The organism is Hymenobacter gummosus (genome assembly GCF_003970915.1).
GTDB lineage: Bacteria > Bacteroidota > Bacteroidia > Cytophagales > Hymenobacteraceae > Solirubrum > Solirubrum gummosum.
Window position 1 is genome coordinate 55,559 of the sequence record NZ_RXOF01000021.1, and the last position, 55,705, is coordinate 111,263.

Annotated in this window: 54 protein-coding genes, 2 tRNA genes and 1 pseudogene (2 of these 57 cut by a window edge); 33 read left to right on the forward strand and 24 right to left on the reverse strand. The window is 62.3% G+C overall.

From position 1 onward, the window contains the following. A protein-coding gene (locus EJV47_RS25720) for a hypothetical protein (RefSeq protein ID WP_126696091.1) crosses the window boundary here: on the forward strand, window positions 1-414 show its 3' portion. It extends 30 nt beyond the left edge of the window; only the last 414 of its 444 coding nucleotides appear in the window; its start codon lies off the left edge, out of view; it ends in the stop codon at window positions 412-414. A gap of 101 nt (window positions 415-515) precedes the next feature. On the opposite strand, the gene EJV47_RS25725 is transcribed toward EJV47_RS25720, so the two are convergent. Continuing rightward, window positions 516-1,775 (reverse strand): zinc dependent phospholipase C family protein, encoded by a 1,260-nt coding sequence (locus EJV47_RS25725; RefSeq protein ID WP_126696092.1) that lies wholly within the window; start codon window positions 1,773-1,775, stop codon window positions 516-518. A gap of 97 nt (window positions 1,776-1,872) precedes the next feature. On the opposite strand from EJV47_RS25725, the gene EJV47_RS25730 reads away from it, so the two are divergent. Together EJV47_RS25730 and EJV47_RS25735 are read left to right on the forward strand one after the other, a co-directional pair. Continuing rightward, window positions 1,873-2,601, forward strand: coding sequence for a TVP38/TMEM64 family protein (locus EJV47_RS25730; protein WP_126696093.1), 729 nt, complete (start codon window positions 1,873-1,875; stop codon window positions 2,599-2,601). 132 nt (window positions 2,602-2,733) lie between these two features. Continuing rightward, window positions 2,734-4,155 carry a hypothetical protein gene (locus EJV47_RS25735; protein WP_126696094.1) on the forward strand — a complete coding sequence of 474 codons (1,422 nt, stop codon included), beginning with the start codon at window positions 2,734-2,736 and terminating at the stop codon, window positions 4,153-4,155. 63 nt (window positions 4,156-4,218) lie between these two features. On the opposite strand, the gene EJV47_RS25740 is transcribed toward EJV47_RS25735, so the two are convergent. From EJV47_RS25740 to EJV47_RS25755, 4 genes are all read right to left on the reverse strand, one after another. Continuing rightward, the gene (locus EJV47_RS25740; RefSeq protein WP_126696095.1) at window positions 4,219-4,548 is read right to left on the reverse strand and encodes a four-helix bundle copper-binding protein; all 330 of its coding nucleotides are present in this window, start codon (window positions 4,546-4,548) and stop codon (window positions 4,219-4,221) included. Between the two features lie 101 nt (window positions 4,549-4,649). Continuing rightward, complete coding sequence (locus EJV47_RS28990) at window positions 4,650-4,940, reverse strand: heavy metal-binding domain-containing protein (protein ID WP_126696096.1); 291 nt, start codon at window positions 4,938-4,940, stop codon at window positions 4,650-4,652. A 157-nt stretch (window positions 4,941-5,097) separates the two neighbouring features. Next, a complete protein-coding gene (locus EJV47_RS25750) occupies window positions 5,098-5,724 on the reverse strand; it encodes a thioredoxin family protein (protein ID WP_126696097.1) in 627 nt (208 codons plus the stop codon). Window positions 5,725-5,757: 33 nt separating this feature from the next. Continuing rightward, window positions 5,758-6,264: a TlpA disulfide reductase family protein gene (locus EJV47_RS25755; protein ID WP_243651321.1), complete on the reverse strand. Its 507-nt coding sequence runs from the start codon at window positions 6,262-6,264 to the stop codon at window positions 5,758-5,760. 145 nt (window positions 6,265-6,409) lie between these two features. On the opposite strand from EJV47_RS25755, the gene EJV47_RS25760 reads away from it, so the two are divergent. Next, window positions 6,410-7,033 (forward strand): hypothetical protein, encoded by a 624-nt coding sequence (locus EJV47_RS25760; protein WP_126696098.1) that lies wholly within the window; start codon window positions 6,410-6,412, stop codon window positions 7,031-7,033. Between the two features lie 64 nt (window positions 7,034-7,097). Here EJV47_RS25760 and EJV47_RS25765 read toward each other — a convergent pair whose 3' ends face one another. Together EJV47_RS25765 and EJV47_RS25770 are read right to left on the reverse strand one after the other, a co-directional pair. Next, entirely contained in the window at window positions 7,098-8,735 is a 1,638-nt protein-coding gene (locus EJV47_RS25765; RefSeq protein WP_126696099.1) for a PAS domain-containing protein, read from the reverse strand. 31 nt (window positions 8,736-8,766) lie between these two features. Beyond that, window positions 8,767-9,129: a hypothetical protein gene (locus tag EJV47_RS25770; RefSeq protein ID WP_126696100.1), complete on the reverse strand. Its 363-nt coding sequence runs from the start codon at window positions 9,127-9,129 to the stop codon at window positions 8,767-8,769. A 240-nt stretch (window positions 9,130-9,369) separates the two neighbouring features. On the opposite strand from EJV47_RS25770, the gene EJV47_RS25775 reads away from it, so the two are divergent. The 6 genes from EJV47_RS25775 (at window position 9,370) to EJV47_RS25800 (ending at window position 14,819) form a co-directional block, all read left to right on the forward strand. Beyond that, window positions 9,370-10,212 carry a DNA/RNA non-specific endonuclease gene (locus tag EJV47_RS25775; RefSeq protein WP_126696101.1) on the forward strand — a complete coding sequence of 281 codons (843 nt, stop codon included), beginning with the start codon at window positions 9,370-9,372 and terminating at the stop codon, window positions 10,210-10,212. A gap of 194 nt (window positions 10,213-10,406) precedes the next feature. Continuing rightward, window positions 10,407-11,459, forward strand: coding sequence for a UDP-glucose--hexose-1-phosphate uridylyltransferase (locus EJV47_RS25780; RefSeq protein WP_126696102.1), 1,053 nt, complete (start codon window positions 10,407-10,409; stop codon window positions 11,457-11,459). A 343-nt stretch (window positions 11,460-11,802) separates the two neighbouring features. Continuing rightward, window positions 11,803-12,354, forward strand: coding sequence for an RNA polymerase sigma factor (locus EJV47_RS25785; protein WP_126696103.1), 552 nt, complete (start codon window positions 11,803-11,805; stop codon window positions 12,352-12,354). Between the two features lie 2 nt (window positions 12,355-12,356). Then, the gene (locus tag EJV47_RS25790) at window positions 12,357-13,202 is read left to right on the forward strand and encodes a HEAT repeat domain-containing protein (protein WP_126696104.1); all 846 of its coding nucleotides are present in this window, start codon (window positions 12,357-12,359) and stop codon (window positions 13,200-13,202) included. Window positions 13,203-13,292: 90 nt separating this feature from the next. Then, complete coding sequence (locus EJV47_RS25795) at window positions 13,293-14,063, forward strand: DUF4097 family beta strand repeat-containing protein (RefSeq protein WP_126696105.1); 771 nt, start codon at window positions 13,293-13,295, stop codon at window positions 14,061-14,063. Between the two features lie 36 nt (window positions 14,064-14,099). Beyond that, window positions 14,100-14,819, forward strand: a complete 720-nt coding sequence (locus EJV47_RS25800; RefSeq protein ID WP_126696106.1) for a DUF4097 family beta strand repeat-containing protein — start codon at window positions 14,100-14,102, stop codon at window positions 14,817-14,819. Between the two features lie 492 nt (window positions 14,820-15,311). Here EJV47_RS25800 and EJV47_RS25805 read toward each other — a convergent pair whose 3' ends face one another. From EJV47_RS25805 to EJV47_RS25815, 3 genes are all read right to left on the reverse strand, one after another. Then, window positions 15,312-16,079 (reverse strand): copper chaperone, encoded by a 768-nt coding sequence (locus tag EJV47_RS25805; RefSeq protein ID WP_165903936.1) that lies wholly within the window; start codon window positions 16,077-16,079, stop codon window positions 15,312-15,314. Window positions 16,080-16,177: 98 nt separating this feature from the next. Then, window positions 16,178-18,238 (reverse strand): DUF7868 domain-containing protein, encoded by a 2,061-nt coding sequence (locus EJV47_RS25810; RefSeq protein ID WP_126696108.1) that lies wholly within the window; start codon window positions 18,236-18,238, stop codon window positions 16,178-16,180. A gap of 131 nt (window positions 18,239-18,369) precedes the next feature. After that, complete coding sequence (locus EJV47_RS25815; protein ID WP_165903937.1) at window positions 18,370-19,608, reverse strand: phosphatidylserine decarboxylase; 1,239 nt, start codon at window positions 19,606-19,608, stop codon at window positions 18,370-18,372. Window positions 19,609-20,416: 808 nt separating this feature from the next. On the opposite strand from EJV47_RS25815, the gene EJV47_RS25820 reads away from it, so the two are divergent. After that, on the forward strand, window positions 20,417-20,770 hold the full coding sequence (locus tag EJV47_RS25820; protein ID WP_126696110.1) for a COG3415 family protein: 354 nt from the start codon (window positions 20,417-20,419) through the stop codon (window positions 20,768-20,770). 129 nt (window positions 20,771-20,899) lie between these two features. After that, window positions 20,900-21,270: pseudogene (locus tag EJV47_RS25825) on the forward strand (transposase). A 749-nt stretch (window positions 21,271-22,019) separates the two neighbouring features. Here EJV47_RS25825 and EJV47_RS25840 read toward each other — a convergent pair. The 5 genes from EJV47_RS25840 to mltG form a co-directional block, all read right to left on the reverse strand. Continuing rightward, window positions 22,020-22,104 (reverse strand) — tRNA-Ser (locus EJV47_RS25840). Window positions 22,105-22,156: 52 nt separating this feature from the next. Next, window positions 22,157-22,243, reverse strand: a tRNA-Ser gene (locus tag EJV47_RS25845). Window positions 22,244-22,376: 133 nt separating this feature from the next. Beyond that, window positions 22,377-23,342, reverse strand: coding sequence for a YihY/virulence factor BrkB family protein (locus EJV47_RS25850; protein WP_126696113.1), 966 nt, complete (start codon window positions 23,340-23,342; stop codon window positions 22,377-22,379). A gap of 57 nt (window positions 23,343-23,399) precedes the next feature. Beyond that, window positions 23,400-23,840, reverse strand: a complete 441-nt coding sequence (locus EJV47_RS25855) for an acyl-CoA thioesterase (RefSeq protein ID WP_126696114.1) — start codon at window positions 23,838-23,840, stop codon at window positions 23,400-23,402. A 139-nt stretch (window positions 23,841-23,979) separates the two neighbouring features. Then, a complete protein-coding gene (mltG, locus tag EJV47_RS25860) occupies window positions 23,980-25,053 on the reverse strand; it encodes an endolytic transglycosylase MltG (RefSeq protein ID WP_126696115.1) in 1,074 nt (357 codons plus the stop codon). Window positions 25,054-25,343: 290 nt separating this feature from the next. Here mltG and EJV47_RS25865 point away from each other — a divergent pair, with 290 nt between their 5' ends. Further along, entirely contained in the window at window positions 25,344-25,973 is a 630-nt protein-coding gene (locus tag EJV47_RS25865; protein WP_126696116.1) for an L-threonylcarbamoyladenylate synthase, read from the forward strand. An 84-nt stretch (window positions 25,974-26,057) separates the two neighbouring features. Here the strand turns inward: EJV47_RS25865 and EJV47_RS25870 are convergent, their stop codons facing one another. Together EJV47_RS25870 and EJV47_RS25875 are read right to left on the reverse strand one after the other, a co-directional pair. Further along, complete coding sequence (locus EJV47_RS25870) at window positions 26,058-26,969, reverse strand: lysophospholipid acyltransferase family protein (RefSeq protein ID WP_165903940.1); 912 nt, start codon at window positions 26,967-26,969, stop codon at window positions 26,058-26,060. Further along, on the reverse strand, window positions 26,966-27,856 hold the full coding sequence (locus tag EJV47_RS25875) for a hypothetical protein (RefSeq protein ID WP_126696117.1): 891 nt from the start codon (window positions 27,854-27,856) through the stop codon (window positions 26,966-26,968). Before EJV47_RS25875 ends, EJV47_RS25870 begins: the two co-directional genes overlap by 4 nt. Before the next feature lie 270 nt (window positions 27,857-28,126). Here EJV47_RS25875 and EJV47_RS25880 point away from each other — a divergent pair, with 270 nt between their 5' ends. The 4 genes from EJV47_RS25880 to EJV47_RS25895 all read left to right on the forward strand — a co-directional run bounded on the left by EJV47_RS25880 (window position 28,127) and on the right by EJV47_RS25895 (window position 32,869). Further along, entirely contained in the window at window positions 28,127-28,783 is a 657-nt protein-coding gene (locus tag EJV47_RS25880) for a WbqC family protein (protein ID WP_126696118.1), read from the forward strand. Between the two features lie 71 nt (window positions 28,784-28,854). Further along, on the forward strand, window positions 28,855-31,461 hold the full coding sequence (locus EJV47_RS25885; RefSeq protein WP_126696119.1) for an ATP-dependent Clp protease ATP-binding subunit: 2,607 nt from the start codon (window positions 28,855-28,857) through the stop codon (window positions 31,459-31,461). Window positions 31,462-31,550: 89 nt separating this feature from the next. After that, on the forward strand, window positions 31,551-32,165 hold the full coding sequence (locus EJV47_RS25890) for a Uma2 family endonuclease (protein WP_126696120.1): 615 nt from the start codon (window positions 31,551-31,553) through the stop codon (window positions 32,163-32,165). Window positions 32,166-32,212: 47 nt separating this feature from the next. Further along, window positions 32,213-32,869: a Uma2 family endonuclease gene (locus EJV47_RS25895; RefSeq protein ID WP_126696121.1), complete on the forward strand. Its 657-nt coding sequence runs from the start codon at window positions 32,213-32,215 to the stop codon at window positions 32,867-32,869. Between the two features lie 76 nt (window positions 32,870-32,945). On the opposite strand, the gene EJV47_RS25900 is transcribed toward EJV47_RS25895, so the two are convergent. Together EJV47_RS25900 and EJV47_RS25905 are read right to left on the reverse strand one after the other, a co-directional pair. Then, window positions 32,946-33,311 (reverse strand): hypothetical protein, encoded by a 366-nt coding sequence (locus EJV47_RS25900; RefSeq protein ID WP_126696122.1) that lies wholly within the window; start codon window positions 33,309-33,311, stop codon window positions 32,946-32,948. 90 nt (window positions 33,312-33,401) lie between these two features. Then, the gene (locus EJV47_RS25905) at window positions 33,402-34,112 is read right to left on the reverse strand and encodes a type I restriction enzyme HsdR N-terminal domain-containing protein (RefSeq protein ID WP_126696123.1); all 711 of its coding nucleotides are present in this window, start codon (window positions 34,110-34,112) and stop codon (window positions 33,402-33,404) included. Window positions 34,113-34,350: 238 nt separating this feature from the next. Between EJV47_RS25905 and EJV47_RS25910 the strand changes: the two genes are divergently transcribed. The 5 genes from EJV47_RS25910 to EJV47_RS25930 all read left to right on the forward strand — a co-directional run bounded on the left by EJV47_RS25910 (window position 34,351) and on the right by EJV47_RS25930 (window position 39,702). Continuing rightward, a complete protein-coding gene (locus tag EJV47_RS25910; RefSeq protein ID WP_126696124.1) occupies window positions 34,351-35,919 on the forward strand; it encodes an acyl-CoA carboxylase subunit beta in 1,569 nt (522 codons plus the stop codon). A 49-nt stretch (window positions 35,920-35,968) separates the two neighbouring features. Beyond that, a complete protein-coding gene (locus EJV47_RS25915) occupies window positions 35,969-36,187 on the forward strand; it encodes a hypothetical protein (protein WP_126696125.1) in 219 nt (72 codons plus the stop codon). Window positions 36,188-36,490: 303 nt separating this feature from the next. Then, window positions 36,491-37,561 (forward strand): M42 family metallopeptidase, encoded by a 1,071-nt coding sequence (locus tag EJV47_RS25920; RefSeq protein ID WP_126696126.1) that lies wholly within the window; start codon window positions 36,491-36,493, stop codon window positions 37,559-37,561. A gap of 601 nt (window positions 37,562-38,162) precedes the next feature. Next, window positions 38,163-38,708: a hypothetical protein gene (locus tag EJV47_RS28505; RefSeq protein WP_207896002.1), complete on the forward strand. Its 546-nt coding sequence runs from the start codon at window positions 38,163-38,165 to the stop codon at window positions 38,706-38,708. 181 nt (window positions 38,709-38,889) lie between these two features. Continuing rightward, window positions 38,890-39,702, forward strand: a complete 813-nt coding sequence (locus tag EJV47_RS25930) for an ABC transporter substrate-binding protein (RefSeq protein WP_243651322.1) — start codon at window positions 38,890-38,892, stop codon at window positions 39,700-39,702. 73 nt (window positions 39,703-39,775) lie between these two features. On the opposite strand, the gene EJV47_RS25935 is transcribed toward EJV47_RS25930, so the two are convergent. Together EJV47_RS25935 and aroB are read right to left on the reverse strand one after the other, a co-directional pair. Continuing rightward, window positions 39,776-41,014 (reverse strand): 3-phosphoshikimate 1-carboxyvinyltransferase, encoded by a 1,239-nt coding sequence (locus tag EJV47_RS25935; protein ID WP_243651323.1) that lies wholly within the window; start codon window positions 41,012-41,014, stop codon window positions 39,776-39,778. 127 nt (window positions 41,015-41,141) lie between these two features. After that, window positions 41,142-42,185, reverse strand: a complete 1,044-nt coding sequence (aroB, locus tag EJV47_RS25940) for a 3-dehydroquinate synthase (protein WP_126696127.1) — start codon at window positions 42,183-42,185, stop codon at window positions 41,142-41,144. 107 nt (window positions 42,186-42,292) lie between these two features. Here aroB and EJV47_RS25945 point away from each other — a divergent pair, with 107 nt between their 5' ends. Both EJV47_RS25945 and EJV47_RS25950 read left to right on the forward strand, forming a co-directional pair. After that, on the forward strand, window positions 42,293-42,700 hold the full coding sequence (locus tag EJV47_RS25945) for a hypothetical protein (protein WP_126696128.1): 408 nt from the start codon (window positions 42,293-42,295) through the stop codon (window positions 42,698-42,700). Window positions 42,701-42,776: 76 nt separating this feature from the next. Beyond that, a complete protein-coding gene (locus EJV47_RS25950; RefSeq protein ID WP_126696129.1) occupies window positions 42,777-43,214 on the forward strand; it encodes a hypothetical protein in 438 nt (145 codons plus the stop codon). A 127-nt stretch (window positions 43,215-43,341) separates the two neighbouring features. Here the strand turns inward: EJV47_RS25950 and EJV47_RS25955 are convergent, their stop codons facing one another. Continuing rightward, window positions 43,342-44,424 carry a bifunctional 3-deoxy-7-phosphoheptulonate synthase/chorismate mutase type II gene (locus tag EJV47_RS25955; RefSeq protein WP_126696130.1) on the reverse strand — a complete coding sequence of 361 codons (1,083 nt, stop codon included), beginning with the start codon at window positions 44,422-44,424 and terminating at the stop codon, window positions 43,342-43,344. Window positions 44,425-44,586: 162 nt separating this feature from the next. Here EJV47_RS25955 and EJV47_RS25960 point away from each other — a divergent pair, with 162 nt between their 5' ends. The 6 genes from EJV47_RS25960 to lysS all read left to right on the forward strand — a co-directional run bounded on the left by EJV47_RS25960 (window position 44,587) and on the right by lysS (window position 52,882). After that, a complete protein-coding gene (locus EJV47_RS25960) occupies window positions 44,587-45,786 on the forward strand; it encodes a proline dehydrogenase family protein (RefSeq protein ID WP_126696131.1) in 1,200 nt (399 codons plus the stop codon). 105 nt (window positions 45,787-45,891) lie between these two features. Beyond that, window positions 45,892-46,260 carry a hypothetical protein gene (locus EJV47_RS25965; protein WP_126696132.1) on the forward strand — a complete coding sequence of 123 codons (369 nt, stop codon included), beginning with the start codon at window positions 45,892-45,894 and terminating at the stop codon, window positions 46,258-46,260. A gap of 166 nt (window positions 46,261-46,426) precedes the next feature. Next, window positions 46,427-47,395 carry a hypothetical protein gene (locus tag EJV47_RS29060; RefSeq protein WP_341539282.1) on the forward strand — a complete coding sequence of 323 codons (969 nt, stop codon included), beginning with the start codon at window positions 46,427-46,429 and terminating at the stop codon, window positions 47,393-47,395. Between the two features lie 222 nt (window positions 47,396-47,617). Continuing rightward, the gene (locus EJV47_RS25975; RefSeq protein WP_126696133.1) at window positions 47,618-49,756 is read left to right on the forward strand and encodes a carboxy terminal-processing peptidase; all 2,139 of its coding nucleotides are present in this window, start codon (window positions 47,618-47,620) and stop codon (window positions 49,754-49,756) included. A 248-nt stretch (window positions 49,757-50,004) separates the two neighbouring features. Next, window positions 50,005-51,054 (forward strand): hypothetical protein, encoded by a 1,050-nt coding sequence (locus tag EJV47_RS25980; RefSeq protein ID WP_243651324.1) that lies wholly within the window; start codon window positions 50,005-50,007, stop codon window positions 51,052-51,054. A 265-nt stretch (window positions 51,055-51,319) separates the two neighbouring features. After that, complete coding sequence (gene lysS, locus EJV47_RS25985) at window positions 51,320-52,882, forward strand: lysine--tRNA ligase (RefSeq protein WP_126696134.1); 1,563 nt, start codon at window positions 51,320-51,322, stop codon at window positions 52,880-52,882. 729 nt (window positions 52,883-53,611) lie between these two features. Here lysS and EJV47_RS25990 read toward each other — a convergent pair. After that, a complete protein-coding gene (locus EJV47_RS25990; protein WP_126696135.1) occupies window positions 53,612-54,076 on the reverse strand; it encodes a YtxH domain-containing protein in 465 nt (154 codons plus the stop codon). A gap of 155 nt (window positions 54,077-54,231) precedes the next feature. Next, window positions 54,232-54,666 carry a YtxH domain-containing protein gene (locus tag EJV47_RS29065; RefSeq protein WP_126696136.1) on the reverse strand — a complete coding sequence of 145 codons (435 nt, stop codon included), beginning with the start codon at window positions 54,664-54,666 and terminating at the stop codon, window positions 54,232-54,234. A gap of 270 nt (window positions 54,667-54,936) precedes the next feature. Between EJV47_RS29065 and EJV47_RS26000 the strand changes: the two genes are divergently transcribed. From EJV47_RS26000 to EJV47_RS26010, 3 genes are all read left to right on the forward strand, one after another. Next, window positions 54,937-55,191 carry a Kazal-type serine protease inhibitor domain-containing protein gene (locus tag EJV47_RS26000; protein ID WP_126696137.1) on the forward strand — a complete coding sequence of 85 codons (255 nt, stop codon included), beginning with the start codon at window positions 54,937-54,939 and terminating at the stop codon, window positions 55,189-55,191. Between the two features lie 4 nt (window positions 55,192-55,195). Next, entirely contained in the window at window positions 55,196-55,567 is a 372-nt protein-coding gene (locus EJV47_RS26005) for a cupin domain-containing protein (RefSeq protein ID WP_126696138.1), read from the forward strand. A 63-nt stretch (window positions 55,568-55,630) separates the two neighbouring features. Further along, window positions 55,631-55,705: the 5' portion of a Kazal-type serine protease inhibitor family protein gene (locus EJV47_RS26010; RefSeq protein ID WP_126696139.1), read on the forward strand. 153 nt of this gene lie beyond the right edge of the window; only the first 75 of its 228 coding nucleotides appear in the window; it begins with the start codon at window positions 55,631-55,633; the stop codon falls past the right edge of the window.

Genomic DNA, 55,705 nt, shown 5'->3' on the forward strand with positions numbered 1-55,705 from the left:
GACTACCTGGCCCTGGCTTACCGGGCCGACCTGCGGCTGCTGACCGTGCGCTGGCTGCGGGCCGTTACGCCCCGGGAGGTGGAAACGGGCTTTCGGGCGGCCCTGGCCCTGGGTACGGCGCACCGGGCTACGCGCTGGCTGGTTGACGTGCGCCGCCGCACCGAGCTGGACGCCGCTTCCTCGACCTGGGTAGCCCAGCACCTGCTGCCCGAAGCCGCTGCCAACCTGGCCCCGGCTCCGTTGCGCGTAGCGTATCTGCTCTCGCCCATGCGCGCCCAGGAGCTGCGCCGCGACGCGGGTCTGCGCCAAGCCGCAGCCACCGCCCAGGCCCCCGAGCAGCCTTACCGCCTCGCCACCTTCATCGACGAGGGCCCGGCCGTGCAGTGGCTGCTGGAGCAAGGAACGAGAACATGATCTGCTTGCCTGCTGGCTTCTACCTGGGGCGTAGCAGGGCCAGGCGGCCCGGCTTATCATCAAATAAGCTGGGCTTCCCCCAGCTTACTTGCTTGCAGGGCTTACTGCTTAGCCGTCAGCTCCCGCAGCTGCGTCAGTGCCTCCTGGGTTTCCTGCTGGGTCTTCTTCTCTTTCTCGTCCTCGTCGCGGGGCGGCTTGGGCGGGCCGCTGAAATAGGCCAGGATATTGTCGCGCACCGGGGGCGTGACGGCGCTGAACTTATCCTTGGCCAGCTTGCGCACCCACTCGCCGTAGGTTTTGTCGGCCAGGGCGTACTCACCGACTTTGGTGGGCTTGCCGGTGTCGAAGTCGAAGTTGGGCAGCTGGGCCGGCAGGGCAGCCTGGGCCTCGCGCGTCTGCGTGAGCACCCGGCAGTAGTCGGTCATCACCTCCGCGAAGCTCTGCTTGAACAGCTGCTGGGCCTCGGGCGTGGGCAGCTTGAAGGCGAAGGGCCGCAGCGGGCCGATTTTGGGCAGAATGCTGATGGCCTTGGACATAATGCGCGCGCCCAGCCCCGGCTTGTCGTACTTCACGCCGTAGCGGCGGCGGAACTCGCTCTCGTTGTGGTGGTAGAGGTAGTCGCGGCGGCGGGCGCGCGGGTCCAGCTTGCGGATGTTGTCGCGCTCGGCGTGCCAGGCGGCGCGGGCGGCCGTGGGAATGAGCTGGCTCACGGCGAAGCGGAAGGTGGTCACGCTCAGATCCAGGTCCACCACAATCTGCTTTAGCTCCAGGCCGTAGGTGTTGCGGAAGGCCCGCTCCAGCACCGGCTTGCTCACCCGGAAGCCGATGAAGTCGTGGTAGGTATCGGAGCGGTAGCGGCCGGCAGCCAGCTGCACCACGTCGAAGGCAAACTCCAGCTGGGTGTGCTGCACGGGCGCTTCCTCGTAGGTAATCACGTCGCCGAATTTGGCCTGCAGATCGGGGTACACCGAGGGCATGGCGCGGTTGGTGCCCTCGGAGTGGCCCTTGATGTCGGCCACGTAATGAGCCAGGGCCCCCAGGGCGAAGGCGTACTCGTTGCGGTCGTGGGCCTCCAGCAGCAGGTTGCGCACGAAGTCGCCGGAGCGCACGTAGTGGGTCAGGTCGGTGAAGAGCTTGGAGCCCAGCGGGTAGTAGCCCATGTCCTGCACGATGGAGCCGCCGTAGGCGTAGCTTTTGGCCTCAATCCACTCCTCGCGGGTGGCACCGGGGTAGCGCTGCTCGATGAGCGGCCGGATGCAGCGGCGCCAACAGGTATCCACGTTGGCCTGGTGGGTGAGGACGGAATAGGCGGCGGCGGGAAATGGCGCGGCGAGCAGCAGCACCAGCAACATTCGGAACATAGGCGGCAGCGGGAGCAGCGGCGGCTCCCCAGGGCCGAAACGACAAACCGGGCCGGGGCGTTGTCGTACCTACCAGCGTACCTCTCCCCCCGTCCGCATGGCCGACCGCTCGAAAACCACGCACCTGCCGCTCTACGTCACCCTGGGCATCCTGGCCGCGCTGGTGGCCTGCTACTTTCTGTGGCCCGCGTTTCAGCAGCAGGCACAGGCCGGCTGGGCCGCGGCGCGCAGCGGCGAGCAGCAGCAGGTGGCCGGGTGGGTGCAGCAGTTTGGCTTCTGGGGGCCGGTGGTGCTGATTCTGGCCATGGTGGCGCAGATGTTTCTGTTCGTCATCAACAACGCCCTGCTCATCCTGGTGGCCATCCTGGCCTACGGGCCGTGGTGGGGCTCCTTGCTGGCCTGGGTGGGCGTGCTCACGGCCAGCAGCCTGGGCTACTGGATCGGCCGCAGCCTGGGCGAGTCGTTTATCATCGGGCTGCTGGGCGAGAAGACCGAGCACAAAGTGGCCGACTTCGTGGAACGCTACGGCCTGGGCGCGGTGGCGCTGGCCCGCCTCACGCCTATCATCTCGAACGACGCCATCAGCTTCGTGGCCGGGGTGGCGCGCATGGGCTACCTGAAGTTTATCAGCGTAACGGCTGTGGCCATCATGCCGCTCATCGGGCTGCTGGCCTACCTGGGCCAGGACAGCGGACGGCTCAAAACCGGGCTGCTGTGGGTGTCGGGCGTGGGGCTGCTGCTGTTCGGCGGCTACATCTGGTGGGATAAAAAGCGCCGCCCGGCCGACGACAGTCAGCAGCCGACGCGCAAAATCGAGTACCGCTGAGGCGGGCCGGACGGGTCTTTTCCGGTTCCGGGCTTCCGGGCCGGGCGGTGCGGGGCTACCTTTGCAGCCCGAAGTGCAGTGCGCGCCCCGGCCGCCGGACCGGAGTCCGTTTTCCACCCAAGTTTCCCTTACATGCCTCAGCAATGCTGGCGTGCGGCGACGCTGGCCCTGCTGCTGCTGGCCGGCACGCGGCACGCCCGGGCGCAGAATACGCCCCAGGCCCCGCCGCCCGATACCCAGGGCGCCCAGGCCGCTCCGGCGCCCCAGGCGCCCGCCCCGCCCGTCGTGATGCCGCTCAAGGACGGCAAGCTGGCCCTTAATCCCGACGCCAGCCACTACGTCAAGCTCACGCTGCTCAACCAAGCCTGGCTGCGCTACAATCAGAACAACCCCGGCTCCCGCATCAACGGCCGCAACGAGCCGAGCACCCTGGACGCGGGCATCCGGCGCTTCCGCATTCAGTTCTACGGACAGCTCACCGACCGCGTGTTCATCTACTCGCAGATCGGTATCAACAACTTCGGCTACCTCTCGGACCGCAAGCAGCTGTTCTTCCTGCACGACGCGGTGGGCGAGTACGCGGTGGTGAAAAACCAACTCTCGCTGGGCACCGGCCTGGGCTCCTGGAACGGCCTGTCGCGCTTCACGGCCTCCTCCACGGCCTCCATCATGGGCCTCGATCTGCCGCTGGTGGCCGAAACCACCAACGACGTGAACGACCAGTTTGGGCGCAAGCTGAGCGTGTACGCCAAGGGCAAGCTCAGCAAGCTCGACTACCGCCTGGCCGTGAGCAAGCCGCTCATCATTGCCCCGAACACGCCGGCCGTGGGCGTGGCCTCGTTTGCCAGCCTGGCGCCGCGGGCCCAGTGGCAGGGCTACCTGCAGTGGCAGTTTCTCGACCAGGAAAGCAACCTGACGCCCTACGCGGCGGGCACCTACCTGGGCAAGAAGCGCATCTTCAACGTGGGGGCCGGCTTCATCGTGCAGCCCCGGGCCACCTGGTACCGCCCCGGCCCCCTCGGCGGCCCCGCTACCCGACCCGATACGGTCTTCGCCGCTATGAAGCAGTGGGCCGTCGACGTGTTCTACGACGCACCCGTCGGACCGGCGGCCAAGGGGCAGGCCCTGCACGCCTACGCCGCCTTCTACCACCTCGACTACGGCCCGAACTACATCCGTAACACGGCCCCGCTCAGCCCCACCAACGGCCTGGCGCCCGGCACCACCACGCTCAACAACGGCGGCAACGGCTGGCCGGCCTACGGCACCGGCAACGTGGTCTACGGCCAGGTCGGCTACAAGCTGCCCGACAACCTCGTGGGCCCGACCACCTTCATGCCCTACCTCAGCCTGCAGCACGCCCGCTATGAGCGCCTGCACGACGCGATGAACTACTACGACGCGGGCGTGAACTGGCTGCTGGCCGGCCACACGTCCAAGCTGACGGTGGCCTACCAGAACCGCCCCATCTTCACCCCCGCCGGCGACGGGAAATTCCGCCGCACGAGCGACCGGGGCGCCGTGGTAGCGCAGTATCAGGTGTCGTTCAACTAAGGCCTGTAAACGCGAAGCGGCCCGGAGCCAGGCTCCGGGCCGCTTCGCATTCGTGGAAGCCTGTTAAGCCGCTAATCCTTGCCGGCAGGCCTCGGCGCAGCGGCGGCAGGCTTCGGCGCACTGCTGGCAGTGCTCATGCTGGTGCTGCCCGCATTCGTCGGCGCAGGCCTGGCAGATTTCGGCGCACTCGCGCAGCAGGTGGGCGGCGTGCTCCGAGCCGCGGGCCACGAGCCGGGCCGTGAGGGCGCACACGTCGCTGCAGTCGCGGTCGAGGCTGATGCAGCGGGCCATCATCTGCACGTGCTCTTCCTGCAGGCAGGCGGAAGCGCAATGCTCGCAGGCGGCGACGCAGGCGTTGAGGGCGGCAAGGAGTTCTTGGTGTTGCTGGTGCATGGGGACGGGGTTGGGTGAAACGGAAAGGCTACTTTCCTTTTACCCCGGTCGCCCGCGCTGGTTGGTACAAGATTGCCGCCGGTCCGGTGCAGAATTGCCGGTTAGCTCTTCTTCTCCAGGTCCATTTCGCACACCGGGCACTTGCCGGGCTTGGTGCTGGTGCTGCCCTCGCAGCCCATCGGGCACACGTAGGTGGTGGTGCCGAGGTTGGTCTGGTCGCCGGTGCCGCCTTCGGTTTCGGGGCGGGCCACTTCGTCGGTGGGCTGCTGAATTTTGGCCGAGTCGGCAGTGGCGGCGGTGGGCGCCGCGGGCGTTTCGGCGTCGTTGGTGGGCTTGCTGTTGCAGGCCGTGAGCAGGCTGGCGGCCAGCAGCAGGGGCAGGAGCTTATTCATATCGGCAGAGACAATGCGGCGGTCCGGTTGATTCCCGCCCGGGGCAAAGGTACGCGGCCGGCGCCGTCCGGTAAGCTGCCAGCCGGCAGGCACCTCCAATGAAAAAGCGCCGGAACTTCCGCTCCGGCGCTTCTTAACAATTCAGGCAGTTAGCCGCCTAAGCCTTTTTCTTCCACTTGATGGTGCAGCCGATGGCCTTGGTCGAGCTGGTTTGCACGGGCTTGCCGGCCTGCAGCTGGGCCACGGCGTCTTCCACGTAGTGTTGGGTGGCGGCTTTGGCGTCCTCGGTGTTGTTGTCGATGGCGCCGATGTAGGCCACCTTGAAGTCGGAGCCGCTGCGCTGCAGCAGGTACACGTGCGGGGTGCGGGTGGCGCCGTAGGCCCGGGCTACGTCCTGGGTTTCATCGAGCAGGTAGGGGAAGGCGTACTTCTTCTCCTTGGCGCGCTTCTGCATGTCGGCGTAGGAGTCGCCGGGGGCCACCTGCGGGTCGTTGGGGTTGATGGCCACTACCGGGTAGCCCTGGGCGGCAAACTTCTGGTGCAGGGCCATGATGCGGTCCTCGTAGGCCTTGGCGTAGGGGCAGGTGTTGCAGGTAAACACCACGATGTAGCCCTTGGCCGCCGCGTTGCCAGCCAGCGACACCAGTTTCCCATCAACGTTCCTGAGCTTGAAGTCCGCGACTTTGTCGCCGACCTGGTAGCCGCCCTCGGCCGGGCGGAAAGCCGTGCTGACGGTAAATACCGCCGCCAGCAGCGTGAGCAGGGCAAGCAGAGACTTTTTCATGCGGGTAAGGTGAAAAGAGGTGAAACCACGGAATCAGGGCGCTTGCACGGCCCGCACGGCCGCTTCCAGCTCGGCCAGCGTCAGCGGCTGCTCGAAGCGCTGCCGGTGCTGGCGGCGGTTGTTGTACACGAGGGTAAAGGGCAGCGCCCCCGACCACTTAGGGTCAATGGCGTCAATGTAGGCATTCTGGTCCGGCTCACTGAGCAGCCACACCTTGGATTTAAGCCCCTGCTTCTGCACGAAGGGCCGCACCTTGGTATCAAGCTTGGAGGCAAAATCGAGGCTGACCAGCACCACCTGCACGGGCTTCGCGGCCTGCCGGGCCCGCAATTGCTCGAAGTGCGGTAGCTCCTCGATGCAGGGCTTGCACCAGGTAGCCCAGAAGTTCACCACGTAGGTGGTATCAGAAGGGCGCTGCAGCAGCTGTTGCAGGGCGGGCAGCTTCACCACGCGCACCTGCTGGGCGCGGGCCGCCGGGGCCGCCAGCAGGGCCAGAACCGTCAGTCCCAGGACGCTCAGGTATTTCTTTGCTAGTGACATCAGCCTAAGGACCGGCCCGGCGCCGGAATGTTGCAAAGCTTGCCACTCAGGCAGTCCAAGCCTTGTTTTAAATATTAATAATTTTTAATTCTTCAAGCCATACCGCTATTATATATTGGTTGGGCACAACGCTAAACGCCAAACCATGAACCGCCAGTATCCGACCGACACCTCCTACCTGCCGCCCAAGAATCTGCTGCTTATCAGCTGCATCGATTTGCGCCTCACCGACGATTTGGCGCGCTTCATGGACCACGAAAACCTCACCAACCGCTACGACCACGTTATTCTGGCCGGGGCGTCGTTGGGCGTTTCGCTGAGCGACGAGTACAAAGACTGGCACCGGACGGACAAGCCCACGCAGCACCTCATCGATCCGGCGGCATGGTGGGCGTTTTTGGAGCAGCACATTCGCATTGCCGTAGCGCTGCACCACATCGAGGATGTGTACATCGTGGAGCACGAGCAGTGCGGCGCTTACAAAACCTTTGTCAAGCCTGATCTAATAGGCAGCAAAGACCCGAAAATCTACCGAAAACGGGAGCAAGAATTTCAAGAGAAAAGCGCCAAGGCGCTGGCCCAGAAAATTCGAGCAACCGCCTATGATAGATACGACTCCGAAGGCAAGCTGGAAAACTATAAACTCAACGTCCATTGCTTCCGCATGAATCTGCGCGGCGACGTAACCAAATTTCATTCGGAGGACGGTACCAGTCCGCAGCCGGCAACCCAGGGTTCAATAGCCCAGGAGCAAACCATGAACGTGTAGGCCCATAAACAAAGCGTCGGCGGCATTCCAGTGGAATGCCGCCGACGCTTTTAGGTAGCTGAAGCTAGCCTTTCGCCTCGGCCAGCTTCCGCTGCAGCTCCTGCACCTGATGCTCCAGATCGAGGGTGCGGAACATCACCTTGGCTTCCAGGTCGGCGTAGGCGCGCTCCAACTGCTCCTGCAGCTGCTTCTGCTCGGTAATGTCGGTGTTGGTGCCCAGCCAGCGCACCACCTGGCCCGCCGCGTCGCGCACGGGCACCGCCCGCGACAAAAACCAGCGGTACTCGCCGTCTTTGCCGCGCAGCGGGAAGGTATCTTCCCAAGGCTCCCCGGCCGCCAGCTGTCTTTTCCACCGCTCAGTCACCCGCTGCAAATGCTCGGGATGATGCACCTTGCTCCAGCCCCAGCCCTCCATTTCTTGGGGCGTGGTGCCGGTGAAGTCGTACCAGCGTTGGTTGTACCAGTAAATGTGGCCGTCGGGGCGGGTCATCCAAGCCAGCTGGGCCATGTTGTCGGCCAGGGAGGTAAACTCGGCTTCCCGCTCGCGCAGGGCTTCGCCCGCGCGGCGCTGCTCGGTCACGTCCTGCATGGCCCCGATCATGCGCATGGGCTTGCCCTCGGTGTCGCGGGCCACGTGGCCGCGGTCGAGCACCTGGGCGTAGGAGCCATCGGCGCGGCGGTAGCGGTACTCGTCGTGCCAGGCCGTGCCCTCCCCGTCGATAACCGCGTGAATGCCGTGCACCACGCGCTCCGCGTCCTCGGGGTGAATGTGGTCGTACCACCACTTAGCCGTGTTTTCCACGGCGTCGGCGGCGTAGCCGAACTCGCGGTGGATGGCGTCGTTCCAGGTCACCGCGTTGGTTTGCAGGTTCCAGTCCCAGATGGCATCGTTGGTGGCCAGCGAAGCCAGCCCGTAGCGTTCCTCGCTCCAGCGCAGGGCTTCCTCGTTCTCCTTCTGCTCCTGAATGTCGGTGCAGGTACCAAACCACTGGATAATCTCGCCTTCGGTGCTGCGCATGGGCTTGGCCAGGCCCAGGAACCAGCGGTAGGTGCCGTCCTTGCCCTTGATGCGGTACTCGATTTCATAATCGTCGCCGGTAGCCAGCGCGTGGCCCCACACCTGCCGGGCGCGGGCCCGGTCGTCGGGGTGGAGCAGGTTGTTCCACATTTCGGTGCCCTGGCTCTGCTCCACGGTGTAGCCCGTGTAATCAATCCAGCGCTGGTTGAAGAAGGCGTGGTAGCCCTGCGGGTCGGTCAGCCACACCATCTGCGGAATAAACTCCACGATGAAACGGTACTCTTCGTCGCGGCGCTTGGCGTCGCTCACGTCGACAATAGTACCCAGGAAGCGCACGGCTTGGGTGCGGGCCTCGTCGAAGTAGGCGCGGCCGGTGGCGCGCACCCAATGCACCTCGCCGGTATTCTCGGCCACGGTGCGGTACTCGATGTCGTACTCGCCGGTGCCGCGCGGGTCCAGGGCCTGCTGCACCACCACGTCGGTGCGGGCGCGGTCGTCGGGGTGCAGGCCGGCCAGGAAGCGGGGGTAGTCCACTTCCTCCTCCTGGGGCACGCCGAACAGCTCCTTGCAACGGGCCGACCACTGCAGCTCGCCGGTGAGCGGGTTAAAATCCCAGGTGCCCACGCCGGCCGCATCGGTGGCCGCCTGCAGGCGTTCGTAGCTGGTGTTTTCGGGCTTCAACATGCGCGTAATGGCAGCGGATGGCGGGGCAGGCTCACGGCTGGGTGAGCTGCACCTCCATCCCCGACAGGAAATACAGGTTAAGTTGGCTTTGCAGCCCGTCGGCGGAGCGCCGCAGGCGGGTAATCAGGGCGCGGGTTTTTTCCTCGGCCAGCTGCAGCTCGAGGTAGGGCCGCTGCAGCAGCGCGTCGCGCTGCACCGACCACTGGCCCTGCTGCAGGGTGTCGTCGGGGGTTTGCACCTGCAGCTGGCCGGGGCTGAGGTGCACGTGCGTCGCCAGGGCCAGGGCGCTACCCGGGTCGGTCTGATTGAGCACCCGGTCGGCCACGCGCCACGCTCCCGCCAGGAAATCGTCCGGCAATTGCTGCAGGTTGACGTCGAAAAGCAGATCAGTCATGCACTAGGCTGGAAAAACAAGCAGGCAACGGTTTGGCTTACGAACAAGCAGCACGTAAAACTACTCAGCTCAGTACCATGAAATACTTACGAAAGTTCAAATTCTTTTGGACATTTCTTAAAACCCCGGGCAGCACGCTGGCAATCATACGCTTGGAGCGGACGGGCCAAATCCGGTTTGGCGGCCGAAAGTACGGCCGGGGCCTGATCTTTGCCAATCGTTCCGCTACTGCCTTCTGCCATGCCTTTTGCTTCAACCCGTATTTCGGCCAGCCTGCTGCTGCTGCTGGCCCTGGCCGCCTGCTCCGGCGAGGACCCCGCTCCTACCCTGCCGGAGCACCTGACCCTGGGCAACCCCAGCGGCGCCACCGCCGATGCCACCCGCCCCGCCAACTACCTGCTCGACAAGCCCCAGTACGCGCTGAGCTACCACCGCGACCGGGCCATTCCGAACTGGGTGTCGTGGCACCTGAGCACCGATTGGCTGGGCTCGGCCGCCCGCCAGGATGATTTTCGGGCCGACGACGCGCTGCCCGCCGGCTGGTACCGCGCCGGCGCCAGCAGCTACGTGGGCTCGGGCTTCGACCGCGGCCACCAGTGCCCCTCGGCCGACCGCACCCGCTCCGTGGCCGACAACTCGGCCACCTTCCTGATGAGCAACATGGCCCCGCAGGCGCCCAACAACAACCAGCGTACCTGGGCCGCGCTGGAAGACTATTGCCGTACGCTCGTGGGGCAGGGCAACGAGCTGTACGTTATCTGCGGCTCGTACGGCACCGGCGGCCGGGGCGCCAACGGGGCGGCCAGCACCATCGACCAGGGCCGCGTGACGGTGCCGGCCCGCTTCTGGAAAGTGGTGGTGGTACTACCCGTCGGCAACGACGACGCCGGCCGCGTGACGAGTAGCACCCGCGTCATTGCCGTCGATACGCCCAACGACAACAGCCTGAGCAGCAGTTGGGGCACCTACCGCACCTCGGTCGACGCCATCGAGCAAGCCACCGGCTACGACTTGCTGTCGGCCGTGAAGCCCGGCGTGCAGACGGCGCTGGAAGCTCAAGTAGACGGCGGCCCGACGCAGTAACCCGGCCCGCCGTCCTGCGTAGCAAAATCAGCCCGCTGGCCCGCCGCCGGAGCCCGGCCATAAGCCAGCTGACGCCGGGCCGGGGCCATTTTGCGTTACTTTGGCGGCTCCCGGGGCTAGTATCAGCTGCTGCGCCCGATACCCGGCGCAGCAGCACCGGCCCCGCCGCTTTCACCCATTCAACCCGCTTTCCCGTGGCCGATTTTGACCTGACTCAGCACCCGCACCGCCGCTTCAATCCGCTCACGGGCGAATGGGTCCTGGTGTCCCCGCACCGCTCCCAGCGCCCCTGGCAGGGCCAGCAGGAAGCCCCCGACGTGGAGCAGCGCCCCGCCTACGACCCGGGCTGCTACCTCTGCCCGGGCAACACCCGCGCCAACGGGGCCGTCAACCCCGACTACGCCGGCACCTTCGTGTTCGACAATGACTTTGCGGCCCTGCTGCCCGACACGCCCGCCGGGCAGGTGAACGTGGGCGGCCTGCTGCGGGCCGAGGCGGAATCGGGCGTGGGCCGCGTCATCTGCTTTTCGCCCCGCCACGATTTGACCTTGCCCGAGATGAGCCCGGAGGCCATTCGCGGCGTGGTGGACGTGTGGGCGGCGCAGTACCAGGAGCTGGGCGCCCGCCCCGACATCAACTACGTGCAGATATTCGAGAACAAGGGCCAGGTGATGGGCTGCTCGAACCCGCACCCGCACGGGCAAATCTGGGCCCAGCGCACCGTGCCTACCGAGCCGGCCAAGGAAACCGCGCAGCAGCTGGCCTACTTCCAGGAGCACGGTCGTAGTCTGCTCACTGATTACCTGCAGCTGGAGTTGGAGCGGCAGGAGCGCGTCATCCTGGCGAATGAGCACTGGGTGGCCGTGGTGCCGTACTGGGCCGTGTGGCCCTTCGAGACGCTGCTCGTGCCGCGCCGCCACGTGCAGGACGTCACCCAGCTCACCGACGCGGAAAAGGACGCCTTTGCCGACGCGCTGCGCCGCCTGACCACCCGCTACGACAACCTGTTTCAGACCTCCTTCCCCTACTCGGCCGGCCTACACCAGCGCCCCACCGACGGGCAGCAGCACCCCGAGTGGCACCTGCACATGCACTTCTACCCCCCGCTGCTGCGCTCGGCCACGGTGCGCAAGTTTATGGTCGGCTACGAAATGCTGGGCAACCCCCAGCGCGACATCACGCCCGAAGCCGCCGCCCAGCGCCTGCGCGAGCTGTCGGATACGCACTACAAGCTGGCCCGGCAATAGGCCGTCAACAGTGCCTTTATCAAACGCAAAAGCGCGTCCTGGTAACCGGGGCGCGCTTTTGCGTTTTGGCTGGGGCCAGCAAACTGGCAAGCCGTCAGAACGTCATTCCGAGCTGGTCGAGGAATCTCGCGTGCTGATGGCGGATAGCATTTCTCTCGTTCAACGTGGGCTTACTATCGAACGTCAGCACGCCAGATGTCTCGACTTCGCTCGACATAAGGGGCTGGACGGATTGCCAGTTTGCTGGGCCCCGCAAAAACTTTTTCAGAAAATTTTCGGGCGGCTGTAACGCTGGGGGAATTTGCCGGTACTCCTCTCAACCAACCCGCAAACCTCCTTCCCGGTGGCCGACCATTACCCGAGCGACGACGTGCTGATGGCCCGCGTGCAGGCCAACGACCTGGACCAGCTGGCCGTGCTGTTCGACCGTTACCACCGGCCCATTTTCAACTACCTGCTGCGCCGCACCAACAACGACCGGGAAACCGCCGAAGACCTGACCCAGACCGTGTTTGAACGCCTGCTGAAATACCGCACCAGCTACCAGCCCAGCCAGCAGTTTCGGGCCTGGATATACCAGCTGGCCCGCAACGCCCACGCCGACCACTGGCAGCGCCAGCAGCAGCTGCGCACCACCGACGTGCTCGACTCGGAGCAGCGCGGGCAGCTGGGCGCCTCGGCCTTTGCAGCCCAGGACGCGGCCGAGCACAGCCAGCACCTGTACGAGGCCCTGGCGCTGCTGCCCGATGCCCAGCGCGACATTTTGGTACTGAACCGCATCCAGGGGTTCAGCTACGAGGAAATCGGGGAGCAGCTGGCCTGCAGCGCCGGCGCCGCCCGCGTCAAAGCGCACCGCGCCCTGCAAGCCCTGCGCGCCATCTTTTTCGCTTCCTAGCCATGCCCGACCGTCCTTCGCCCTACGATTGTTTTACCGTCGCGGACCTGCTGGTGGACTACGCCGACCAGCTGCTGCCGCCCCAGCAGACCGAGCGCGTCGCCGCCCACCTCGCCCAGTGCCCGGCCTGCCGGGAAGAAGTAGTACAGCTGCGGGCAGTAGCCCAGCGGCTGGAAGCGGTGGAGCCGGCCGCGCCCGCCCCGGAGCTGCGCACGCACTTTCTGCAACTGCTGGAGCAGGAAAAAGCCGCCCTGGCCGCCACTGCCGCTGCGCCCGAAGCGCGCGTACGGCCCATGTGGCCGCAGGCAGCTACCCGCTGGGCCCTGCGCATTGCCGCCGGCGTGGCCCTGCTGCTGACGGGCATAGGGCTGGGCCAGTGGAACCGCTCCGCCGACTCATCAGCCGCGGCTACCGCCCCGGCGGCCGGCCCCACCCGGCACGCCCTGCAGCTGGCGTCTTCGCTGTCGGGCGAGGGGGCGCAGCGGCTGTCGGCCAGTGACCGGATTCAGCTGGTGAGCAGCGCCGCCGCCGCGGTGGACACCACCAAAGCCGCCGACCCGGTGGTGCAGGTGCTCATCAACACCCTGAACTTCGACCCCAACGCCAACGTGCGCCTGGCCGCGGCCGGGGCCCTGTACCGCCTCCGCGCCGACCCGCGCGTGGGCGAGGCCTTCACCCAGTCGCTGAGCATCCAGACCGACCCCAACGTGCAGATTCTGCTCATTGAGCTGCTGGTGAACATGCGCGAGCGGCGGGCCACCACCCAGCTGGAACAGCTGGCCCGGAAACCCGACGCGCTGCCCATCGTGCGCCAGCAGGCCGAATACGGCCTCGGCACGCTGCTCTAGCCTTTTTCTCTTTTTTCATCTTCCGCCTCTGTAGCTGGCGCCGCCCCCGCGGCGGGCCGGCCGGGCTCCACCTGCACTTTCTCTTCTGATATGAAAAAAGCACTGCTTCTCCCCTTCATCTGCCTGCTGCTGGCCACGCCGGCCCTCCGGGCCCAGGAATTCAAGCTCAAGCTCGGCGGCAAGGACCGCAAAATCGAGCTGGACATGCAAGGCAGTAACGTCACGCTGGAAGGCTACAACGGCGACGAACTAATCGTGCGCGGCAATGGCTACCAGCCCGCACCCAAGCGCGCCGAAGGCCTGCGGGCGGTGTACAACGCGGCCGAGGACAACACCCGCCTGGGCCTCTCGATAACCCAGAAAGACAACGTCGTGCGCATCGTGCAGGCCTCGCGCAAAACCGCCGACTACGTTATCCGGGTGCCCCGCACGGCGGCGGTGGTATTCAACCAGGGCAATTTCATGGGTGGCGACGTGGAAGTGCGCGACCTGGACGGCAACATCGAGCTGAACCTGAAAAACGCCGGCGCCAAGCTCCTGAACATGGGCGGCGGCGTGGTGGCCAACACCATCAGCGGCAGCATCACCGTGCGCTACGCCGACATCAGCAAGGCCCCCAGCTCCATTTCCTCGGTGAGCGGCGACGTGGACGTGACCATGCGCCCCACCAGCAAGGCCACGCTGCAGCTGCGCTCCACCACCGGGGAGGTCTACACCGACTTCGACATCGACATGGGCAAAGCCGACGACAACCTGCGCCGGGTGGGTGGGCAGCTGGTGCAGGGCACCGTGAACGGCGGGGGCACCCGGGTGTCCCTGCAGTCGGTGAGCGGCGACATTTTCGTGCGCAAAGCCAAATAGCGTTTTCTCCTCCCTTACTTCCAAGCCTGCCTTGCTATGAAACTCCTTCGCCTGCTGCTGAGCCTCTGCGTGGCCTTGCTGCTGCTGCCCGCCGCCCACGCCCAGAAAATCATCGAAAAAACCGCCCCCGTTGGCAGTCAGCAGCAGGTGGTGCTGGAGCTGCCCCAGGCCACCAGCATCAAGATTCGCGGCGGCAGCGGCCAGCAGCTGCGCGTGCGGGCCGCCGTGACTATCAACCAGAACAAGCTCAACGACGCACTGCAGCTGAGCCTGCGCACCGAGCAGGGCCGGGTGCTGGTGCAGTCGGCCTACGACGAGGCCCTGCTGCGCACCAGCCAGGCCAGCGACTGTCCGGATAGCGGCCACGGCGTATGGCACACGGACGGCGACAACAACGGCCAGCGCGGCTACCGGATCTGTAGCAACGTGGAAGTGGAAATCGAGGTGCCCGCGGGCGTGGCGCTGCGCGTGAGTACCATCAGCGGCAACATCGAGGCCACGGGCCTGAGCGGGCCGCTGGAGGCCAAATCCATCAGCGGGTACGTGGACGTGACCTGGCCGGCGGCCCAGGGGGCGCAGGTGGCCTTCCAGACGATTACCGGCGAGGTGTACACCGACCAGGACATTGCCTTCACCAACCGTAAGGATGGTGTGCCGATGGTTGGCTACGAGGTGCGCGGCGCCCTGGGCAAAGCCGGCCCGCTGGTGCGCCTGGAGTCCATCAGCAACGACGTGTATTTCCGCAAGCGGAAGTAGCCGCCGCCCTGACCACGGCGCCGCAGCGGACCTTTCCCGGGGGCAATGGGCCGACACGGCAGGCCGAAAAGCAAAAGCCCCGTTTCTGGTTCAGAATCGGGCTTTTCTGCAGAGGAGGAAAAACTTGGACCCACAGTTATACGGGCGGCGTCGGCGTAGCCTACCCGGATGAGAAACGGCAGTGGGCCTTGAAGCTGTATCTAGAGGGCATGGAGCTGCGCGCTATCCGGCGGTTGCTGAATACCATCATGCCCTGGCCTTGTCTATGCTCTTGCAGCAATGCCTAAGCTTGTTCAGCCAAACGTGGTTGTGAGGAACCAACAGCCCCAGCAAAGCAACTCTGCCGGGGCTGTTGGTTCTTCCTTGGCTTGTTAAGAAGAACCTAGCGTTTAGAATGCAGGACCAGCCATCTATCGGCTGTTCCGCGGCCGTTGGCCGCAGGTACTCATCCCGGCCAGCAGCCCGCAACGCCGTCCGCATGGGCGACTTTGCTTACGCCCCTTTGAATCCAGGTGCGGGAAAACGAATTCGCCATTGAGCTACCAGGTATCGGACCAGCTTCAATCGGGGGTTGAATTCCCATTTCGGAAAGCGGGGATTCTCCAGATGCTCGCTCAGCATGACCACGGTCATGGCCAGCATGGCCAAGTTGTGTCCCTGAGGCAGCAGCATCGGGAATAGCATCAAGGCCCAGCCGGCGCCCACGCACCACAAGCCGTGCCGGAAGCCGTACGTAAACGCGCCCCGGAAGGCGCGCCAGCCAAACGCCACCAGGATCTGATGCTCGTGCCCCCGATTCAGGAAGTGTTGCTTCAGCGGGGAGCATTGCCAGATCAGGGCCACAATCAATGCCGCGGCGGCCGGAACGTAGGACTGGGGCAGCAGTAGGTTGGCGGCGATGATGACGGCCAGGATGGGCAGGCCGGCCAGCATCCACGTGGTCAGGTAGCCCGCAACGAACAGCACGGAATTGACCAGGCGGTGCCGCTTCAGGCTTTGCCGCCGCAGCACCTGAATCGGAACCAGGAGCTTGGGCAGCATCATGGCCACCACCATCAGGCCCCAGCCCAGCAGCTGCGTGGACAGCGGGTTCATCCGGAGCAGCATGGCCAGCGACGCCGCGGAGGGCCCGGCCGCCGACACGTGGCAGTGCTTCAGGCCCAGGCTGGCCGGGCCCGTCAGCAGCAGCAGCCACGTCACAGCGCTGAGGCTGATCAGCACTGCTTCGGGGCTGCTGCGGAGGGAGCGAAATTGTTTCATCACGGGGTGGCTAACACGCATTTATCCTTCTGTTTATCGCGTGGGAGGCTTCCATTCCGTGGGATTGGAGCCTCCCACGCGACACGTTCCGCGGAGGCTTACTGCCCGGTTCGGTACACGCTGATGCGCCCAACCGTCAGCTCGCTGCCGGCCGGCAGCGGGTTTTTGGTACGGATTTGCACTTCCAGCGCCGCCACGTCCAGGTTGCCCGTCAGGTGCAGCTCCTCCACCACGTCGGTAATGTTGAACGTGTAGGTCAGGCCCGACCCGCCGTGCGCGCTGTTGGGCAGCGACGCCATGCGAATCCCGAACAACGACACGGCCCCGACGAACCGGTTCTTGACGTACACGGAGAGAATATTGGCGTTGTTGGTGCCCGTCACGTTTTCCAGCACCAGGAACACTTCATCGGGGGCGGCCGCCGCGGATGGGGCAAAGCTCCGGGCCATGGTTTTCAGGCCCGAGCTGTCCAGCTGCACCGCGGTGCGCGTGGTGCCACTCTTCAGTGCAATGCCGGGGGCGCTGGCGCCCACCATTTCGTTTTCGTTGCCGGTCGAGGCCATGGCGCGGAGGCTGTTGGAGGCCGTGGCCAGTTTGGCCAGCCGGCGGGCCGCCAGGGCTTTGGCCGGCGGCGTATTGCTATACGAGGTCAACGACAAGTCGTCGTAGGTATAGGCGTAGGGGGCGCCCTGGTAGTACGTCAGGCTCGCCGTGTCCTGCATCTGCGCCGGCGTGTAGTACCACGGCGTGCCCGCCGCGTCGATGGGCATGGCAAACTGCGAATTGCCGTTGGCCACGGGGCCCGCCAGCCAATCCGGGTCCGTCGGGTTGGCATTGTGGCCGGTTTCGTTCCAGGCGCACCACATCCGGTCGATGTTGGCGTGGTGCAGGAAGAACACCGGGTCCAGGCCGGCAATGCCCGGGTCGGCCATCAGGCCCTCGTATTCCTCGGTCGGGGTGATGGTCAAAAACACCGTGACGGCGCCCTGGTTGTCCTTGAGGCCGGGGCCGTAGGCGCCGGTCAAATCGTCGTTGATGCACAGCTCCAGGGCGCCACTGGCAGTATTTGGCACCACCGACCCATTCTCGATCAGGAAGGGCGTCCCGCCGTCGACGCGCCCGATCAGCGCGCCCATGGGCACCCCCACGATGGGATACGCCGTCTGGTCGGTCGGCACCATGATATCGGGCGAGCCGTTCGCGTCGTACAGCTGGCCGTTGTTGTCGCTGGGGTCGGCCGTCCACTTGCCGCTGTCGTAGGCAATCCACAGCCCCAGACCCGGGCCGATGTTTACCCCCACCGGCTGCCAGGGCTGATTGGCCTGCACCGTGAACGTGATGGGCCCGCTTTGCGACCAGGCCTGCGACTTGAGCCCGCCCACCATGCTGTGGGTGAAGTTGTGGGGGTTCGATTCCAGGTCGCCGAAGCCGTTATTGTTGTGGCTGAAGCCCGTTTTCTGCCCCCCGTAGTTGAAGCCGTAGATGTTGCCCGGCCCGAGCTGCCCCGGGGTCGTGGAGTCGTTGTAGGCGGTGTCCCACTGGCATTCGTCGTTGACGGCGGCCGTGGTGCTGGGCCCTACCATCAGGAACACCTGGCTCGGGTCACCGTAGGGGCCGTAGCGCTCCGGGCAGTACAGCGGGTTGGCGCTGCCGTCGGGCAGCGTGGTCTGCGTGAAGGCCGGCGGAATATGGTTTTCCGGGAAGGTGGTGGACTGGTTCAGATAATTCCAGTACGGCAGCGCCCAGCTGGTCGGGCCGCCCAGGCCGGTGATGATGTCGCGCAGGATGTTTTCCAGCGCTATCAGGTAGCCGCGGTGCCACGCGCCAAAAAACCACGTGCCGTGCTGGCACTGGTTCCAGAACAGGCTGATCTGGCTCTGGGTTGGCAGCGTGTCCAGGTTGGCTGCCGCCGGAATCGAGGTAATATTTTTCCAGTTGGGGTAGCCGGTGGGGGCCGAGCCCGTGCCGAAATAATCGGTCAGGTACTGCCCGTGAATGGCCGCGTAGAACCACCAGCTCGTCGGGTCGCTGATGGGTTTGGCTTTCATGACGCCCACTGCCCTGGCGTACCAGTAGAGGTCCGTGTAGCCGCCGTCGGCCGCGGTGAATTGCCCCCCGTTGTTGGCATCCCAGGCATTGTTACGTGAAAAAGTGGTCATGGGGTAACTGCGTTAAAAATGGTTGTGGTATGTGGTACTGGATGGCCCACGAGGCTGCTCGCCAGTGTCCCCGGCCGCCAGCACGTGACGACGCGGGCGCGCGGCGGGGCCTCGGGCCGGGTTGGTAGAAACTACTTGGCGGGGGCGGAGAGGGAGCCGATGCGCTGCCCCATCAGCACCGAGAGGCTGCCGAGTACGCCCGGCTCGAACAGCAGAATGTTCAACGAGCCACCGTAGGCAAAATGCCCCAGCTCCTGGCCCTTCTTCACCGGGATGGGCGTGCCGCCGGGCTGCACGTAGGTAGACGCGTTGCCGACCACCGAGGGGTGAATGGCGCTGATGGTGTTCAGGCCCACCGGAATAATGGCCACGCAGCCGTACTTCTCGGTCTGGATGATGAAGTACGCGCGGTGGAAGTCTTCGAAGATGCTGAAGTTGGTGTCGCTTTCGCCGATGTTGCCCTCGTTAAACCAATGCTCCCCGTCCATGATGCCGTTGTAAATGCCGGGCACGTCCATGCCTTCTACCAGCTGGCCCGTCACCGGCGCGTGGTAGCGGTGGTAGTTGGTCGGCATCAGCACGCAGGATACGGCAGTGCCGCCCACAAAGCGTTTGGCGTAGGTCGAGTTATTCAGCAGCTCCGCCACGTTGATTTCGCGGGTCTTGACCGGCAAAGTGGTCTTGAGCGTGAGGTTGGATTCGATGAAGTTGATTTCCGTATCGGCGGAGGCCACCAGAATGCTGTCGTCGTCCGGGTCGGCAATGGGCCGCGGGTTGTTGGCCAGGTTCAGGCTGCGGGCGAAGAACTCGTTGAAGGTTTGATAGCCGCCCGGCGGCACGATGTAGTCCTTGATGGAAGGCCCCACGAACTTCAGCCATTCGTCGAGGTAATAGATGGATTCGGGCGAATCCATGAAGTGGCCGCGCTCCTTGATGAAGCGCACCGTCCAGTTGAACACTTCGGCCGAGTACGCGGTGGCGTCGCCGCTTTTGCTCTGCAGCTTGTTCAGGAAGTAAAAGCCCTGCGGGTTATTCAGGTACAGAAAGGTCAGCGGGACGATGAACCCAAGGCCGCTCGACGGCTGGGGCAGGAAGGTGAACCATTTATCGAAATAATTCACAAAATCGTCGATGGAGGTGCCCGTCCAGGGGTTTTCCTGCTGGGTTCCCAGCTCCATCACGAACGGGTCCAGGTGGGCAATGGCGTCGTTGTAGGCCGCCTCCACCACCGGATTGGCCGCAATGACGCGCAGCTCGGCCATGAGCCGGTCCATTTGCGGCGTGTGCGGCGGGTAATAGCCTTCGGGGAAGAACTTGGACAAGGCGCTGCTCGTCGACAGGGTCGGTTGCAGGAGTTCTGGTTGGGTCATAAAGCGTGTTTGTTGGGGGTATGGGGCCAGGCACGATGCCTGGCTTAGTTGAAAGCCTGAACTAGGGAAAGTCCGGTTTTTACCGTGGGCGCGGGTCGCCCCCATGCTTGGGGCAGTTCGTCCGCAAGCCCATCCACTCGGGCAGCGGCCGCTTGTCGCGGGAAGCCGGGTCTGCCATGACGCGCGGCCCGTACGCCAGCCGGAGCGCCTTCACTGCTGGCAATGAATGGCGTAGAGGGCAGTTTTGCGCGCTAGGGCGGAACGCTGGCAGGAACCCAGAAATGATTGGATGGGTGTTTCACGCGGGCAAGACGATACCAGCCGACGGGGTCGTCGGCGGGGCATTCGTTGCAAAGGCGTGAAAAGGTGTGGGGCGCGGGCGCCGAATGGCCTCAAGGGCGGCGGCAGCAGCAATACTACAGGATATTTAGATTAAGCCTAGTATTTGTTGAAATTATTTATCCTTCCCCGTGCAAGCACCTTTCCATGCCTCAATGCAGATTCTTGGAATAACCTTATCCCCCCAAGTCGCGGGTCGCAATTCGAACCGGCGAGAAATCTGCACTCACCTCCTGGGAGCAGCAGATAAGCGCGGCATTGCGGACAGCCCTCCTTACGGCCCTAGCTGCCCTAGGCCCGCGCAGCAGCATGGAGGCGACGCGTGCCATGCCCGGCGCGTCCTGGCGCTAGAAATTGTAAAGAATATATTCACTTATCTTTCAGCTTGGTATCATGTGATTAGAGCGTTTCTCAAGTCAGTGTATGGTCGCAGAGGCAACTTTCGGGCATGAAAGCATAGTCGGATGCTATGCGCGAGCGAGTGGCTGCGGCAGCTGGCACACTGGCGGCGGTGGCGACGCGTTTCGGCGTGTCGGTTTCGTTCGTGACCAAGCTGCGGCAGCGCCAGCGCGTGCGCGGCAGCGTGGCTGCCTTGCCCCACCGGGGCGGGCCGCCACCGCACCTGGCCGCCGCCGGCCAGCAACTGCTGGTGGCCTGCCTGCGCCAGCAGCCCGATGCCACGCTGGACGAGTTGCGCGTGTGGCTGGCGGCCGTCGGTAGCCCGGCCGTCAGCAAGTTCACCCTGGGACGCGCGGTGCAGCGGCTGGGCGGGCGGCGCCAAAAAAGCACCTGCCTGCCGCCGAACGTGACACCGAATGGGTGAGGCGCCAGCGCGCCGCGTTTATCGAAGCCGTGCAGGGCTCAGACTACCGCCGGTTTCACTTTGTGGACGAGACCAGCACGCACCGGACCTACTGCCGCCGCCCCGGCCGGGGCGCGCGTGGGCCAAGGCGTGCCACTGCACAGCGAGCCGAACGTGACGCTCATCGCCGCCTTGACGCCCACCGGGCTCGGGGCCACCACGAGCGTGGGCGGAGCCGTCAACGGTGACGTCTTTGCCCTGTACCTGGACCAGATACTGGGTCCGACACTGCGCGCTAGTGACGTGGTTGTACTCGACAACTTGCCCACCCACAAAGTCGAGGGCTTAGCTGCGTTGGTCGAACAACGCGCCTCTTGTACTTGCCGCCGTACTCGCCTGACTTCAACCCCATCGAACTCGCCTTCAGCAAGCTGAAAACCACGCTGCGCCAAGTGCAGGCCCGCACCCGTCAGACCTTGGAAGAAGCCATCCGAGCCGCCACCCACTGGATCAACGGCTAGGATGCTCGAAGTTGGTTTGCCCACTGTAGCTACCACGTACACTGACTTAGGAACCGCTCTAGCTGGTAAAAGAAGGGTTGCAAAAAAAGTAGTGGCCCCAAAACCGCAACGGCGCCTTCGCACCAGCCCTTCGAGGTGCTGGCCGACTACCTCACGCGCCGCGGCTTCGCCGTGCTCCGCACCGACGACCGGGGCGTGGGTCAGACCACCGGCCGTTACGACCAAGCCACCACCGCCGACTTCGCCCCCGCCCGCGTCGGCCTGCTGGGCCACAGCGAAGGCGGCGCTGCGGTTTCAGAACGCGAAGCTGGTGCGCACCGCCCCCATACCGGCCAGCCAGCAGCAGCGCCCGAACGAGCTGAACGGCCTGCTCTTCCGCACCGCCTACCAGTATGCCCTGGCTCCTGGTATGGAACACGAAGCTTCAACGCCACGTTGCGCGCTACATTGACCGGCTCGTGCTCAAATCTCCCTTACTTTTCTGCTCATTAAAGCTCTAGGAAGCCTGTATGAGCATCTTTATACACGATTACGATGGTACGCTCAGCCCACCTTGAGCTGCTACCGTGGCGTCGTTGGTTAAAACCAAACAGTTGCAACACTACAGGCAGTCAAACATTGCTCGCAAATACTCAAGGAGTTCATCTGCAGTCAGCAAGCCGGCCCGTTGCGGCAACTTCGGCTTTGTCCCCTAAACCGCCCCTAGCAAAATAAAAAGCCCGATTCTAGCTCAGAATCGGGCTTTTCAGCAGAGGAGGAGGGATTCGAACCCCCGGACCTGTTACAGTCAACGGTTTTCAAGACCGCCGCAATCGACCACTCTGCCACTCCTCTGTGGCGTATTCACAAAAAAAGGCTTTTTCGGAACACCGGAAAAGCCTTTTTGCAGAGAGGGGGGGATTCGAACCCCCGATACCCTTGCAGGTATAACGGATTTCGAATCCGTCGCATTCGACCACTCTGCCACCTCTCTGTAGCCCAAATCGAGTGGTTTGGGATGGCAAAAGTAGAAGGCAGCGGCAGCTGATGCAAGTTTGCCCGGCAACTTTTTTCACCGCCTCGCCCTTTCCGGGGCGCAGGGCTTTGGCTTTCAGGGCAATATTTTTTCAGCTCTGCACCTCTTTTGCTGCGGCCGGCGGGGTCTTGCCTCGCCCCGTTACCGCGTCCACGCTCACGTTGACCTCGAAGCCCAGAATCAGCGTCATGCACACGAAGTCCAGCCACACCATGAAGCCCACGAGCGTGCCGATGGAGCCGTAGAAGTGGTTGTAGCTGTCGAAAATCTTGATGTAGAGCACGAACAGCAGCGACACCAACAGGATGAGCACGGTGGCCACCACCGCGCCAGCCGAGAGAAACGGCCACCGGTCCTGCACGGCTGGCACGTAGTAGTAAATCAGGCAGGTGACGAACAGGAATAGCCCGATGACGGAGCCGTAGCGCAGCACCGTAATCATCAGCTCAGTCAGCCGCTCGGGCACGATTTCGTAGTACACCAGCGCGTCGATGATGTAGGTGCCGAAAAACAGGCTGGCCACGGCCACCAGCAGGGCCAGGGACAGCACCACCGTCAGCACCGTGGCAATGAGGCGCTTGTGCAGGTACGAGCGGCGCTTGAAGATGCCGTGCTTCTTGTCGAAGGCGTCGAGCAGGGCCATGATGCCGTTGGAGCTGAGCACCAGGGCGGTGGCGAAACCGAACGAGAGCAACCCGCCGTGCGGAATGTTGACGATGTCTTCGATGGTGTCGCGGGTGGCGGCGTACATTTCCCGGGGCATAATGTCGCCCAGAAACTGCAGGATGTCGATGTTCAGGCCCGGAACGGGGATGTACGGAATGAGCGTGAACAGGAAGATAATCGTGGGAAACACGGCCACTGTGAAGTTGAAGGCCATGTAGGAGCTGCGCTTGGTCAAAGAGTCGAAGCGCAGCTCGTAGAGCACCCTATCGACCACGTCGTACACCGAGGCCCCGCCGCGCAGCTGAAACCCTTCCAGCCACTGAATAAAGCGGCGGTAGGTGCGGCGGCGGCGCAGAATCAGGGCTTTGCGGTAACGGTCGGGTAAATCCATCGGGCAACGGGCTTTAGCTACGAGCCATGAACAAGGCCGGGCGGGCTACAAGTGCCCTTAGCCCTGCGCGGCTTCCGGGGAAGCCTCCGCCGCAAAATACGGCCGCACGCTCTCCAGAATATGCTCCGGAATGGCGGTAGGCCGCCCGGTTTTGCCGTTCACGAACACCATCAGCGTCGAACCCTCGGTGAGCAGCTCGTTGGCCTCGTTGTAGATTTCGTACTCGAACAGCACGCGGGAACCCTGCGGCATCTCGCGCAGCAGCATGCGCACCCGCAGCAAATCGTCGTAACGGGCGGGGCGCTTGTACTTGATGCGCAGCTCCCCCACCGGCATGCCCACGCCCTCAGCCTCCATTTCCTTGTAGCTGATGCCGAGCTGGCGGAAGGCTTCGGTGCGGGCCACTTCGAAGTACGCGGCAAAGTTGCCATGATACACGTAGCCCATCTGGTCGGTTTCGGCGTAGCGGACGCGGATGTGAACGTCGGAAGAATACATGGTTTGGAATGTGCAGAATGTGGTTGAATGTGCTACGCTTCGCTAATGTGAAAAATGTGCTGATGTGCTGTTGCGGCCGCGCCAGACCAATGGCCAAGCATTTTCACATTTCCCACATTCATCACATTCCGCACATTAATCACTTCATGATTCCCGAGCGCGTGAGGGCGGCCTGGTAGCGGCGGGCGTTCAGGATGTGCTCTTTCTCGGTGGTGGCAAAGGCGTGGTAGCCGCTGAAGTCTTCGCGGGCGCAGAAGTAGTAGTAGTTGTGCTGCTCGGGATTCAGCACTGCGTCGATGCTGGCAATGCTGGGCAGGTTGATGGGGCCGGGCGGCAGGCCGGCGTACTTGTAGGTGTTGTAGGGCGAGTCCTTGGTCAGGTGCACATTGAGCACGCGGCGGATACCAAAGTCACCGTTGGCGTACACCACCGTCGGGTCGGCCTGCAGCTTCTGGCCGCGTTTGAGGCGGTTCAGGTACACGCCGGCCACCCGGGGCCGCTCGTCGGGGTGCTGCTGCTGCTCGGCCTCCACGATGCTGGCCAGGGTGCTGACCTCGGCCCGGCTCAGGCCCAGGGCTTTGGCCTTGGCGTCGCGCTGGGGCGTCCAGAACCGTTCGTACTCCTGCTTCATGCGGCTGAGCACCTTCTGCGGGGCCGTGGTGTAGTACAGCTCGTAGGTGTTCGGGATGAACATGGTGAGCAGCTCGGTGGTGTCCTTGAAGCCCAGCGAGGTGGCGTAGGCATTGCTGCTGAGCAGGGAATCAAACTCCTGGGGCCGGGCGGCGAAGCTCTGGCTGAGCTTGCGGGCCAGGTCCTGGCGCAGGCGGATATTCTGGAACGTGAGGTTCACTGGGACCTGGATGCCGCGGCGCAAGTCGTTGATGAGCTTGCGGTTGGTGTAGCCGTCCTTTATTTCGTAGCGGCCGGGCTTCACCAGCTGGTCGTACTTCATCAGCCGGGCCACGAAGTGCAGGCTGAGCTTGTCGATAATGACGCCGGTGCGGTCGATGCTGTCGAGCACCGATTTGGCCGTCTGCCCGGGGCGCACGACTACGTAAGTGGGCCGGCCCTTGGTGTCCACGTTCGGCGTGAAAATGATCTGGTAGGCGTAGTAGGAGAAGGTAATCAGCAGGATGCCGAAGATGCCCAGCGGGTAGGCAAAGCGGTTGCGGCGGCGGGTGGCGCGGGCGCGGTACTCGTCAGGAGTTGGCATAAATGGGGCGGATGACAAACAAACAAGGCGGCTGCGGACTTTATCCGGCCGGCTCGCGGCCGTCAAAAATACGACCCGCGGCATTGATTGAATGAGTGAATGATTGAATGACCGTTCTGAAATCAGCTATTCGCTCATCCTTTCCTTATTATCCTTTCCCGCTTACTCCTGAGCGGAATCCAGTCATTCCCTCACTCAATCATTCGCACAACTCGACGGCCGGCTTGCGCGTCATACCAGTATTGTGTAACTAAGCCGCCCTTTCCTTCACCTTAGCCCGCTGACTTCCTATGGCTGCCACCCTGCTGCGCATTCACCCCGACAACCCGCCCCAGAACAAGATTCAGCAGGCCGCTGAGGTGCTGCGCCAAGGCGGCGTCATCATCTACCCCACCGACACGATTTACGGCCTGGGCTGCGACATCACCAACCAGCGCGCCGTCGAGAAGCTCTGCCGCATTCGCGGCTTAAAGCCCGACAAGGCCAACCTGTCGTTTATCTGCTCCGACCTCTCCCACATCAGCGACTACGCCCACGGCATCAGCACGCCGGTGTACAAGCTGCTCAAAAAAGCCCTGCCCGGCCCCTTCACCTTCATCTTCGAGGCCAGCGCCAAAGCGCCCAAGTACGGCGGCGTGAAGCGCAAAACCGTCGGCATCCGCGTGCCCGACAACGCCATCAGCCTGGCCCTGGTGCGGGAGCTGGGCAACCCCATCGTCTCCACCTCGGTGCACGACGATGATACCATCATCGAATACAGCACCGACCCGGAGCTGATCTACGAGAAATACCGCCCCCTCGTCGACCTGGTCATCGATGGCGGCTACGGCAACAACGTGGCCAGCACCGTCGTCGACTGCACCACCGAAGACTTCGAAGTAGTCCGCCAGGGCGCCGGCGACATCGAGCAGTATTTGTAAATGGTTAAATGGCTTGATGGCTAAATGGCTGGTCGTTCTGAACTGCACACGTCAGAACGACCAGCCATTTAGCCATCAAGCCATTTAACCATTTCTCTTATGCTTCCACCGCCGGTGCGACCAGAGGTAGTCGGCGGGGCGGGCGCGGATGTCGCGCTCCACGCGGCGGGCAAACTGCTCGGTGATGACGTGGGCGTCCTTGTTGAGCGGGGCCTCGCCGTCGTGTAGCTCCTCCACGATGATGTCGTAGTAGCCGCGGCGCTGGCGCACGATGTTCACGTACAGCACCGGGCAGCGGAACTGGGCCGCCAGCTTGTCGGCGCCGGTGTAGAAGGGCGTGTCCTGGTGCAGAAAATCGGTCCAGTAGGTTTGCTCCAGCCCGCCCGGGCTTTGGTCCGAGAGCATGGAGAGGCTGCGGGGCTGCCCGCGCAGGCGCAGCATGTCGCGCAGGGTGTCGCGCATGGGGATGAGCCGGGCGCCGGTGTGGGTGCGCAGCCGCAGCATAAAGTCCTCGAAGAACGGGTTGTGCAGGGGCTTGTACACGCCGTCGGCCTTGCCGGGGAAGTACACCGCCCCGGCGGGCAGAATCCACTCCCAGTTGCCGATGTGGGAGCCCAGCGCCAGCACCGTGCGCCCCGCCTCGAAGTGCTTGAAAAACAGCTCCGCGTTCCGGATCTGCACCCGCTGCCGCGTTTCGGCCGGGCTGATGGCCGCCAGCTTCAGAATCTCCACGATGACGTCGGCGAAGTGCCGGTAGAAGCCGTGCTGCAAGCGGCGGATTTCGGCCTCGGGCTTCTCGGGGAAGGAGTTGCGCAGGTTCTGCAGCACCACGCGCTGCCGGTAGCGCAGCACGAAGCGCATCAGCAGGTACAGCGCGTCGGCCAAGCGGTGCAGCACGGGCAGCGGCAGGTGCGCCAGACCCAGCAGCAGCCAGCGCAGCGGGCGGTAATACCAGGCGTATGCGGGGCGGGCAGCGGTTTTTTCGGCGGTACTCATCTGGGCAAAGATGCACCCGCCGGCGCGTACTCCTGCTGGGTGCGCACAAACTGCCCCTGCCGCGAGGCCAGCACTTTCTTGCCGCTGCGCACCTCGACCGTCAGCATGTACGTCCCGTCCGTCTCAATGCCGAGCTGGCTGAGCCCGCCCAGCGGCAGCTCCCCGGCCACCGGCGTGGGCCGCCCGGCCTTGGCCGTGCCCAGCGGCGCATCCGCATCGGCCGCGAAGCCCTCCGCCGACTCCACGTGGTAGTGCAGGCTCAGCGGCTGGCCCGCCGGGGCGTTGTACAGCTCCACGTAGAAGTACAGCTGGTCGGCCCCACGGCCGTAGTTGCCGGCCGGGGTGCGTACCAAAGAGTAGCCGCCGCGGCTGAAATTGCTCTGCTCGGTGGTCTTGCCGGCGGCTTTGGCCAGAAACACCACGTCGCTCAGCACCGGGGCCGTAGCCGAAAAATCCAGAGCCAGCGGCTGCTCGGTTTTGAATGTCGCGGCCGATTTGCGGTACAGGTCCTTCAATTCGGCCTTCACCGTGTACTCGCCGCCGCGCAAGGTCAGCCGCCGCAGAAAGCTCTGCGGGTTCTTGATGCCGATGGTCGTGTCGCTGATAACCGGCGGCTTGAGCGTAATCGTCTCCGAATGCACCGCCTGCCCGCTGGCCGACACCACCTGCAGCACCACCGTGGCGCCGGCCTGGTAGGTGTCGCGGGTGCGCTTGATATAGGTCAGCCCGTTGCCCGGCACGGTCACGTACACGTCCACTTCGTAGGAGTTGCCAGCCGCCAAGGGGCGGAACCGGGCCACGTCGAGCAGCAGAGTGGGGTTGGCGGCGCGGGCCGATAAGGCAGTCAGCAGCACGAGCAGCAGCGGAAGCAGGAAACGAGGGCGCATAGGCGGCAAAACAACGAAAACCAGGGTTAATGCGAGGTAACGCGAGTACAAACGCAAAAACGCCGCCGAAGTGCCCGAGTGGTAGTCCGACTTTGGAAGTTGTACTGCCACTATCGTTACCGGCGTTGCAGGAATAGTCAGCACCCGTCCGGCCTAACTACTCACCGCCTGCTCCCGCATTTCCGCCACCTTTGCCGCTCGTTCCGCACCAGGGGCATTACGATTTCTGCGTCGTACTACCACTCCGCGCGTCTGCCAAATCCTGCCACAATGTCCACCGTCCTCTTCGAGCTGCCCTACTGCCCGCCGGCCGCTTTTTTCGCCCAGCTGCTCACGGCCGACCGCCTGCTGCTGGAGCGCCACGAGCATTACCACAAGCAAACCTACCGTAACCGCTGCCTGGTCCTCACCGCCCAGGGCGTGCAGCCGCTCACCGTCCCGGTTATCGACGGCAACCGCTCCGAGAAGGTCAATATCGACGCGCTGGAAATCGATTACCGGCAGAACTGGGTGCACCGGCACTGGCGCACCCTGCAGACGGCCTACGGCAGCAGCTCTTTTTTCGAATATTACGCCGACTATTTCCACGACATCTACGTAAGCAAGCCCGACCGGCTCTTTGACCTGAACCTGGCATTGCTGCGCCTGATTCTGCGCTGCCTGCGCCTGCCCCTGCCCGTTGACTTCACCACCGAATGGCACGCCCGCTATTCGGCCGGCGAGGTCCTCGACCGGCGCGACTGGCTTACGCCGAAGCAGCTACCTGACAGCGCGTCAGGTGCGGGGCTGCGCCGGCCGTACCGGCAGTGCTTTGGCGCGGGGTTTGTACCCGGGCTGAGCGTGCTGGATCTGCTGTTCGCGGCGGGTCCGGCGGCCGGCCAATACCTCGCGCCGGCCCCCTTGCCGGCGGCGAACCTTCTGCCCTGAGCGCCGGTTTAAGTCTTGATGTCCGGTGCCACTTGTTTGCGCGTATCCGGATTCTTTCTCACCTTATCTGCATGGAAGCGAAATTCTCAAATAGAGTCAAGGAGGTCATCTCCCTGAGTCGGGAAGAAGCCATCCGACTTGGCCACGACTATATAGGCACCGAACACCTGTTGCTGGGCATGATCCGGGAAGGCGAAGGCACGGCAATTGCCTTGCTGAAGAAGTTGGGCGTGTCGGTGGAGGAGCTGAAATATGCTCTCGAACAGGCCACGCGCAACACTGCCACCCAGGGTATCAGTATAACCGGCAGCATCCCGCTGACGAAGCAGACGGAAAAGGTGCTGAAGATTACGTATCTCGAAGCCAAAATCTTCAAGAGCGAAATCATCGGCACCGAACACCTGCTGCTCTCGATTCTGCGCGATGAAGACAACATCTCCTCCCAAATCCTGAGCAAGTTCAACGTGAATTACGAATCCGTCCGCGACTCGCTGGATTACCACGGAACCGGTAACACCAGCCAAAACCCCACCGACCGCGCCCCCGACACCGACGACGACGACAACGACCGTCTGTTTGGTGGCGGCGCCGGCAAGCAAGGTGGCCAAGGCGCTGCCAAGAAGCCCGGCGAGAAGTCGCGCACGCCCGTGCTCGATAACTTCGGCCGCGACCTGACCAAGCTCGCGGAGGAAGACAAGCTCGACCCCATCGTGGGCCGCGAAAAGGAAATTGAGCGCGTCGCCCAGATCCTGTCGCGCCGCAAAAAGAACAACCCCATCCTCATCGGTGAACCCGGCGTAGGTAAGACGGCTATTGCCGAAGGCCTCGCCCTGCGCATCGTGCAGAAGAAAGTGTCGCGCGTGCTCTTCAACAAGCGCGTGGTGACGCTGGACCTCGCCTCGCTGGTAGCCGGCACCAAGTACCGCGGCCAGTTCGAGGAGCGCATGAAGGCCGTGATGAACGAGCTGGAGAAGTCGCCCGATGTTATCCTGTTCATCGACGAGCTGCACACCATTGTGGGCGCTGGCGGCGCCAGCGGTTCGCTCGACGCTTCGAACATGTTCAAGCCGGCTTTGGCCCGCGGCGAAATCCAATGCATCGGCGCTACCACGCTGGATGAGTACCGCCAGTACATCGAGAAGGACGGCGCTCTGGCCCGTCGTTTCCAGATGGTAATGGTGGACCCCACCACGCCGGAGGAAACCATCGAAATCCTGCACAACATCAAGGACAAGTATCAGGACCACCACCACGTGGTGTACACCGATAAGGCCATTGAGGCGTGCGTGAAGCTCTCGGACCGCTACATGTCCGACCGTTTCCTGCCCGATAAGGCCATCGACATCCTTGACGAGGCTGGTGCCCGCGTGCACATCAACAACATCGTGGTGCCCGAAGATATCCTGAAGCTGGAAGGCAGCATCGAGAACATCAAAGAGGAGAAAAACCGGGTGGTGAAGTCGCAGAAGTACGAGGAAGCCGCCCAGCTCCGCGACAAGGAGAAGAAGCTGATTGAGCAACTCGACCAGGCCAAAAAGAACTGGGAAGAGGAGACCAAGAAGAAGCGCTACACCGTGAAGGAGGAAAACGTGGCCGAGGTAATTGCCATGATGACTGGCATCCCGGTAAGCCGCGTGGCCCAGAACGAAAGCGCCAAGCTGCTCAACATGGGTGAGGAGCTGAAGGGCAAGGTAATCGGCCAGGACAAAGCCATTGCCCAGCTCGTGAAGGCCATCCAGCGCACCCGCGTGGGCCTGAAAGACCCGAAGAAGCCCATCGGCTCGTTCGTGTTCCTCGGCCCGACGGGTGTAGGCAAGACGGAGCTGGCCAAGGTGCTGGCTACCTACCTCTTCGACAAGGAAGATTCGCTGGTGCGCATCGACATGTCGGAGTACATGGAGAAATTCAGCGTATCGCGCCTGGTGGGCGCGCCTCCCGGCTACGTAGGCTACGAAGAGGGCGGTCAGCTGACGGAGAAAATCCGCCGCAAGCCGTACTCGGTAATCCTGCTCGACGAAATCGAAAAGGCGCACCCGGACGTGTACAACCTGCTGCTGCAGGTGCTCGACGACGGTATCCTGACCGACGGCCTGGGCCGCAAGGTGGACTTCCGCAATACCATCATCATCATGACCTCGAACATCGGGGCGCGTGATCTGGCCGACTTCGGCGTGGGCATCGGCTTCGGCACGAAGGCCCGGCAGGAGAACATGGACGACATGATGAAGGGCACCATTGCCAGCGCGCTGCGCAAGACTTTCGCGCCGGAGTTCCTGAACCGCCTGGACGACGTTATCGTGTTCAACGGCCTGCAGAAGGAGGATATCTTCAAGATCATCGACATCTCGCTCGCCAAGCTGCGCCAGCGCGTACAGGCCCTGGGCTACCGCATCGACCTGACCGAAGCCGCGAAGAACTTCGTGGCCGAGAAAGGCTACGATCCGAAGTACGGCGCGCGTCCGCTGAACCGGGCCATCCAGAAGTACATCGAAGACCCGATTGCAGAGGAAATCCTGAAGGCCCAGCTGACCCAGGGCGACGTCATCACCGCCGACTTCGAGGAAGGCAAGGAGGAACTCACCTTCAGTTCGCACAAGAGCGACGAGGCGTCCACCCTCGCCAGCGACGAGAGGCCGGCCGAAACGCCGGAGTCGCCGGAAGGCAAGACGGGCGAATAATTAGCTCAGAGTAAATGAAAAACGGCCGGTTCCCGTGAGGAAGCCGGCCGTTTTTTGTTGTTTACCTTTGAGCTATAGCCGAAACCGTCATGGAATCACCCCGAAAGCGTCGCTACACCGAGGAAGAATACGCGGCTATGGAGTACGCCTCCGAGTTCAAGCACGAATTCGTGGATGGGCAGATTTACCCGTGGGGCCACCCGGATATGCTGGGCATGTATGATGTGCAGGCCATGTCGGGCGCGTCGTTGGCACACAACATCATTACGGGCAACGTTTCAGGCTTGCTTCAAAATGCCTTGCGCGGCAAAGGCTGCCGAACCTTCGGCAGCGACATGCGGGTGTACGTGCCGCTCACCGGCACGTACCTGTACCCTGACGCGCTGGTAGTGTGTGGCAAACCGGAAATTCAGCAGAACGGCAAGCTGGATTTGCTAACTAATCCGGTCGTCATCATCGAAGTGCTTTCGGATTCCACGGCCGATTATGACCGCAGCGGCAAATTCATGCGCTACCGCAGCATCGAATCGGTGCGGGATTATCTGCTGATTGACTCGCGGAGCTTGCGGGTGGAACTGTACTCGCGCACCGAAACTGGGCAGTGGACGCTGACCGAAATTCTGGATGCCCAGGGTGCGGTGAAGCTGCCGAGCGTTGGCGCAACGCTAACGGTGGCCGATTTGTATGAGGACGTTGCGCTGTAGCTTTCCAAGCCGCTACGCTCGTAGTTTGTACTGGTAAATCCCTTTCTATGTCTGCTGCGTCGCTACCTCAAAAGAACTTCTATACGCCGGAGGAGTACCTGGCATTTGACCGGGCCTCAACCGGCAAGTTCGAATTTATGGACGGCCAGATTATTCCCTGGGGCCAGCCGGAACAAATTAACGTGCTCAACCCCCAGGCTATGTCGGGCGCCACGTTTGCGCATTACCGACTGGTGCGAAATTTAGCCGGGCTGCTCTTCCTGCGCTTGCCCAAATCGTGCGCGGCTTACACCAATGATGCGCGGGTGTTCTTGCCGGTCAATGGCTCGTACGCATATCCGGACCTGGTAGTGGTATGCGGCGAACCGACGTTTACCGATGAGCAGTTTGATACTCTCACCAACCCCATTCTACTGATCGAAGTGCTATCCAAAAGCACCGCCGATTATGACCGCAGCGCCAAATTGATGCGGTATTTCAGCATTCCTTCCTTGCAGGAATATCTGCTGGTCGACTCTCGCAGCCGGGAGGTCATTCTGTACAGCAAAGACCTGGAAAGCGGCCGTTGGTACGTCAATCCATTAACGGCTGCCGATGAAACCATCACGCTGCAGAGCGTCAACTGCGCCATTTTGTTGGCGGAACTGTATGATGGCTTGCCGTTGGGCGAAACTTCTGCACCGGAAGGCAAGAAGGGCGAGTAAATAGCCTTGAGTAAAATGAAGAACGGCCGGTTCCCGCGAGGGAGCCGGCCGTTTGTTGTTGTTGTGATGTACCTGCTTATCGTGTACGTCTAAACTGGTCACGCAAAAGAACATAATCTATAATATTCGAAATAAAATTATTAACATCAAGACTCGTCCAAGTAAACGACTTGGAGTTATCAAGCTGACCTAAGAAAATTTTATTATCTCGTATTAATCCTGGCTGCCTGTCTCTGACAAAATCAATAACATCTTGATTCTTTGCCCGTCCCTTCCTACCGACAGTTAATGTGCCGTCGTGCCAAATCGTATATTTTTCTCCATCAATCAAAGTATATCTATCAATAGCCAGCTCCAGAGAAAGATGGCTTTTATCATAATCATCGACTGCTACTAACAGCAAAGTATGTCCTTTTGAATTTCCGTATTTGGGATGATTCACGGCCTTTATTTTACCCATCAGCGTCCAACTGACTATCTGATTATCTCCGGCTTCGTCAGAAATTAGAACAGAACGATAATCACCCGTGAATCAACCACCGGACGCATTACCGAACGTAGTAAATCGAACTAGACAGTCTTCATCAAAAGAAGCATTTTTCAGATTGAGAGAAGGAATTTTGTCTTTGACATCATAAAACAAACCTATCATATTCAATAGGAATGGATAAAGCTCTTGCGTACTGTCTTCGCCTATAATAGCGGACTCCAACAGCTCATTATATATCTTTTTATTCGCCTTTAAATGATTTGGCCTCTCCCATTCTACTTTACTTGCTTCTTTCGGGTGAAAATAGTCTTTGGTTATAAGGTCTTCGTATAAGGGCACGTATTCGATTTCGACGTAATCTTCTAATTTGTCATCCCATTGAAAGGCAACTGTCTCAATTCCATTTGTCACTACTGTTACTTTGGGCTCTAAAGCCATATCATAGCGCCTTGCTTGCTCAAAGACAATATCAGTCAAAGCAACATTAGACTCTTTGCATTCCACTATCAACAAAGGATGAAACATATTGTCACTTCTATTTTCAACAGAAACGACTATATCAACTCTTCCTTTGAGCCCTTTCTCGTAGTGAGATAGTGGAACCTCTACTTCGATCATATCAAGTGGCACACGGAATTTTTCTACAAGATCTAACACGAATTGCTGTCTAACCTTTTCCTCAGGTGTCACTATGATGAGTTTGCGTCTGCTAACACACAGGAGGCAGTCTTTTCCATTTTTACGAAAGGCCATGTTTTTGTTTTTCTGAAGAATATAGAAGGGAAACTGCCATTTATTAGCACAACGGCAACAAGAGAAACAGCGTCAAGATAACAACTCCATACAACGTCAGCAACCGCTGTAGCAACGCATTCAATGTTGGTGCAATGGTTCGTACTACTACCCCCAAACCCCATTCGGCTATCTTGCCTCCACAACTTACCTTTGGCCTCCTTTCCCAACTGACCTTTCGCATCCCCTCTCCCACCCTATGTCCGATCCGCACGCCGACCCGACGCTGAGCAAACTCGAAGTACTGGAACAGAAAAACGCCGAGGCCCTGCTGGGCGGCGGCCAGGCCCGCATCGAGGCCCAACACAAGAAGGGCAAGCTGACGGCCCGCGAACGGCTGGACCTCTTGATGGACCCCGGCTCCTTCGAGGAAATCGGCAAGTTTGTGATGCACCGTTCCAAGGACTTCGGCCTCGACAAGGAGTACTACCTCGGCGACGGCGTGGTGACGGGCTACGGCACGATTAACGGCCGACTGGTGTACGTTTTCTCCCAGGATTTCACGGTGCTGGGCGGCTCGCTGAGCGAAACGCACGCCGAGAAAATCGTGAAGATTATGGACCTGGCCATGAAGAACGGCGCCCCGGTTATCGGCCTGAACGACTCGGGCGGGGCCCGCATTCAGGAGGGCGTGGTGAGCCTGGGCGGCTACGCCGACATCTTCTACAAGAATACCCTGGCCTCGGGCGTAGTACCGCAGATTTCGGCCATCATGGGGCCGTGCGCGGGCGGCGCGGTGTACTCGCCGGCCATTACCGACTTCATCCTGATGGTGGAAAACACGAGCTACATGTTCGTGACCGGCCCGAACGTGGTGAAGACGGTAACCCACGAAACCGTGACCAGCGAGGAGCTGGGCGGCGCCAGCACCCACAGCAGCAAAAGCGGCGTGACGCACTTCACCGCGCCCAACGAGGTGGCCATCATTCAGCAGCTCAAGCAGCTGCTGAGCTACATGCCGCAGAACTGCGAGGATACTGCCCCGGTGTACCCCTACGACGCCCAGGGCGACGAGCTGCGCCCGGAGCTGGACAGCATCATCCCCGACAACCCCAACCAGCCCTACGACATCCGCGAGGTCATCAGCGGCATCATCGACCAGGACTCGTTCATGGAGGTGCACCAGAACTTCGCCGAGAACATCGTGGTGGGCTTCGCGCGGCTGGGCGGGCGCAGCATCGGCATCGTGGGCAACCAGCCGGCGGTGCTGGCCGGCGTGCTCGACATCAACGCCTCGACCAAGGCGGCCCGCTTCGTGCGCTTCTGCGACTCGTTCAACATTCCGCTGCTGGTGCTGGAGGATGTGCCCGGCTTCCTGCCCGGCACCGACCAGGAGTGGCGCGGCATCATCACCAACGGCGCCAAGCTGCTCTACGCCTTCTGCGAAGCCACCGTGCCGCGCATCACCGTTATTACCCGCAAAGCCTACGGCGGGGCCTACGACGTGATGAACTCCAAGCACATCGGGGCGGACATGAACTACGCCTGGCCCACGGCCGAAATTGCGGTGATGGGCGCCAAGGGCGCGGCCGAAATCATCTTCAAGCGCGAAATAGCCCAGGCCGAAGACCCCGAAGCCAAGCTGCAGGAGAAAGTGGACGAGTACCAGCGTAAGTTTGCCACGCCCTACCGGGCGGCCCACCGCGGCTTCGTGGATGAGGTCATCGTGCCTTCGCAGACGCGGCAGAAGCTGATCCGCGCCTTTAAGATGCTGGAAAACAAAGTAGATCAGCTGCCGCGTAAAAAGCACGGGAATATTCCGCTGTAACCTTAGCCGCACCACATGGACTGGGAGCATCATTGTCGGCCTCGGCATCGTGCTGGTCGTTGTCGGACTGCTGCTGCGGTTCAAGCTGGAACGCTGGTTGCTGGGCGCGGTGCTGGTCATCTTCACGGTGGCGTCGCTGTTCACCGGCGACTGGTCGGACCCCGGCTCCGGGGTTGACTCCGACCCGCTCAAAGTCAGCCGCTGGTTTCTGATAATCGGCGGCCTCTGTCTGCTGATTGGCTGGAGCATAACTGCCGCAACCCGTTAGTCAGGGTGTCTAATGCTAATTCGGTTACTGTATGAATGTACCTTCCGCTGCTTCGCTGCTGACTGTGGTAGATGACTGAGAACTGCCTGCTGGCATGAAGCTGGTTCTCAAGCCCAAGCATCGGCGGCCGGGTGTTCGGCTCACCAGGGACTGGTTTACGACCGGCAACGCTCCTGCTGGCAGTTCGCGAATCGCACCCCGATTAATCACCCTTTAATACTAATCAAAAGCGGCTTTTTGGTGTTTTCCGTATTCATTTACATTCTTCAACAATACGAGAGCTGATTGCTCCTTTTCCAACCCATGCGCCAAGAAAGCTTCGACTTCCTGCAGAAATACCTGAACACCCACTCCCCCACTGGCTTCGAGAAAGAAGGCCAGAAGGTGTGGCTGGATTACATTAAGCCCTATATCGACGAGTACTTCGTGGACACTTACGGCACCGTGGTGGGCGTCGTGAATCCGGAGGCGAAGTACAAGGTGGTCATCGAAGCCCACGCCGACGAAATCAGCTGGTTCGTGAACTACATCACGAAGGAGGGCTACCTGTACCTGCGCCGCAACGGCGGCTCCGACGCGCTGATTGCGCCCTCGAAGCGGGTGCTGATTCACACCAAGAACGGGCCGGTGCGGGCCGTATTTGGCTGGCCGGCCATCCATGTGCGCAAGGTGGAGCAGGATAAGGCCCCGACCATCGAAACCATCTTCCTGGACTGCGGCGCGTCGTCGCAGAAGGAAGTGGAGGAAATGGGCATTCACGTGGGCTCGGTCGTGACCTTCGAGGACGAGCTGATGGAGCTGAACGGCAAGTACCTGGTGGGCCGGGCGCTGGATAACCGCATCGGCGGCTTCATGATTGCCGAGGTAGCCCGGCGCCTCAAGGAAGAAGGCAAGACGCTGCCCTTCGGCCTCTACGTCGTGAATGCGGTGCAGGAGGAAATCGGGCTGCGCGGGGCCGAAATGATTGCCCACCGCATCATGCCCGACGTGGCCATCGTGACGGACGTGACCCACGACACCCAGTCGCCGATGTACGAGAAGAAAACCTCCGGTGACATTCACTGCGGCAAGGGCCCGGTCATTACCTACGGCCCGGCCGTGCAGAACAACCTGCGCGACCTGATCATCGAAGCGGCCCAGGCCAAGGAAATTCCCTTTCAGCGCGCCGCCGCCACCCGCGCCACCGGCACCGACACCGACGCCTTTGCCTACGCCGGCGCCGGCGTGGCCTCGGCCCTGATTTCCCTGCCGCTGAAGTACATGCACACCACCGTCGAAACCGTCAGCCACGAGGACGTGCAGCACGTTATCGACCTGATCTACGAAGCCCTGCTGCGCATTGAGGACCAGCACGATTTCCGCTACTTCAAGTAAGCGTTGATGGTTTGGCCAGTGCAAAGGGCCTTGGTAAGCCGGAACGAGTCGTGGTTACGATAGTCGTTTTGGCGTACCAAGGCCCTCTGCTTTGCTGGCATTCTGCAGTGGACGCCGGCCTTTTCCGCTGCCGCATCATTATTCCCGGTGTCACTCCCATCCGCGACGCGGCCCCGACAGCCAACGCAGTAGACATCCGCCCTGGAGCTTTACTCAGGTTTTGCTACGGCGAGAGTGGCTCCCGACTGGTATAGACTATGCGCATATTGTTGGCCGTAGCAGTGGTAGTAGGCGGCCTTGGGGCTCTGGCCGGTCTGCTGGTCATATTCGCCTTCAATTTTCTGACACTCAGCCCGAGGCTTCACGATGGCCCGGGTTTGTACGCGGGCATGGTCCTGAACCTGCTGGCTATGCTGCTGGTCATAGGCGTGGTCTGCGCGCTGCGGCGGCGGCTCCGAGCCTGAGTTTGCCCTCCAATCCACCCTGTTACCCGCTCGATTGGTAACCTCAAAATAAAAAACGGAGTATCCTACTTTGAAATACAAAGTTCTTTTGTTCCTTTGTGTTGTCAACGCTTCGTACCGCCAAACCTCTTACAGCCATGACCTTGACCAAAAGCCTCACCCGCGTTTCGCTCATTACCGCCCTGCTGCTCTCGGTGCCCCTGGTGGCCATGCAGTTCACGGCCGAAGTAAACTGGAGCCTGTCTGATTTCGTCTTGATGGGCGCGCTGCTGTTCAGCGTGGGCATGGCCCTGGAGCTGGTAGCCAGCCAGCGCGGTCCGGTGGCGTACCGCCTGGCCGCCGGCGGCGCGGTGCTGACGACGCTGCTGCTGATCTGGTCGAACCTGGCGGTGGGCTTTATTGGCAGCGGGCCCAATGCGGCTAACCTGCTGTGCGGGGCGGTGCCCCTCGTGGCGCTGGCCGGGGCAGTGCTGGCGCGCTTTCAGGCGCGGGGCATGACTTACGCCATGGTAGCGGCGGCCCTGGTACAGGCCCTGGTGCCGGTAGCAGGACTGCTTGCTTCGCACCTGGAGGTGAGGCCGCAGGAATGGGTCATTAGCTTGGTATTTGCCGCCTTCTGGCTGGCTTCGGCCTGGCTGTTTCAGCGCGCCGACGCGGCCACCAGCGGGCAGCGGCTCGCGTAAGCAGCGGTGATACACGCGGCCGGGCCCGCGGGGCAGAAGTCGAGCACTTCTGCCCCGCGGGCCCGGCGGTTTTTCGGCTGGGTGCTGACTTACCGGCGCGGCCGGCGGTTCCCGGGCACGCCCCGCCCAGGCCCGCAGCTCTCGGCGGCGAAGCCGTATCTTGCTCCCCTACCCCGCGTCCGTGCTCAATCTGCCCCCCGTTTTTCCGCCCCTCACCGTCACCGACCAGATGCAGCGGCGCGTGGCCGTGCCGTATCCGCCGCAGCGCATTGTGTCGTTGGTGCCGTCGCAGACGGAGCTGCTGTTCGATTTGGGCCTGGCGGAGCGGGTGGTGGGCGTGACCAAGTTCTGCCTGCATCCGGCCGACGCGCGGCAGCGGGCTACGGTCATCGGCGGCACCAAGAACTTCCATTTCGATAAGATTGCCGCCCTCCAGCCCGACCTCATCATCGGCAACAAGGAGGAGAATTACCGGGAGGGTATCGAGCAACTGGCTGCCGCGTACCCGGTATGGATGAGCGACATCGTGACGCTGGCCGACGCGCTGGACATGATGCGCCGCGTGGGCCTGATAACGGGCACCAAAACCCGCGCCGAGCAACTCACGGCCGGTATTAGCACTTCATTGGCTGAACTGCCCGCGGTGGTGGAGCCAGCTACGGCCGCGTACTTCATCTGGCGGCAGCCCTACATGGTGGCCGCGGCGGGCACGTTTATCCATGAAATGCTGCCGCTGGCGGGCTTCCGCAATGTATTCGCCGACCTTGCCCGCTACCCCGAAATCAGCCCGGAGCAGCTGGCGCAGGCCAATCCGCAAGTGATTCTGCTGTCGTCGGAGCCGTACCCGTTTCAGCCGAAGCACGTGGCCGAGTTTCAGGCGCTGTGCCCGCAGGCGCGGGTGCTGGTGGTCGATGGGGAGCTGTTCAGCTGGTACGGCAGCCGGCTGCAGCACTCGGCGGCGTATTTCCGGGGGCTGCACGGGCAAGCCCAGTAACATTGCACGGCCCGAAAACGCAGCGGCCCGCTGAATCCAATTCGGCGGGCCGCTGCGTTGCAAGCAAGGCCGTTTACAGCTCGAAGCCGGCCTGGCGCAGCTCTTCCCAGAAAAACGGGTAGGACTTGCGCACCACGGCGGGCGTATTCACGGTGAGGCGGCCGCGCAGGGCCAGCGGGGCAAAGGCCATGGCCATGCGGTGGTCGTGGTAGGTTTCCACGGTCTGGCCCTGCACGTGCAGCCGCTCGGCCGACACGCGGAACATATCCTTGCCTTCGGGGGCCATGCCGGCGCCGAACTTGGCCAGCTCGGTTTGCAGGGCCAGAATGCGGTCCGTTTCCTTGATGCGCAGGCTTTCCAGGCCGGTCATGTCCACCACCACGCCGGTGGCGGCGGCGGCCACGGCAATGGTCTGGGCCAGGTCGGGGCAGTCGGTGAAGTTCATGGCCACGCGGGCGGCGCGCTCAGACGTTTGGCGCAGCACCACGCCGTCGTCCACGAACTCGGTGTGCACACCCAGCGGCTCCATCAGGCGCGCAATGGCCTGGTCGCCCTGCCAGGACTGCCGGCGCAGCCCGGGCAGATGCAGCTGCGAGCCTTCGGGCGCCAGGGCCACCAGGCTGTACCAGTAGCTGGCCGCCGACCAATCGGCCTCCACGGCGTAGTCGGCGGGCTGGTAGGGCTGCGGCGCCACGTGCACCTCGCGCTCCTGCACGTCCACTTCGGCCCCGAAGTGGCGCATCAGGGCAGCCGTCATCAGGATGTAGGGCCGCGAACCGACGTGGCCGGTGAGCTGCAGGTGCAGGCCGCCGGGCACCAGCGGACCAATCATCATCAGGGCCGAAATAAACTGGCTACTGATGTCGCCGCGGACGCTGAGCGGGGCGCCGCCGCGGGCCTGCCAGCCGCGCAGCTGCAGCGGCGGGTACCCCTCGCGGCCCACGTACTCGATATCGGCACCGAGCTGGCGCAGGGCATCCACCAGCACGCCGATGGGCCGCTCCAGCATGCGCGGCGTGCCGCTGATACTGGCGTGGCGACCGGTAGCGGCCAGAAAGGCGGTCAGAAAGCGCATGACGGTGCCGGCGTCCTCGGCGTCGAACTCGGGGGCCGCGGGGTGGGCCAGCAGGCGGCTCATCAGCTGGGTGTCGTTGGCCTCCGACAGGTTGCTGAGCTGTCCGCCGCCGGCCAGGGCGCGGATGATGAGGGCGCGGTTGCTTTCACTTTTAGAGGCCGGCAGCAGAGCCGTGCCGCGTAGCGGGCCGCCGGGCCAGCGCAGCGTGAGCGTATCGGGGAACTGGGGGTGTAGCACGAGAAAACGGGGCCCGGCCAATCACCATAGCGCGGTGAGGGCCGGAGGCGGAAAGTGAGACGTTATGGTGGGCAACCGCCGGGCCCGGTCCGCGGTTTGCGGTGGCTCCGGGCGCGGCGGCCCCGGCTTAGGCGGGCAGGCGGTGGTAGTAGCGCAGGCTGGCGGCCAGCTCGGCCACGGTCACGGGCTGGTCGTACACGCCTTGGCCAATACCGCGCAGCAGGGTGCAGTTGATGGTGTCGCCCTGGTTTTTCTTGTCCTGGCGGGCCAATTCGGCAATGGCGTCGGTTTCCAGCCCGATAAACTGCACTTTCTCGAACACCGAGAACAGGAAGGTTTCAATCTGGTCCAGCGCCTCCGGCGCCAGCAGCCCCTTCTGCACCGACAGCCAAGCCTCGCACACCAGACCCGCCGCTACGGCCTCGCCGTGCAGGATGCTGCGGCCCTGCAGCAGCAGGTAGCTTTCGAGGGCGTGGCCCACGGTATGGCCGAAGTTGAGCAGCTTGCGCGGCCCCCGCTCGGTGGGGTCCTCCTGCACGATGCGCTGCTTCACCGCCACCGAAGCGGCCACCGTCGGCATCCAGTCCTCCACGAACATGCCCTCCCGGCGGCCGGTCTGGAAGGCCTCGGCGTCGGCAATCAGCCAGTGCTTGACGACTTCGGCGTAGCCGGCGCGCAGCTCCCGCGGGTCGAGCGTGCTGAGAAACCGGGTATCGATGCACACGGCCTCCGGCAGCTGAAACACGCCCAGGTGGTTTTTCAGCCCGTGGTAGTCGACGCCGGTTTTGCCGCCGACGGCCGCATCTACCTGGGCCAGCAAGGTGGTGGGCACTAGGACGCAACGCAGCCCGCGCTTGTACAGGGCCGCGCAGAAGCCGCCGAGGTCCGTCACCACGCCGCCGCCCAGGCACACCAGCACGCTGTGCCGGTCGAAGCCGTGCTCGGTCAGCTCGTTCCACACCAGCTCGCACGTAGCCAGGGTTTTGTACTCCTCGCCGGCGGGTATTTCGATGAGGCGGTGGCCAGCGGGCAAATGGGGCTGCAGCGCGGGGTAGCAGAGGCGGGCGGTGTTGGTATCGGCCAGCACGGCTACGCGCGTGGTACCGGGCCGCGCCAGCAGGGCGGCCAAGGCCGGCAGCGCGGCAGCGCCGAGGTGGAGGTAGTCGGTCATAGGGGGCGAAGTTCGCAGGTTCTGCGGCGTGTACGAATAATCCGGCCGGGCATGCAACCGCACAAGGCGCGAAGGTATCATCCACGTACACCTATATTACTCTCTCCATGCTACTACGCTCTGCCATCCCCTTACTGATTTCCGCCGCCGCCGTGTCAGGCTGCATTACCTGCGAAGGCGACACCGAGGCGGCCCCCGCCCACCAGCTGCAGCACCGCTGGACCTGGCAAAGCAGCGTCGGCGGCATTGCAGGCCGCACCGAGACGCCCGCCAACACCGGCCAGCAGCGGGCCATTGAATTCGATGCCAACGGCAACGCGCACTTTTACACCAACGGGCAGCTCACCCGCACCACTACCTACACCATCCAAACGGGCACGTCCATCCGCACCAGTCAGCCCACCGACATCATTGTCTACGCCTCGGGCGGGCGGCAGAGCTACAGCATCAACGGCCAGCAGCTCACGCTTATGGATGAGGTGTACGACGGCTACGTGGCGGAATATCAGCGCTGACCGCTGCGGCCGGGTTCGAAGCCACCTGCCCCCACCATTCATTTCCATCCCACTGCGCTAGTTACCTCCGTTACCGATGCGTGTTTCTACCCCGTTCAGCTACGCGCTGCTGTTTCTCGGTTTGGCCGGCGGCCTGAGCAGCTGCGAACGGCCCACCGCCGCCCTTGCGCCCGACCCCGCCCTGCTAGGCCGCTGGGAATTGGTACCGTATAACTACCCCGGCGCCCCCCAGCAACGCCAGAGTCTGGAATTTGGCTCCGACGGGGTGATGCGTGCCTTCCGCCACGATACCCTGCACGATGTGCGCGCCTACGAGCTGCGCCGCCCCACCAACGATTTGGAAGCCGGCCCCGATGACCATTTCGTGGCCCTGGATGGCTACATCACGCAGGTGTACCGCATCAAGCGGGATACGCTGTACTGGAACACGGTCAGCTACAAGAACATGATTAACTGCTTCCCGGTGAACCTGCGTTTTGCCCGCACGGCCCCGCAGCCAGCCAAGCCCCAGTAAGCTGGTCGCCGCTCCCGGTGCCGCGTGCTTTGAGCGCGTCACCGACAACAGCAGCTGCACCCGGGGCCGGGCGCAAGCCTTGTTGAGCTTACAACACGGGGACAAATAGGAAAGGCAGCGGCCGGGGTTACTCCGGCCGCTGCATGATTTCCGTCTGCTTGCGGATGCTTTCGATGTGAATGAGCTTGTAAAGCTCGGCCACGAACTTTTCGTTCACGTTCAGGCGGCCGGCCCACTCCGGGCGGCTGCGGAAGATTTCGTTCCAGCGGTCCAGCTGCAGAATCTTCACGTTGTTCTGCTTTTTGTACTCGGCCAGCTCCTCCACCAGGGCCATGCGCCGGGCCAGCGCCTCGATGATTTCCTGGTCGGCCACGTCCATTTTCTGGCGCAGCTCCTCGGCTTTGTTGAGGTAGTCCGCGTTGTCGGTCGAGCGGTAACGGTGCTTCAGCTCGGCCAGAATTTCGCCCAGGCGGGCGGGCGTCACCTGCTGAGCGGCGTCGCTCCAGGCGTTGTCCGGGTCGGGGTGGGTTTCCAGCATCAGCCCGTCGTAGTCGAGGTCCAGGGCCTTTTGGGCCACGGGCAGCAGCAGGTCGCGCCGGCCGGTGATGTGGCTCGGGTCGCAGATGAGCGGCAGCTCCGGAAAGCGCGTTTTGAGCTCGATGGCAATGCCCCAGGTGGGTGCGTTGCGGTAGCGGCTCGGGGCGCCGGTGCTGAAGCCGCGGTGAATAGCCGCCAGATCCTTGACGCCGGCGCGGTCGAGCCGCTCCAGCGCCCCGGCCCACAGGGCCAGATCGGGGTTGACGGGATTTTTCACCATCACCGGCACGCCGGTACCGGCCAGGGCCTCGGCCAGCTCCTGCACCGCGAAGGGGTTGACGGTGGTGCGCGCCCCGATCCAGACCACGTCGACGCCGTGGGCCAGGGCTTCTTCCACGTGGCGCGGGGTGGCTACTTCCACCGTCACGGCCAGGCCGGTTTCCTGCTGCACGCGCTGCAGCCACCGCAGCCCCTCCGTGCCGATGCCCTCGAAGGAGCCGGGCCGGGTGCGGGGCTTCCAGATGCCGGCCCGAAACAAATCGACGCCCAGGCCCTGCAGGCCGCGGGCGGTGGCCATTACTTGCTCTTCGGTTTCGGCCGAGCAGGGGCCGGCAAACAGCAGCGGCTGGCCCTTCTGGGCCAGGCGGCGGGTAAAATAGGTATCGAGCTCCATGCGGGAAAAAGCGGAAGCCGGGGCGGCCGACCGGGGCCGAACTCGGGTTCCGGCAGAAGTGTTACGGGGGGCGCCACTGGCGCATTCAGCTGCTAAACTACGGGCTTCGGTCCGATGTTTCGTGGCTATCTTCGCCCCGCCATTTTCCCCATTCCCACCCGCATGCCCGAGCCCCAAACCCACCCCGCCGTTTCCTTTGACAACACGGCCGTTGCCTTCGCCAGCAAGTCCAGCGGCGAGTTGCGGCAGATGCACCTGCTCTTCAGCACCATGAACAACAAGGGCATGGTGGACGTAGGCGGCGCCCTGATGACAAAGGCCCTGAGCTGGGGTATTCCGGGCACCAAGAGCATCATCAAGCACAGCATCTTCAAGCAGTTCTGCGGCGGCGAAACCATCCAGGAGTGCAAGCCCGTCATTGCTGAGCTGGGCAAGTTCCGCATCGGCACCATCCTCGACTACTCGGTGGAGGGCGAAGGCAACGAGCAGAGCTTCGACCATACCCGCGACGAGCTGCTGAAAACCATCGAGCTGGCCGCCGGCAACCCGCACATTCCCTTCTCGGTGTTCAAGGTGACGGGCGTGGCCGACAGCGCCCTGCTGGAAAAAGTGCAGGCCGGCCAGCCGCTGTCGGCGGCGGAGCAGCAGGCCTACGAGCGGGCCCAGCAGCGCATCGACGAGCTGTGCCGCCGCGCCCACGACCGGAACGTGCGCATCTTCGTCGACGCCGAGGAAAGCTGGTTCCAGGACACCATCGACGATCTGGCCCGCGAAATGATGCGCCGCTACAACCAGCAGCGCCCCATCGTGTGGAACACCTACCAGCTCTACCGCCACGACCGGCTGGAGGCCCTGCAGGCCGACTACGAGCACGCCCGGCAGGAAAACTACTACCTCGGCGCCAAGCTGGTGCGCGGGGCCTACATGGAGAAAGAGGCCCGCGTGGCCCAGCAGCGCGGCTACCAGAACCCCATCAACCCCACGAAGCAGGCCACCGACGACCTTTACGACGAGGCCCTGCGCTTCTCCGTCGACCACCTCGACCGCATGGCCATCTGCGCGGGCACCCACAACGAGGCGTCCTCGCGCCTGCTCACCGAGCTGCTGGCCGAGGCCGGCCTCGCGCCCGGCGACGAGCGGGTGTGGTTTGCCCAGCTCTACGGCATGAGCGACAACCTGAGCTACAACCTGGCCCACGCCGGCTACAACACGGCCAAGTACGTGCCCTACGGCCCGGTGGAAGCGGTGATGCCCTACCTGCTGCGCCGCGCCAACGAAAACACGGCTATTGCCGGCCAAACCAGCCGGGAACTACTCCTTATAAAGCGCGAAATTGAGCGACGAAAAAATAAAGCGCGCTAACAATCAATGGCATAGTTGTTGGGAACCGGCCCGTTGCGTTGGAATTGTCCAACGCAACGGGTTTTTTTTGTATTTTAACTCCTCTCAACTCCCCTTACTCCACACATGATTACTCGCGTCCGCCGCTTCCTCGTCAACTATTCCCGGCACCAGACCGGTACCGTCAGCTACCTGACGGTGGTGCAAGAAGCGGAGCTAGGCCTCAACCTCGACATCTCGCACGAAAAAGCGCGCCTCAACGAGCTGCTGGCCGAAATTTCCGAAACCGAATACCAAGCCGGCCGCCCCATCCTGAGCTGCCTGGTGAAAGTAGAAGGCTCCAAGGGCCAGGGCGACAATTTCTTCAAGCTCTGCGAACGGCTGGGCCTGGGCCCCTGGCGGGAGCTAAAGCAAAATCCTGATTTCCTGTCTAATCTGCGCGCCGAATGCCGAGAATTCTGGCGCAACGAGGAAAACTTCGCCCAGTTTTCCTGAACCCGACCCGGTGAGGTAGCCGGGGCAAACATTCCCGTTTTACCCCGGCTGGTGTAACCCGGATGGAAAGGCCGCCGTTTAGGTAGCCAAACGAGTGTAAGCTCGACCCCTCGACTTACAACTCCTTGATACTCCTTCCCCAACCATCCAACCAAAACCTCATCCAATGAATACCGACAACACCTCCAACCAGGGCAATACCCCCGGCACCGGCTCTTCGACCAATCCCGCCAACCAGGGCACCGGTGCTGGCGCCGGCTACGGCAGCACCCAGCATTCCGGTAGCGGCTCGATGGGCTCGTCGGGTCTGAATTCCAGCAGCAACGTTTCGTCCGCCTCGCAAGTAGGTGCCGGCACCAACCAGAGCACGGGCGCTAACTATAACTCGGGCTCCTCGCTGGGCAACAGCAACATGGGCTCGACCTCGTCGTACAGCACCCCGCAAAACAGCGTGGACCCGGACGACAAGCACCACGACTACAGCGCCACCCAGAAGGGCGGTGAAATTGCCGGCACCCCGGGTGCCGTGGTAGGCCGTGGCATCGATGCCGTGCAGAACACCGCCGGCGACGCCGCCCGCGCCATAACCGGCGAAGACCGCACCTACGGCGACAATAACCAGTCGGGCCGCTACCTTACCTCGACGTTCCGCGACCGGGCTTCGGCCGAGCGTGCCTATGAGTCGCTGTCGGCCCGTGGCTACACCAAGGACGACGTGAACCTGCTCATGTCGGATGAAACCCGCAAAACCCACTTCGGTGACGACACCGCTCACACCGAGCTGGGCAGCAAAGCCATGGAGGGTGCCGGCGTAGGCTCGGCCATCGGTGGCACGGCTGGTGCCGTTATCGGTGCTATTGCTGCCATCGGTACCTCGGTAGCTCTGCCCGGTCTGGGCCTCATCATTGCCGGTCCGCTGGCCGCCGCCCTGGCTGGTGCCGGTGCCGGTGGTCTGACGGGTGGCCTGGTAGGTGCGCTGGTAGGCTCGGGCATCCCCGAAGAGCGCGCTGCCGAGTATGAATCGGACATTAAGAACGGTGGCATTGTGATGGGTGTACGCCCGCGCAATGACGAAGACGCCCGCCACTTCCAGGACGAGTTCCGCCGCAACTCCGGCGACCGTATCTACTACTAGCCCCTGGGCCAGTAAACAGCAAAGCCAAACTTTTTAGACTGGCTATCAAGACCTCCCCGCAACCGGGGAGGTCTTTTTTGCTTCTATAGCCTCGAAGCCGTTCTTTGGGCACTATTGCCCCACCGAGCTGGTTAGATTACTGGAATGGGCCGGTTTTTGACCACACCCATTCGGTGCGGCTTTACGTACATCAACACACCACTTTTTACCGCGTCTCTGCCCATGTCATTCATCCGCCTGAAAATAGGCCTGTACGCCGCCGTCGTCATGGCAGTGTTCGTGCTGGCTTCCTACAAGCTTTACCGGGGCACCGGCGCCCCGGCCCCCGAAAAAGAAGAAGTTCTCATCAAGGCGATGCTGCAGGGCCTGAGCCAGGCGCACTACCAGCCCGAGCAGATTGACGACAACTTCTCCAAGCGCGTGTTCGATCTGTACCTCAAGCGCATCGACTACTCCAAGAAATTCCTGCTGCAGTCGGACGTGGCCCAGCTGCGCAAGTACCAGACGGAAATTGACGACCAGGTGAAGCGCGGCTCGCACGAATTTCTGGAGCTGAGCACCCAGCTGATGGACCAGCGCACCAAGGAGGTGCAGGCCCTGTACCGCGACCTGCTCAGCAAGCCCATCGACTTCATGGTGGACGAGACCTTCCAGACCGACTTCGACAAGGCCCAGTTCCCGGCCGATAAAGCTGCTCAGCGCGACGAATGGCGCCGTTACGTGAAGTACCACACCATGACGCGTCTGGCCGAAGTGCAGGACGAACAGGCCAAGCGGGACCCGAAAAAAGCTACCGACGCCGCCATGACGCCCGTGCAGATGGAAGCCGAAGCCCGAAAGCGCGTGCTGAAGTACTTCGACGAGCAGTTCAGCGACATGCTGCAGAACGACGCCAACGACCGGTTGGCGCTGTGGGCCAACACCATTGCCAACACCTACGACCCCCACACGGAGTACTTCGCCCCCAAGGACAAGGAAACGTTTGACATTGCCATGACCGGCCGCTTCGAAGGTATTGGCGCTACGCTGCAGGAGAAAGACGGCCAGATTAAGGTGGCCGACATCATTCCCGGCTCGGCTTCGTACCGCCAGGGCCAGCTCAAAACCGGTGACCTGATTCAGCGCGTGGCCCAGGGCGCCGCCGAGCCGGTATCGGTAGAAGGTATGCGCCTCGACAAAGCCATCAGCTTTATCCGCGGCGCCAAGGGCACGGAAGTGCGCCTGACGGTGAAAAAACCCGACGGCAGCACCCAGGTCATTCCCATCATCCGCGACGTGGTAGTGGTGGAAGAAACCTACGCCCAATCCGCAATCATCAACGAAGGCGGCAAGAAAATCGGCTACCTGCGCCTGCCCACCTTCTACGCTAACTTCAACGATGAGAAGGGCGGCCGCAGCTCGGCGGAGGACGTGAAGAAGGAAATCGAGAAGCTGAAAGCCGAAAACGTGCAAGGCATCGTGTTTGACCTGCGCACCAACGGCGGCGGCTCCCTCACCGACGCCGTGGAAATGGCTGGCCTGTTTATCGACAGCGGCCCCGTGGTGCAGGTGCGCTCGGGCCAGGGCTCAGCCCAGGTGCTCAACGACCGGGACCCGCGCGTGCAGTACGACGGTCCGCTGGTGCTGATGGTGAACAAGTACAGCGCCTCGGCCTCGGAAATTCTGGCTGCCGCCATTCAGGACTACAAGCGCGGCGTGATTATGGGCTCGACCAGCACCTACGGCAAAGGCACCGTGCAACGCATCTTCGACCTCGACGACGCGCTGCCGGCCGAGTTCAACGCCATCAAGCCTTTCGGCTCGCTGAAGCTGACCACCCAGAAGTTCTACCGCATCAACGGCGGCTCGACCCAGTTCAAAGGCGTAGTGCCGGACATCATCCTGCCCGACGCTTACAGCTACCTCGACCAGGGCGAGAAAGAAGCCGACTATGCCCTGAAGTGGGACGAAATCAGCGCCGCCCGCTACCGCACTTGGCCCCAGGCCCCGCAAATCGACAAGCTGAAAACTGCCAGCACGGCCCGCGTAGCCGCCAGCCCCAGCTTCAAGCTGGTAACGGACATCGTGGAGCGCATGCGCAAGCGTAAGGACGACACCAACGTGTCGCTGAAGCTGACCTCGTACCGCGCCGAGCAGGCCCAGGCGAAAGCCGAATCCAAGAAGTACGACGACCTGCAGAAGGCCGCTCCGGCCCTGAACATTGCCCCGCTGGCCGCCGATTTGCGCGTGGTACAGTCGGACACGGTGCAGCAGAACCGCCGCCGCCGCATGTCGAAGAACTTGGTGAAGGACATCAACCTGCGCGAAGCCGTAGCCGTGGTGAAAGACCAGATTGACGCCCCGCAGGTGACTAAGCGCTAAGCCGCTGCCCGCTATTCCACTTAGCCGAAAAGCCCCGGTATCGACTCGATGCCGGGGCTTTTTCTGTGCCTATTCGCAAACGGTAGAAGCCCCACTATGAGCCTGAAAACCAAAGACTATTCTCAAGCCCAAGCATGTTAACAACTATAGACGCAACACCTTGATAACCAATTACAAATTTTGGTGTTTTTTATGCCAAAAAAATTAGTAATTTGGCACCATATCCCGCCCTTCTACGTTGAGCAGATATGATGACGAACAACGAACAACTGACCGACAACGTCCTGCAACTGCCGGTAGCCGACGACGCCCAGCTTCAGCATGATGAGGCATGGCGTAAGTCCATCCCGGCGCAGGTGTTCCTGAACTACTTCTTTGCCCTGAGCTACCACATCCGCGAAGCTGATGATGCCACGGGCGGGCTGCAGCATCTGCCGTTTTTCCGCGCCCACCAGGCCGAGCTGACTGATACCGACCGCGCCGCCGTGGAGAAGTACCTGCACAGCTGCTGGAGCACCGAGTACGCCCTGCGCGCCACCGCCGAACTGGGCGACGACGACTACCTGCGCAATGCCCTGCACTGGACTTTTCCGCAGGCCTACCACGCCGTTATGGCCGGGCTGCAGGCTTTCTTGTATACGGCCGGTGTGCGCAGCAACAACCCCTCGCTGATTCGCCGCGAAGTAGGCCGCTTGGTGGTGCGCAATGCGTACCCGCGCCCGGTGTCCTTCTACGCGGCCGGCTCCTACGGCGACTTTAGCATCCACCGTCTGCCGCTGGCTGGTTACAAGGCCGGCTTGCAGATTGCCGGCAAGGCCATCGACGCTCAGGCTCAGCTGGGGCAGTTTCTGCGCACCACCCGCAAGCAGAAGGCTGTAGCGGTGCGCCAGCAGGTGCAGGCCAACCCCGCCACTGCCATCCGTAGCCAGAAGACGGGCCAGCCGCTGGAGAAGTGGACAGCCCAGCACTGGCAGCAGATTACCTGGCGCCTAGGCTATACCACCGTTTTCGACTTGCTGGGCCGTTTGCGCATCTCCCAGACCAGCCGGGAAATTGAGCGTTACGTGGAAGCCGACATCGACTTCCGTCTGTTCCACCAGTCCCTGCTCGACATCGTGAGCTACCTCAACGGCATCCACGAAACTTACGTGGCCAAGGCCCTGGGCCTGGAACGCTACCAGGAGCTGGTGAGCAACCTGCCCAAGCACCTGCAGCACAACTTCGTGGAGGAGCGCCTGCGTACCCGCGTGGCCCCTACCCTCTCGGGCGAAGAGTCGCAGCTGGGCATGGCCGCCTAAATCACGGATTCTTGCGGATTTGACGGATTGCACGGATTTTGTGGACGATTGATTAAGCTAGCAACGGCCCGCCAGGTAGGTGGGCCATTTTTCTTTTCACAGCAGAAAGAAAGTATTCATAAGCCTCTGTAACGTCTTCCAGCATATTCCCTGGCCAATCGTCCACGAAATCCGACCAATCCGTCAAATCCGCAAGAATCCGTGATTTATCTTTGCGGCTTGACTTTCGCGGCCCGCTCCGGGCCCTGTTTTTAAGCCTCGTGCCATGCACCACCTAAGCGAACAGGAAATCATTCGCCGCAACAAGCTCGACGAGCTGCAGCAGCTCGGCATCGAGCCCTACCCGTCGGAGATGTTCGACGTGAACTTCTACGCCCAGGAAATTCACGACAACTACCACCCCGAGCTGAACAACTTCCAGGAAGTCAGCCTGGCCGGCCGCATCATGTCGGTGCGGGTGATGGGCAAGGCTTCGTTTGCGGAGCTGATGGATGCTTCGGGCCGTATTCAGCTCTACATCAACCGCGACGAAATCTGCCCGGGCGAGGACAAGACCCTTTACAATACCGTCTTCAAGAAGCTGGTAGATCTGGGTGACTTCGTGGGCGTGAAAGGGCACGTGTTCAAGACGCAGGTGGGCGAAACCTCGGTGCACGTCACTGAATTCAAGCTGCTCAGCAAGAGCCTGCGTCCCCTGCCGGTGGTAAAGACCCGCCGCGACGAGGAAACGGGCAAGGAAGTGGTGTACGACGGTCTCACCGATCCGGAATTGCGCTACCGCCAGCGCTACGTGGACCTGGTGGTGAACCCGCACGTGCGCGACGCTTTCGTGAAGCGCACCCAGCTGGTGCAGGCCATGCGCAACTACCTCAACGACAAAGGCTACCTGGAGGTGGAAACGCCCATCCTGCAGCCCTTGTACGGTGGGGCCGCCGCCCGCCCGTTCAAAACGCACCACAACACGCTGGACATGACGCTGTATTTGCGCATTGCCAACGAGCTGTATTTGAAGCGCCTCATCGTGGGCGGCTTCGACGGGGTGTACGAATTCTCGAAGGACTTCCGCAACGAGGGCATGAGCCGGTTCCACAACCCGGAATTCACCCAGATGGAGCTGTACGTAGCCTACAAGGACTACTACTGGATGATGGATCTGGTGGAAGAAATGGTGGAGCGCGTGGCCCTGGCCCTGCACGGGCAAACCGAAGTGAAGGTGGGCGCCAACGTTATCAATTTCCAGCGCCCCTGGAAGCGCTTTACCATGGCCGAGGCCATTGAGCACTACACCGGCTTTAACATCGATGGCAAGAGCGAAGAGGAGCTGCGCGCCGCTGCCAAAGCTCTGAAAGTTGGCCTCGACCCCAGCATGGGCAAGGCCAAAATCATCGACGAAATCTTTGGGGAACACGTGGAGCCGAAGCTCATTCAGCCCACGTTCATCACCGACTACCCGGTGGAAATGTCGCCGCTGGCCAAGAAGCACCGCTCGAAGCCGGGCTTGGTGGAGCGTTTCGAAGCCATCTGCAACGGCAAGGAAATCTGCAACGCCTTCTCCGAGCTGAACGACCCCATCGACCAGCGCCAGCGCTTCGAGGACCAGTTGGAGCTCGGCAAGCGCGGCGACGTGGAGGCCATGGTACTCGACGAAGACTTCTTGCGCGCCCTGGAGTACGGCATGCCGCCCACGGCCGGCCTGGGCATCGGCATCGACCGCCTGTCGATGATTATGACCAACTCCAACTCCATTCAGGACGTGCTGTTCTTCCCGCAGATGAAGCCCGAACAGGCCGAAAAGAAAACGGAGAAATCAGATAAGCCCGTGGAATAACGTGCAGCGCGGGCTTTAGCCCGCGTTTGCGTGGACGATTGTTGTTGCACCTTGGGAAAGCAACGATGTCGTTCAGGCAAACGCGGGCTGAAGCCCACGCTACAAAACGTCGAAAGCCCCTCGTACATGAATAGTACGGGGGGCTTTCTTTTGATAATCAGTTAACCATTCCAGCCGGTACAAACCGAAGAAATGTGCGATGGACACGTCTGATTTTGCTGCAGGTTGTTTTACCAGATCCAAGCAGAAGCTCCTACGGTCGGCAATTTTGCTTCGGAACGTCTATCCGACTTTCTATTTAAACCGATTATGTACTCTTTAACGCCGGTGTTATGAGAAGGTTACGCTCAACGCAAAAATTTCTGGCCACCAGTTGCGAAGTGCGCGCAGACACCTGAACAAACAACGTTGCAAGCAGCTTCCGATACCTCACTGCGCTCGGCTGAGCGAAGAAACGTCCATAAAACCGAAAGGCCTCGCACCAGTCGAAACGGGTACGAGGCCTTTCTTTGAGAAATTGTCCGTAGCTAATTCAGCGGCGTAGCGTAATCTGAAGAAGTTTACCGGGTTAATCCGATTTGATTTTGCTGACCAGTTGTTTAACCAATCTGTTCAGAAGCTCAATCGTTGGCAATTTTACTTCAAGTGCTACTGCAGCGACTTTTCTAAGTCAATTTCTACTGTTTTTAACGGTGCTGTTACCGAAAGGTTACGCACCGCCGGATTTTTTTAGCTGCCTACGCCGCTGCCGCCCGTAGTGCCACCGGCATCGAAGCCGCCGGAGCTGCCATTGCCGCCATCGGGGCGGGAAGAGCTGGCCGTAGACGCGCTGCCCCCAGCGCCCGAGCCCGACGAGGCCCCGCTGGTGCTACCGGCATCCTGGCCCGACGACGAGCCGGCACCGGATTTTTTGCTGCCTTTGCTGCCGCCGCTGTTCAGACCGGCCAGCGCGTCTTCGGCGCCGGAACGGTCGGCTTCGTCGCCGGCGGCGGAACCGCCGCCTTTCAGACCGTCGAGCTTGGACAGGCCATCCTGCAGCAGCTTATTGAGGTCTTCGCCGAATTTGCCCAGGGACTTGCCCAGGGAGTCGCGGGTGGCCGTGCCGGCTTCCGGGGCCATCAGCAGCCCGGCCACGATGCCGGCGCTGGCGCCGGCCAGCAGCGCAAGGATTACTTTACCGCTGTTGTCTTTCATAAAGAAGTAGGGTGTTTTGAAGGTAGGGGAAGAACACAACAGGCCGCCGGGGCCGGTAGTGCTAACGGGAATGTTCGGGTAAGGTTATGACAAAAAACGCCCCATACCGCGGACGGTAGGGGGCGTTTTGGAGGGCGGCGAAAAGGCCCGAACGATTACAAATCGTTGAGGATTTTCACGATTTCGCGCTTGCCTTTGCCCAGCTTTTCCTGCAGGCGGCCCACCAGCTCGTCGGCGGCGCCTTCCGAGTAGGTCAGGTCCTCATCGGTGAGCTGCGCGTACTGCTGCTTCAGCTTGCCTTTCGACTGTTCCCAGTCACCTTTCAGGTTCAGGCTGGAACCGGCGCCGGTCACGCCGAGGTCTTCCAGCTTCTCCACGAGGTTTTTGAAAGTGCCGTCGAGCTGGGTGCCAAACTTCGACAGCTGGTCGCCCAGTTGGTCGCCGTATTTGCCAGCGTAGTTTTTCAGGTTGCCGCGGGTAGCGCTGCCTTTGTCCGGTGCAATGAGCAGGCCGGCTACGATACCAGCGCTGGCGCCGGCCAGCAGGGCCAGCAATACTTTACCCGTGTTGTTGTCTTCGTTGTAAGACATGGTGAAGGAAGGATGTGGTTGAAAGAAAGGGGTCTGGGCTGAGAAATCGGCCGGTCTATATATTCGGCGGCTGATTTGACCTGCCTATACGGAAGGCCTACCGTCGGGTTGTTGGGCCCGTGGCGAAAACAATACCGCCGGCCGTCAATATAGTTTTAAAACAATATACAGCCAGACGCCTTCACCCTGAAAAAGTGGCGTTTACCTTTCCGCTCCGTCCGGGACGCTAGTTTCCGCGTATTTTGGGCCACACCAGCATTTTCTCCTGCCATGCCCCACCGTCTGCTACTGGCCGCGCCGCTGCTGACCCTGCTGCTGAGCGGCGCCTGCCAGCGGTCCGCCGCCCCCACCGAATCAGCCGCCGACTGCATCGATGCCAGCAAAATCCGCAAGGACGCTATCTGCACCATGGAATACAACCCGGTGTGCGGCTGCAACAACAAAACCTACAGCAACCCTTGTCAGGCCACCAACGCCGGCGTGACGAGCTATAAGCAGGGTGCCTGCCCCGACAGCAAGAATTGAGCTTATGAGCGAGAAACGCTATTTCCTGAACCCGGCGCCCTTCGTGGTGCCCACCACCGACGGCAAGCTCATCGAAGAGCACGTGGGGCTGGCCAGCACCGGCAGCGGGCAGTACAGCCTGGCGCACATGGTGGCCCCGCCCCAGTGGAGCGAGCCCCACCAGCGCCCGGAGTTCGACGAAATTACCATCGTGGTGCGCGGGCAGAAGCGCTTCGAAATCGACGGGGACGTGGTGGAGCTGGCGGCCGGACAGGCTCTGCTCATCAAGGCCGGCGCCCGGGTGCGCTATTCCAACCCCTTCGACGCGGAGTGCGAGTACTGGTCGATTTGCGTGCCGGCGTTCAGCCCGGCCACGGTGCACCGGGAGGAGGAATAGGCTCACGCAACCTTTGGCCGGGTGCGCGGCTCCTACGGGCGTACCCTGCTTCCCATCTTTCCCATGAAGTACTGCTTTACGCTTGCGCTGCTGGGCTGCCTGCTGGCCTCGTGCGACACCTCCACCCCGGCCCCCGAC

Coding starts and splice junctions, on each gene's coding strand:
- EJV47_RS25855 (WP_126696114.1), bottom strand. CDS start 23,840: ATGTATTCTTCCGACGTTCACATCCGCGTCCGCTACGCCGAAACCGAC.
- EJV47_RS25775 (WP_126696101.1), top strand. CDS start 9,370: ATGCCTTTTGCTTCAACCCGTATTTCGGCCAGCCTGCTGCTGCTGCTG.
- EJV47_RS25735 (WP_126696094.1), top strand. CDS start 2,734: ATGCCTCAGCAATGCTGGCGTGCGGCGACGCTGGCCCTGCTGCTGCTG.
- EJV47_RS25810 (WP_126696108.1), bottom strand. CDS start 18,238: ATGACCACTTTTTCACGTAACAATGCCTGGGATGCCAACAACGGGGGG.
- EJV47_RS25740 (WP_126696095.1), bottom strand. CDS start 4,548: ATGCACCAGCAACACCAAGAACTCCTTGCCGCCCTCAACGCCTGCGTC.
- EJV47_RS25765 (WP_126696099.1), bottom strand. CDS start 8,735: ATGTTGAAGCCCGAAAACACCAGCTACGAACGCCTGCAGGCGGCCACC.
- EJV47_RS29060 (WP_341539282.1), top strand. CDS start 46,427: ATGAATACCGACAACACCTCCAACCAGGGCAATACCCCCGGCACCGGC.
- EJV47_RS26005 (WP_126696138.1), top strand. CDS start 55,196: ATGAGCGAGAAACGCTATTTCCTGAACCCGGCGCCCTTCGTGGTGCCC.
- mltG (WP_126696115.1), bottom strand. CDS start 25,053: ATGCCAACTCCTGACGAGTACCGCGCCCGCGCCACCCGCCGCCGCAAC.
- EJV47_RS25965 (WP_126696132.1), top strand. CDS start 45,892: ATGATTACTCGCGTCCGCCGCTTCCTCGTCAACTATTCCCGGCACCAG.
- EJV47_RS25975 (WP_126696133.1), top strand. CDS start 47,618: ATGTCATTCATCCGCCTGAAAATAGGCCTGTACGCCGCCGTCGTCATG.
- EJV47_RS25820 (WP_126696110.1), top strand. CDS start 20,417: ATGCGCGAGCGAGTGGCTGCGGCAGCTGGCACACTGGCGGCGGTGGCG.
- lysS (WP_126696134.1), top strand. CDS start 51,320: ATGCACCACCTAAGCGAACAGGAAATCATTCGCCGCAACAAGCTCGAC.
- EJV47_RS25895 (WP_126696121.1), top strand. CDS start 32,213: ATGTCTGCTGCGTCGCTACCTCAAAAGAACTTCTATACGCCGGAGGAG.
- aroB (WP_126696127.1), bottom strand. CDS start 42,185: ATGACCGACTACCTCCACCTCGGCGCTGCCGCGCTGCCGGCCTTGGCC.
- EJV47_RS25905 (WP_126696123.1), bottom strand. CDS start 34,112: ATGGCCTTTCGTAAAAATGGAAAAGACTGCCTCCTGTGTGTTAGCAGA.
- EJV47_RS25850 (WP_126696113.1), bottom strand. CDS start 23,342: ATGGATTTACCCGACCGTTACCGCAAAGCCCTGATTCTGCGCCGCCGC.
- EJV47_RS25815 (WP_165903937.1), bottom strand. CDS start 19,608: ATGACCCAACCAGAACTCCTGCAACCGACCCTGTCGACGAGCAGCGCC.
- EJV47_RS25805 (WP_165903936.1), bottom strand. CDS start 16,079: ATGAAACAATTTCGCTCCCTCCGCAGCAGCCCCGAAGCAGTGCTGATC.
- EJV47_RS25920 (WP_126696126.1), top strand. CDS start 36,491: ATGCGCCAAGAAAGCTTCGACTTCCTGCAGAAATACCTGAACACCCAC.
- EJV47_RS25750 (WP_126696097.1), bottom strand. CDS start 5,724: ATGAAAAAGTCTCTGCTTGCCCTGCTCACGCTGCTGGCGGCGGTATTT.
- EJV47_RS25725 (WP_126696092.1), bottom strand. CDS start 1,775: ATGTTCCGAATGTTGCTGGTGCTGCTGCTCGCCGCGCCATTTCCCGCC.
- EJV47_RS28505 (WP_207896002.1), top strand. CDS start 38,163: ATGACCTTGACCAAAAGCCTCACCCGCGTTTCGCTCATTACCGCCCTG.
- EJV47_RS25760 (WP_126696098.1), top strand. CDS start 6,410: ATGAACCGCCAGTATCCGACCGACACCTCCTACCTGCCGCCCAAGAAT.
- EJV47_RS25980 (WP_243651324.1), top strand. CDS start 50,005: ATGATGACGAACAACGAACAACTGACCGACAACGTCCTGCAACTGCCG.
- EJV47_RS25950 (WP_126696129.1), top strand. CDS start 42,777: ATGCGTGTTTCTACCCCGTTCAGCTACGCGCTGCTGTTTCTCGGTTTG.
- EJV47_RS29065 (WP_126696136.1), bottom strand. CDS start 54,666: ATGTCTTACAACGAAGACAACAACACGGGTAAAGTATTGCTGGCCCTG.
- EJV47_RS25880 (WP_126696118.1), top strand. CDS start 28,127: ATGTCCACCGTCCTCTTCGAGCTGCCCTACTGCCCGCCGGCCGCTTTT.
- EJV47_RS25755 (WP_243651321.1), bottom strand. CDS start 6,264: ATGTCACTAGCAAAGAAATACCTGAGCGTCCTGGGACTGACGGTTCTG.
- EJV47_RS25990 (WP_126696135.1), bottom strand. CDS start 54,076: ATGAAAGACAACAGCGGTAAAGTAATCCTTGCGCTGCTGGCCGGCGCC.
- EJV47_RS28990 (WP_126696096.1), bottom strand. CDS start 4,940: ATGAATAAGCTCCTGCCCCTGCTGCTGGCCGCCAGCCTGCTCACGGCC.
- EJV47_RS25800 (WP_126696106.1), top strand. CDS start 14,100: ATGAAACTCCTTCGCCTGCTGCTGAGCCTCTGCGTGGCCTTGCTGCTG.
- EJV47_RS25770 (WP_126696100.1), bottom strand. CDS start 9,129: ATGACTGATCTGCTTTTCGACGTCAACCTGCAGCAATTGCCGGACGAT.
- EJV47_RS25885 (WP_126696119.1), top strand. CDS start 28,855: ATGGAAGCGAAATTCTCAAATAGAGTCAAGGAGGTCATCTCCCTGAGT.
- EJV47_RS25955 (WP_126696130.1), bottom strand. CDS start 44,424: ATGGAGCTCGATACCTATTTTACCCGCCGCCTGGCCCAGAAGGGCCAG.
- EJV47_RS25795 (WP_126696105.1), top strand. CDS start 13,293: ATGAAAAAAGCACTGCTTCTCCCCTTCATCTGCCTGCTGCTGGCCACG.
- EJV47_RS25945 (WP_126696128.1), top strand. CDS start 42,293: ATGCTACTACGCTCTGCCATCCCCTTACTGATTTCCGCCGCCGCCGTG.
- EJV47_RS26000 (WP_126696137.1), top strand. CDS start 54,937: ATGCCCCACCGTCTGCTACTGGCCGCGCCGCTGCTGACCCTGCTGCTG.
- EJV47_RS25875 (WP_126696117.1), bottom strand. CDS start 27,856: ATGCGCCCTCGTTTCCTGCTTCCGCTGCTGCTCGTGCTGCTGACTGCC.
- EJV47_RS25960 (WP_126696131.1), top strand. CDS start 44,587: ATGCCCGAGCCCCAAACCCACCCCGCCGTTTCCTTTGACAACACGGCC.
- EJV47_RS25730 (WP_126696093.1), top strand. CDS start 1,873: ATGGCCGACCGCTCGAAAACCACGCACCTGCCGCTCTACGTCACCCTG.
- EJV47_RS25890 (WP_126696120.1), top strand. CDS start 31,551: ATGGAATCACCCCGAAAGCGTCGCTACACCGAGGAAGAATACGCGGCT.
- EJV47_RS25870 (WP_165903940.1), bottom strand. CDS start 26,969: ATGAGTACCGCCGAAAAAACCGCTGCCCGCCCCGCATACGCCTGGTAT.
- EJV47_RS25865 (WP_126696116.1), top strand. CDS start 25,344: ATGGCTGCCACCCTGCTGCGCATTCACCCCGACAACCCGCCCCAGAAC.
- EJV47_RS25910 (WP_126696124.1), top strand. CDS start 34,351: ATGTCCGATCCGCACGCCGACCCGACGCTGAGCAAACTCGAAGTACTG.
- EJV47_RS25790 (WP_126696104.1), top strand. CDS start 12,357: ATGCCCGACCGTCCTTCGCCCTACGATTGTTTTACCGTCGCGGACCTG.